The sequence below is a fragment of the Bacillus sp. NEAU-CP5 genome (assembly GCF_026420705.1).
Lineage (GTDB): Bacteria > Bacillota > Bacilli > Bacillales > Bacillaceae > Bacillus > Bacillus velezensis.
On sequence record NZ_JAPMOV010000001.1, the window covers coordinates 1 to 57,671 of the forward strand.

A 57,671-nucleotide genomic window follows, 5' to 3' on the forward strand; every position below is an offset into this window, starting at 1 on the left:
GGCATTCGTGAGGCGGCGGTCACCGCCCGGAACGAACACGGCGAAACCGCGCTTTACGCCTATATTGAAGGACGGGAAAGCGATGACGTGCGGGCGGAGCTTGCGACACGCCTTCCGGCCTACATGATGCCGGCTCAGTTCATAAAGATGAGCGAATGGCCGGTCACGCCAAGCGGAAAGCTTGACCGCCGCGCGCTGCCGGCTCCCGACGGAGCGGCAGACAGACAGGCGTACACCGCCCCGCGGAACGTCACGGAAATGAAGCTTTGCGCCCTTTGGGAAGAGGTGCTGAAAAACGGCCCCGTCGGCATCCGGGATCACTTTTTTGAGCGGGGCGGCCATTCGTTAAAAGCGACGGCTCTCGTCTCCCGCATCGCCAAAGAGTTCGGTGTTCAGGTGCCGTTACAGGACATCTTCGCCCGGCCGACGGTGGAAGAGCTCGCTTCGGTTATTCAGGACTTGGAAGAAAGCCCGTATGAAGCGATTCAGCCTGCGCAAACACAGGACACCTACCCGGTGTCTTCGGCGCAGAAACGGATGTATGTGCTCCAGCAGCTTGAAGACGGCGGTGTCGGCTACAATATGCCGGCTGTGCTGGAACTGACGGGCCCGCTTGACCGCGGCCGGCTGGAGGAGACGTTCCGGCAGCTTGTGGAGCGGCATGAGTCGCTCAGAACGTCCTTTGAAACGGGGCCTGACGGCGAACCGGTGCAGCGCATCCATGACAGCGTGCCGTTTCAGCTGGATGAGGCCGAGTCAGCTGACGCATTCGTCCGGCCGTTTTGTCTGGAAGAAGCGCCGCTCTTCCGTGCGGCTCTCGTGAAAGAATCGGACGAACGTCATCTTTTATTAACGGATATGCATCATATTATTTCTGACGGTGTGTCCGTCAACACCTTGATAAAAGAATTCGGCGAGCTGTACGCAGGCCGTTCGCTTGCGCCGATGCGCCTTCAATATAAAGACTATGCCGTCTGGCAGCGGTCGTTTCAGGAGAAAGAAGGGTACCAGAAGCAGGAAGCCTATTGGCTGAAGCGGCTTGAAGGAGAGCTTCCGGTGCTTGAGCTTCCGGCTGACAAGCCCCGTCCGGCTGTCAGAAGCTTTGCGGGCGGCAGCGTATCGTGCGCGCTTGACGCTGAAACGGCATCCGGCCTTCACCGAATCGCCCGGGATCACGGCTCCACTTTGTATATGGTGCTTCTCGCCGCGTACAATACGTTACTCGCGAGATTGAGCGGGCAGGAAGACATCATCGTCGGCTCGCCGATTGCCGGGCGTCCGCACAAAGACCTTGAACCGATTCTCGGCATGTTCGTCAACACGCTCGCCATCAGAACGGAGCCGAAAGGGGACAAACGGTTCACCGATTACTTAGCGGAAGTCCGCCAGGCGGCGCTTGAGGCCTATGAGCATCAGGACTACCCGTTTGAAGAGCTGGTGGAACGGCTTGGCGTGCAGCGGGACACGAGCCGCAATCCGCTGTTTGACGTTATGTTTGTGCTCCAAAATATGGAGCGTGAATCCCTGGTGTTAAATAAGCTGCATTTGGCTCAAGCTGCGGATACAAGTCATAAAACCGCAAAGTTTGATGCCACGCTTTACGCGTCAGAAGGGTCTGACGGTTCCATCAGCTTTGATTTTGAATTCAATACAGATATCTATCAAAAACAGACAATTGAAAAATGGCTTTGTTATTTTACACGTATTCTTACAAAAGTAATTGAAAACCAAGCGATACCGCTTGGTGACATTCACGTACTGGATAATGCTGAAACAAATCGCGTCATTTATCAGTTTAATCAGACGAAAAGCGATTACCCAAGACACGAAACCATCAGCCGTTTATTTGAGCGGCAGGCAAAAGAAACCCCCGATGCCCGGGCAGTTGTATATGATGGACAAATCTTGACATACCGTGAGCTGAACGAACGGGCTAACAGAATAGCGGCGGCTCTCCGATCAAATGGCGTCGGTCCGGAAAGCGTTGTCGCCTTATTAACCGGCCGCACAACAGAGCTTGCCTCCGGAATCCTCGGAATATTAAAAGCGGGAGGCGCCTACTTGCCTATTGGTGACGATGTGCCGCGGGAACGGGCTGAATGGATGCTTAAAGACTGTAAAGCTGATATTCTTCTCCAATCTGATAAACTTGACGGTCTGCCGCTTTCAGGAAAACGTTTATTCATAGAGGATATTCAAACAAAGGCCGGCTTGAGTTCAGAAAATCCCGAACCGCTCGGCGGACCTGAATCGTTGGCCTACATGATTTATACGTCCGGATCAACAGGTGCGCCAAAAGGCGTCATGATTGAACAGCGAAGCGTGATCCGCCTTGTGAAAAACAGCAATTATATTGATTTTACGCCGGAAGACAGACTATTGTTTACTTCATCATTAGGATTTGACGTTACGACATTTGAAATATTCGGTCCGCTTTTAAACGGCGCTTCTTTATATGTAAGTGACCAGGAAACCTATCTCGACTCGGATGTTCTGGAAACATTTATACAGCAAAACGGCATTACGACACTGTGGCTGACATCGTCTCTGTTCAACCATTTATCAGAACAAAATGAACACGTGTTTTCCGGATTATCCCGATTGATTATCGGCGGGGAAGCACTGTCCCCAAGCCATGTAAACCGGGTTCGGAATGCGCTGCCGCATCTCTCAGTATGGAATGGATACGGACCGACTGAAAACACGACGTTCTCGACTTGCTTTTTGATTGAACAATCATACGATCATTCAATCCCGATCGGGCGCCCTGTCGGAAATTCAACCGCATATATCATAAACAGCAGGGGAACACCGCAGCCGATCGGCGTCATCGGCGAATTGTGCACGGGCGGAGACGGTGTGGCAAGAGGATATTTCGGCCGCCCTGAGCTGACGGAAGAAAAATTTGTCCCTAATCCTTTTGTTCCCGGAGAACGGATGTACCGCACCGGAGATTTAGCCCGCTGGCTGCCGGACGGAACGATCGAATATGCCGGGCGGATGGATGATCAAGTGAAAATCCGCGGTTATCGGGTGGAGCTGGGAGAGATTGAAGCCGCACTGAGGAGCCTGGACGGCGTGAAAGAAGCTGCCGTGTCAGTCAGAACCGGGCAGTCCGGCAATAAAGAACTGATCGCATATATGAGTCTGCAGGCGGACATGGATACAGAAAAAGTGCGTTCTTCACTGTCTAAGCAACTGCCGAATTACATGGTTCCGGCCTATATGATGGAACTTGAGAAGCTGCCGCTTACGCCGAACGGTAAATTGGATCGGAAAAATCTGCCCGAACCGGAGCTCGCGCTTCAAACCGCGTACACAGCTCCCCGCAATGAGCTTGAAGAACAGCTTTCCGTGATCTGGCAGGAAGTGCTCGGCGCAAAACAAGTCGGGATTGAGGACTCATTTTTTGAATTGGGCGGTGACTCAATCAAAGCGTTGCAAGTTTCCGCACGGCTCGGACGCTATGGGTGGAAAATGACGGCAAGTGACTTATTCCGGCACCCGTCCATTAAGGAACTCGCGCCTCTTATCCGGAAAGCGGAAAGAGTCATCGATCAGCGGCCGGTGGAAGGAGACATACCTTGGACACCCGTTCAGCACTGGTTTTTATCACAGCGGATGGAAAACAGAAATCATTTCAATCAGTCCGTCATGATGTTCAGCTCTGACGCATTGCATAAACAGCCGCTCAAAGAAGCCTTGGAGCATCTTGTCATTCATCATGATGCACTCCGGATCACTGTCAGTGCAGAAAACGAAAGTTTCAGACAAATCAATCACGGTATTCAAAAAGCTGAACTGTACAGCTTGGACATTTGGGATCTGTCTGGGACAGATACTTGGGAAAGAGAAATAGAAACTGAAGTGGCTGCGCTCCAACAGCGGATGGATATTGAAAAAGGGCCGTTATTAAAAGCCGGCTGGTTCAAAACCCGGTCCGGGGATTATTTATTCATCACCGTACATCACCTGGCGGTTGACGGAGTGTCATGGCGTATTCTGCTGGAGGATTTATCTGCCGCTTACACTCAAGCCGTAAAAGGTCAGCCGGTCCAGCTTCCGCCAAAGACCGATTCGTTTAAACAATACGCCGTAAGGCTTTCAGAATACGCAAAAAGCAGCAAGCTGATGCATGAAGAAGAATATTGGCGTTTTATTGAAGAAGAAACAGCCGCCGAACTTCCTTATGAAAAACCGCAGCATCAGACGGGAGCCGACAGCATTCGGCAAACGGTAAGCTTTACGCTTACAGAAGAAGAAACGTCCGTTTTGCTTCAGCAGGTCAACCGGGCCTACCATACCGATACGCAAGATATTCTTCTGACTGCCGCAGCTTTGGCTTTACGGGACTGGACAGGGGGCGGCAGACTGCGCATCGCGATGGAAGGGCACGGGAGAGAGCACATCATGCCGGAGCTCGACATCAGCCGCACCGTAGGCTGGTTTACCTCCATGTATCCGGTGCTCATTGACTTGAACACAGCAGGCGCTGAGCTTGGAACGGCGGTAAAAACGGTCAAAGACACACTCGGAAGAATACCGGATAAAGGAATAGGCTACGGCATTTTAAAATACATGACACCGCCTGAACAAAAAACAATCCGCTTCAGACAAGCGCCTGAAATCAGCTTTAACTATTTAGGGCAATTCAATGATACAGAAGATCAGCACACGTTCAGTCTGTCCGGTCTTGCAAGCGGGCACGACATCACACCGACATGGCAGCGGGAACAAGCGGTGGAAATGAGCGCGATGGCCGCACAAAACAAACTTCACTTCAGTTTGAGCTATCCGCCGAGCCGCTTCCGCAAAGAAACGATGGAACAGCTGCTGCAAACCTTACAGCAATATTTGCGTGATATTATGGCGCACTGCACAGGCAAAGAGGAAGCAGAAAAAACCGTTAGTGATTTTAGCAGCAAAACGTTAACATCTGATGATTTGGACAGCATAGCGAGTTTTGTCGAGGAACTGTAGAAAAAGGCGACGGGGAGATTATAACATGACAAAAAAGAATGCAATTCAGGATATTTATCCGCTGTCTTATATGCAGGAAGGAATGCTTTTTCATTCCCTCCTGCAAAAGGAATCACAGGCTTACGCCGAGCAGGCCTCCTTTTCAATAACGGGGAAGGTGGACACCCGCGTGTTTGAAGAGAGCGTTCATGCCCTTTTCGAAAGACATGATATTTTCAGAACGATCTTTATCAGCCAGAACGTGTCAGTGCCGCAGCAGGTCGTATTAAAAGAGCGGAACGTCAGCATCATTGAGGAAAATCTCACCAATTTAAACAAGGCTGATCAAATCAAGTATATCGAAGAAGCCAAACGAAGAGACCGTGAGAAAGGGTTTCAACTGCAAAAAGACATGCTGATGCGGGTGACACTGCTTCAAACCGGTGAATGTGAATATACGTGCATATGGAGTTTCCATCACATTATTATGGATGGCTGGTGTCTCGGAATCGTGCTGAAAGAGTTCTTCCAGATATACGCCTCGCGGCTCCGCCGGACACCGTTAACGCTTGAGCCCGCTGTGCCGTACGGGACCTACATCAAGTGGCTGATGGAGCAAGATAAAGAAAAAGCCGCTTCGTACTGGGAGCGATACCTTGAAGGCTTTGAGCAGCAGACTGTTCTGCCGAAGCAGAAAAAAGCCGGCGAAAGCAGACAAGAGGAAGTGACGTTTTCCTTTTCAAAAGAGGACACGGCTAAGCTGAAAGAGCTGGCCGTGAAAGAAGAGGTCACGCTGAGCACCATTTTCCACACGCTCTGGGGCATTTTGCTTCAGGCGTATAACCAGACAGAAGATGCGGTTTTTGGTTCTGTCATTTCGGGAAGGCCTTCTGAAATCGAAGGCATCGAGCGAATGATCGGCCTGTTCATTAATACCGTGCCTGTCCGGATCAGCGGGGCGGACATCCCGTTTCAAAAGCTGATCAAAAACGTGCAAAAGGACGCTTTGAAAGGACAGGCATACAGCTATCATCCGCTTTATGACATACAGGCGAATTCACAGGTAAAACAAGGCTTAATTGACCACATTCTCGTCTTTGAGAATTATCCGGTTGAACAGGAGCTTGATGTGCTGAACAGCAAGGGAGACACGAAAGACCTTTTTCACATTCATGATTTCAGCATGGAAGACGAAACCAACTACAGTTTTTACCTGATGGTGGCGCCGGGTGACGAGATTCATTTGAAAATGAGATACGATTCAAGCGTGTATGACCGCCAATTTATCGAAAATATCAAAGGCCATTTGGCATACATCGTCTCCCAGGTTCTCGACAAACCGGACATCACGCCGGACAAGCTTGAAATCATCACTCCAGGGGAAAAAGCGCAGCTGCTTGCGCCGATTTCTGAAGAGACCGAAAAACCTGAATATGACACGGTTCATGCGATGTTTGAACGGCAGGTTGCAAAAACGCCGGATCAAATCGCGATTCGGTATGAAGGTGAGTCAGTGACGTACGAAGAGCTGAACGAATCGGCTAATAAGCTGGCCCGCCTGCTGCAAAAGCGCGGATTAAAGCGGGAGGAGCCGGTAGGCGTCATGCTCGGCCGTTCCCCTTCTTTAGCGGCGGCCGTTCTCGGTATTTTAAAAGCGGGCGGCGCCTTTGTCCCGATAGATCCGGGCAGTCCAAAGGAGCGTATCCGATATGTTATTGAAAACAGCGGCTGCGTCCATGTTGTAACAGAGCGGCATCAGTCAGTCCCCGCGGAACAAAGGCTGCAAGTTACATACATAGAAGAGGCCGGGACGGAAGCGGACGGAAGCAATGTGCAATCCATTAATACGGCAGACGACCTCCTTTATATGATTTATACATCGGGAACGACAGGGAAACCGAAGGGTGTGCTGCTCGAACATAAAAATATGGCCAACCTGCTTTCTGACCAATTGACGAACACAGACATTGATTTTTGCACAAATGTGCTGCAGTACGCATCTTTGGCGTTTGACGTCTGCTATCAGGAGTTATTTTCAGTACTCTTGAGCGGCGGCACCCTCTGTATCGTGCCCGAATCAATCAAACGGGATGTTTCTCAGCTGTTTTCGTTTATTGATCAGCACAACATGGAAGTTGTGTTTTTCCCGACTGCGTTTGTCAAAATGCTTTTCAATGAAGAAGGTTATGCACAGTCTTTTCCCCGCTGTGTGAAGCATGTCATTACGGCCGGGGAGCAGCTGACCGTTTCGCGTTTGTTCAGGCAGACGCTCCGTTCACACGGTATGCATCTGCATAATCATTACGGCCCGTCAGAAACTCATGTGGTTTCAACGTATACGATTTCTGCGGGAGATGACATACCTGAACATCCGCCGATCGGGAAACCGATCCATCATAACAAGATGTATATTCTCAGCAAAAACCGGCAGCTTCAGCCTCTCGGAATTGCGGGAGAATTGTATATTTCCGGGGCGAATACAGGAAGAGGCTATGTGAACAACCCGGCGCTGACCAAAGAGAAATTTTTGCCGGATCCGTTCAGAACCGACGCCGTCATGTACCGGACCGGAGATTTAGCAAGACTGCGTGCGGACGGCCAAATTGAATACATCGGCCGGACAGATGATCAAGTGAAGATCAGAGGGTACCGGATTGAACCGAAGGAAATTGAAACCGTCCTGGCAAATCATCACGCCGTGAAAGAAGCTGCCGTTCTGATTCAAACGAATGAGTCGGGCGAAAATGAATTATGCGCTTACTGCAGCGTCTCACAAGCGACTGATCCTTCTCAGTTGCGGAGAGATTTGGCTAAAGAGCTGCCTGATTATATGATTCCGGTCAAATGGGCTTTTGTTGACTCAATTCCGCTCACTGCGAACGGAAAAGTCGATCAGCGAGCCCTTCCGGAAGCTTCGGCATACGCCACAGGCCGTCGATATACAGCTCCCCGGAATGTGACCGAGCTGAAGCTTACCCGCATATGGGAAGAAGTGCTTCAAATCGGCCCGATCGGCGTTCACGATCACTTTTTCGAGCTTGGCGGCCATTCATTAAAGGCGACGGCACTCGTTGCAAAAATAGCTAAAGAGTGCAGTGTGCAAATCCCGCTGAGCGATGTCTTCAGCCATCCGACTGTAGAAGAACTCGCCAAAATCATCAGTGAAGCAGAAGAGAACCCGTTCGCATCCATAGAAAAGACAGAAATGAAAGAAACATATCCTGTCTCATCCGCCCAAAAACGGATGTACGTCCTTCACCAGCTTGAAAATGGCGGTGTCAGCTATAACATTCCAGCCGTTTTAGAGGTGAGGGGGCCGTTTGACCGAGATAGGATGGAAGCCGTGTTCAAGGAATTGATCGGGCGGCATGAACCGCTCAGAACGTCCTTTGAAGAAAAAAACGGCCTGCCCGTGCAGAGGATTCATGACGACGTGCCGTTTGCATTTACAAAAGAACAATCAGCCGAAGCGTTTATCCGGCCGTTCGATCTCGGCAAAGCGCCCCTTTTCCGGGCGGGATTTGTCCAAATAGAAAAAGACCGGCATCTGCTTTTAGCTGACATGCATCATATTATTTCAGACGGCGTATCCGTCAATCTTTTGATACGTGAATTCAGTGAGCTGTATGCTGAGAGAAGTCTGCCGCCGTTACGGATTCAATACAAAGATTATGCCGTCTGGCAGCAATCATTTATGGCGGGCGCCGCATATCGGAAACAAGAGGAGTACTGGTTGAACCGGCTTGCCGGTGAGATTCCCGTGCTTGAATTGCCGGCTGATAAGCCGCGTCCCCCGGTGCGGAGTTTTTCCGGAGACCGGGTGTCATTTGTCATCAATGAAAAACATACAGCTCAGTTGAAAAAGCTGGCGAAAGAAAACAAATGCACATTGTATATGACGCTGCTTGGTGTGTACACGGTTCTGTTAGCCCGTTTAAGCGGACAGGAAGATATGATTGTCGGGTCTCCGATTGCAGGAAGGCCTCATGCCGACCTTGACGCCGTTCTGGGCATGTTTGTCAATACGCTTGCTTTCAGGACGCGTCCCGACGGAAGCATGACATTCAAAGAATATTTAAAAGAAATTCGCCAAACAGCGCTTGAGGCTTACGAACATCAGGATTACCCGCTAGAAGAGCTCGTCGATAAGCTCGGTGTGCCGCGGGACATGTCCCGAAATCCGCTGTTTGACACAACATTTGCGCTGCAAAATATGGAACAGCAGAAGCTTAGAGCGGCCGGACTTGAACTGCAGCCGGCAGACGTCAGCCTGCCGATTTCTAAATTTGACTTATCGCTGTACATCTCTGAAAACGCCGGTGAATTGTACTGCCAGTTTGAATACAGCACCGATTTGTTTAAGAGAAAAACGATTCAAAAATGGGCGGGATTTTTTACGACACTTGCCGAAAACGCCGCGGCTGATCCGGGCTTGGAATTAGACGATATTTCTGTTTTGACAGAAAAAGAAGAAGTGTCTCTGCTTCAAGATTTCAGCCCCTTTCAGAAAACAGCGTTTCCGCTTCATCAGTCTCTTCATGATCTGCTGGAACAGCAGGCGGAAAAAACGCCGGACCGTCCTGCGATTTTAACTGATGTCATTTCGATTACGTATCAGGAACTGAACGAAAGGGCAAACGAGCTTGCGCATCAGCTGATCAAGCGCGGCATAAGGCTGGAGGATAAAACTGCCATTATGGGCAGGCGTTCTCCTGACATGCTGATCGGCATTTACGCTGTCTTAAAAGCAGGCGGTGCATATCTGCCGATTGATCCGGATTACCCGGAAGAGCGGATTCGCTTTTTACTGAAAGACAGCGGCGTGAAATTCTTACTGGCAGAACCAGAACTTTTCGCACCAGATCTTTTTGAGGGAGAAATGATCTCTCTGAAAAGCGGACAAACAGGAAACCCTGAAGCTGCGGCCAACCCTAACGTTCCGGTAAAACCTGATTCATTGGCTTATATCATCTATACATCCGGTTCTACGGGACGCCCAAAAGGCGTGCAGGTTGAACATCGGTCAGCCGTAAACTTTTTATATTCACTGCAAACGCGTTATGGATTAAATGATTCTGACATCATTTTGCATAAAACATCCTACTCTTTCGACGCTTCGATTTGGGAGCTGTTTTGGTGGCCGATCGCGGGAGCTTCTGTTTTCCTCCTTCCGCAAGGCGGCGAGAAAGACCCTGAAATGATACTGAACGCATTGGAGAAAAACCGCATAACGGCGGCTCATTTTGTGCCATCCATGCTTCATGCTTTCTTGGAATATATAAATTCCAGAAAACAGCCGATCAAAAAGACCTGCTTAAAAAGGGTTTTTGCCGGCGGTGAACAATTGGGCCCACACTTGGTTTCCCGTTTTTATGACCTTCTGCCTGGAACGGAATTGACAAATTCCTACGGTCCGACGGAAGCGACAGTAGAAGCGGCGTACTTTGATTTGCCGCAAGGAAAAGAATTTCACAATGTTCCGATCGGCATTTCCGGGCATAACATGCGGCTGTATATTTTAAATCAAAAGAAACAGCTTCTGCCGCCGGGCTGTATTGGAGAGCTGTACATCGCTGGGACAGGGGTGGCCCGCGGCTATCTGAACCGGCCCGAGCTGACGGAGGAGCGTTTTCTCGATGATCCGTTTTATCCGGGAGAGCGCATGTATCAGACGGGCGATATCGCACGCTGGACAGAAGACGGCCTTGTTGAATGGCTCGGCCGTTCAGACGGACAAGTGAAAGTCCGCGGCTACCGGATTGAACCGGGGGAAATCGAAGCGGCGATCCGGCGCATCGACGGCATTCGTGAGGCGGCGGTCACTGCCCGGACCGAACACGGCGAAACCGCGCTTTACGCCTATATCGAAGGACGGGAAAGCGATGACGTGCGGGCGGAGCTTGCGACACGCCTTCCGGCCTACATGATGCCGGCTCAGTTTATAGAGATGACCGAATGGCCGGTCACGCCGAGCGGAAAGCTTGACCGCCGCGCGCTGCCGGCTCCCGGCGGAGCGGCAGACAGACAGGCGTACACCGCTCCGCGGAACGTCACGGAAATGAAGCTTTGCGCCCTTTGGGAAGAAGTGCTGAAAAACGGCCCCGTCGGCATCCGGGATCACTTTTTTGAGCGGGGCGGCCATTCGTTAAAAGCGACGGCTCTCGTCTCCCGCATCGCCAAAGAGTTCGGTGTTCAGTTGCCGTTACAGGAGATCTTCGCCCGGCCGACGGTGGAAGAGCTCGCTTCGGTTATTCAGGACTTGGAAGAGAGCCCGTATGAAGCGATTCAGCCTGCGAAAAAACAGGACACCTATCCGGTGTCTTCGGCGCAGAAACGGATGTATGTGCTCCAACAGCTTGAAGACGGCGGTGTCGGCTACAATATGCCGGCTGTGCTGGAACTGACGGGCCCGCTTGACCGCAGCCGGTTGGAGGAGACGTTCCGGCAGCTTGTGGAGCGGCATGAGTCGCTCAGAACGTCCTTTGAAACGGGGCCTGACGGCGAACCGGTGCAGCGCATCCATGACAGCGTACCGTTTCAGCTCGATGAGGCCGAGTCAGCTGACGCATTCGTCCGGCCGTTTTGTCTGGAGGAAGCGCCGCTCTTCCGTGCGGCTCTCGTGAAAGAATCCGACGAACGCCATCTTTTATTAACGGATATGCATCATATTATTTCTGACGGTGTGTCCGTCAACACCTTGATAAAAGAATTCGGCGAGCTGTACGCAGGCCGTTCGCTTACGCCGATGCGCCTTCAATATAAAGACTATGCCGTCTGGCAGCGGTCGTTTCAGGAGAAAGAAGGATACCAGAAGCAGGAAGCCTATTGGCTGAAGCGGCTTGAAGGAGAACTTCCGGTGCTTGAACTTCCGGCTGACAAGCCCCGTCCGGCGGTCAGAAGCTTTGCGGGCGGCAGCGTATCGTGCACGCTTGACGCTGAAATGTCATCCGGCCTTCACCGCATTGCCCGGGATCACGGCTCCACTTTGTATATGGTGCTTCTCGCCGCGTACAATACGTTACTCGCGAGATTAAGCGGGCAGGAAGACATCATCGTCGGCTCACCGATTGCCGGGCGTCCGCACAAAGACCTTGAACCGATTCTCGGTATGTTCGTCAACACGCTCGCCATCAGAACGGAGCCGAAAGGAGACAAACGGTTCACCGATTACTTGGCGGAAGTCCGCCAGGCGGCGCTTGAGGCGTATGAGCATCAAGACTATCCGTTTGAAGAGCTTGTGGAACGGCTCGGCGTACAGCGGGACACAAGCCGCAATCCGATGTTTGACGCCATGCTTGTCGTCCAGAATATAGAGCATGAGGAACTGCTGTTGGACGGTTTGCATATTCGGCCTGCGGACGTGTCCCGTCCGGTTTCCAAATTTGATGTCACTTTACAGGCTTCTGAAGGCGGGGGACAGATTCATTTTCTGTTTGAATATGCGGCGTCTTTATTCCGGAGAGAAACAATGCAACGCTGGGCTTCCCACTTTATGACGATGCTTGAACACATTGTCCGTGAACCGGAAACTTCTTTACAAGCGATCAGCATGCTGACTGCTCCGGAACGGAACCGGATTCTTTCGGACTTTAACGGCTTGACGGATCAACAGCTGCCTGAAAAAACAGTTCATGAACTGTTCATCACCCAGGCGCGAAAAACACCTGATGCCGCGGCCCTTATCAGCGGGGAAACATTGATCACATACAAAGAATTAGATGACTGGTCGAATAAAATCGCCAGAGCTCTGCAAAAACGACAGATCGGACCTGATGCAGCCGTCGGCATTGTGATACCAAGATCGCCGGAACAAGTAGCGGCAGTCTTCGGGGTTTGGAAAGCCGGAGGAGCCTACGTCCCGATAGATCCTGAATATCCGGAGGAACGCAAGCAATATATCATCTCAGACAGCGGCACAGCGCTTCTCCTTACCGCACACGGTGCGATAGAACAAGTGCCTGATCGTTTTAACGGTGAAGTGCTCGCACTGGAGGATATCCAAGAACAGGATGCTTCGCCGGTCCAGTCATTATCAGCACCGGAAGATTTGGCTTACATCATTTATACATCGGGAACGACAGGCAGGCCTAAAGGGGTTATGGTCGAACATCGATCCGTCAGCCAAACCCTTCAATGGCGGAGCGGATTTTATGATCTGAATGAGAAAGATACGATTCTTCAGCTCTTTTCATTTTCATTTGACGGTTTTGTAACAAGCATGTTCACACCGCTGATTTCCGGTGCGAAAGCGGCCGTTTTAGCCGAAGATGAAGCAAGAGATATTCTTGCTATTAAACACTATCTTGCATCTTACCGCATCACTCACATGATCATTGTTCCCGTACTGTACCGTACACTGCTTGACGTACTGGAGCCGGGGGATGCCGAGTCTCTCAGAATTGTCACATTAGCCGGAGAAGCTGTCGACCAAAACATTATCAGCCGCAGTTTATCAGTTTGTCCTCACACTGAGCTTGCCAATGAGTACGGCCCGACGGAAAACAGCGTCGCCACTACAGCGGCAAGACATATAGAACAAAGTGAGAACATCACGATCGGCCGTCCGATTGAGCATTCACACGTTTATATTTTAAACGGGGATCACCCGCAGCCGATCGGTGTAACGGGAGAACTTTGCATCTCGGGTTCCGGCCTTGCAAGAGGGTACCGCAATCTTCCTCAGCAAACGGCCCAAGCCTTTGTCCAAGACCCGTTCCAGAAGAACCGGCGCATGTACCGCACGGGCGACCTGGCAAAATGGCTGCCGGACGGCACGCTGCAATATATCGGCCGAATGGACGAGCAAGTCAAAATCAGAGGCTACCGGGTGGAACTGAAAGAAATTGAATCCGCCTTAACAGGCATAAAAGGTGTCAAAGAAGCAGCCGTCACCGCTCATACCGCATCAGCAGGCCAAACGGAACTATGCGCTTATATCGTGACAGAAGAAGGAACAGAAAGTGAAACCGTGCAGCAGGCACTCAGAAATGAAATGCCCGCTTATATGGTGCCGGCGTTCTTTGAAACACTTGAAGCCCTGCCTGTCACACCGAACGGGAAGCTTGACCGCCGCGCGCTTCCTGAGCCGCGGAAAAAAGCGCACACCGGACGGGCATTTACCGAGCCTGAAAGCGACATGGAAAAAGAGCTTTCCGCGATTTGGAGCGAAGTCCTCGGAACTGAAAACATTGCCGCGGATCAATCATTTTTTGAACTGGGCGGCGATTCCATCAAAGCCCTGCAAGTATCAGCCCGATTACATCAGGCAGGAAAACAGATCGCCGTAAAAGATATTTTCAGCCGGCCGACAATTAGGGAGCTGGCGCCTTATGTCCGTACAGAGCGGCAGCCGGTCAGCCAAGCTCCTGCAGAAGGAGAAGTGAAGTGGTCGCCGGTTCACAAATGGTTCTTCACACAAGACATGAAGGAAGCAAACCATTTTAACCAGTCCGTCATGCTGACGAGAACAAATTCAATAGATGAAGAGGCTCTGAGGAAAACGTTAAAAGCCATTACCGTTCATCATGATGCCTTGCGCCTTGTCTGCAAAAAAGACGAAGAGAAAGGTCTTCTCCTCTTCAACAGACCGGCTGACCTCGCAGATGAGCAGCTTTACAACCTGACCATAACCATATTAGAAACGGAAGGCGATGAGCATGAGAAGGAACGTTTTGTAAAACGCCGCGTCGCAGATCTTCAGAGAAACATGGATTTGGAGAACGGGCCGCTGGTACAGGCGGGGCTGTTCCGCTCTGAAGCAGAAGATTACTTGTTTCTGACGGTCCATCATCTCGCTGTCGACGGGATATCATGGCGGATTTTATTGGAAGACTTGGCTTCTGCTTATGAGCAGGCCGTCTCTGGACAGGAAATCAAACTCCCTCCGAAAACCATGTCATTCAAAACATATACGGAGCAGCTGGCCGATTATGCCGAAAGCAGACAGCTGCTTCAGCAGGCTGAGTATTGGCGGGAGATTGAACACTATGAAACAGAAAGTCTTCCTTACGAGCAGGCAGATTTATCTCAAACTCCTGCAAAAAAACGGAACACGGTATCCTTCACTCTGACAGAAAGTGAAACGGACGCCCTGTTGAAAGATGTGCACAGCGCCTACAATACGGATACGCAAGATGTGCTTTTGGCTTCCGCCGTGCTTGCCATTCAAAAGTGGTCGCCGCGGCACGCTTTGAAAATCGCCCTTGAAGGACACGGGCGCCAATCGGAGCAGGCAGGTGCGGACATCAGCAGGACAGTGGGGTGGTTCACTTCCATTTACCCGGTGCTTTTCCGGAGCGGAGCTTATGAACCTCTTGAAGAATATGAAATTCGCACATTGAAAACCGTCAAAGACACATTGCGGCGCATTCCGGATAAAGGGAACGGATACGGCGTCCTCAAATATTTAACACCGCCGAAGCTTGCCGGGATGACCTTCGGGAAAGCACCGGAGATCAGCTTTAATTATCTCGGACAATTCGATGCGCCCGGCGGGAATCCGGCAGAAACGGAACAGCCAGACGCGTTTCAGTTTTCTCCTTTGGGAGGCGGAGATGATGTGACAGATACATGGAAACGGGAGCAGTCACTTGAAATCAGTGCGATTGCGGCAAAAGGCCGGATGACCGTCAGCATTTCCTATGAAACGGAGCGCTTCCGGCAAGATACGATCGAACGGCTGTCCGAAAGCTGCCGGTATTATCTCCTGAAACTGTCGGAACACTGCCTCAGCAAAACCGATACGGAGAAGACCGTCAGTGACTTTGATGATCGGGAGCTGACTGAGGAAGCCTTGCAGGATATTGCCGACTTACTCAGCTTCCACTAAAATCGAGCGGGAGGAACACATGGACAAAACGAAAAATATCCAAAACATTTATCCCCTCAGCCGAATGCAGGAAGGAATGCTTTTTCATTCCTTTCTGCAAAAGGAGGGGGCTGCATATATCGAGCAATCCGTCTTCACCATAAAAGGCCGGCTTCGTCCGGAATTGTTTGAGCAAAGCGTACAGTCTGTCATCAGCCGCCACGATATTTTCAGAACGGTTTTTTTACCTCATGTCGCTCAGCTGAACGGCCCCCGCCAAGTTGTGCTGCGTGAGCGGGAATTCCGGCTGCACCGCGAAGATCTTACACATTTGGACGAAGCGGAACAGAGCATCTATTTACAGCGATTTAAGGAACGTGACCGCTTAAAAGGCTTTGACTTGCAAAAGGATATGCTGATGCGTGTTTCTTTGTTTAAAACGGCTGACGAAAAATATGTATGCGTCTGGAGCCACCATCACATCCTTATGGACGGCTGGTGCCTCGGCATCGTCCTTCAGGAATTCATGCATATGTATCGGGCGATTGAATCAGGCTCACCCGTCACACTGGCGCCCGCAAAGCCTTACAGCACTTATATTACATGGCTGACTGATCAGGACAAAGACGCGGCTTCTGAATATTGGAAAGGATATTTAGCAGGCTGCGAGACACCCTCAGGACTCCCGAAAATATCGGCCCGTCCCCAGGACAAAGGCTACCGCAAGAAAGAGCTCCTGTTTTCTTTAGATCAAAACCTGACAGACAGGCTGAAAACCATCGCCAAAGAAGAGGGCGCTACGCTCGCGGTTCTTATGCAGACTGTATGGGGCCTGATGCTGCAGCGCTACAACCGGACGGATGATGCCGTATTCGGCGCCGTCGTATCAGGGCGGCCTTCCGTCATTGACGGCGTGGAAAGCATGATCGGGCTGTTTATCAATACCGTGCCGGTACGCATTAAAACGGGTGACGAAAGCTTTAGAGAACTGCTGGGGCGCTTGCAGAAAGAAATGCTTGATTCAGAGGCGTTCAGCTATCATCCGCTTGCTGACATCCAATCTCAGACTGAGCTGAAACAGGATTTAATCGACCATATTATCGTGTTTGAAAATTATCCGATTCAGCAGCAGATGAAAGACGCGGAAAAGGAATCGGATGCACCGTTCCGGATCGGGAATGTCAACGTTTCGGAACAATCGGGCTACGATTTTAACCTCATCATAGCGCCTGGCGATGAGCTGCTCATCAAATTCAGCTACAATGCGAACGTTTATGACGAAGTATGGATAGAGAGCGTAAAAGGACACTTGGAAGAAGCTCTGCGCGGCGCCGCCTTCAATCCCGATGTTCCCGCTGATCGGCTTCCGATGCTCGGACAAAAGGAAAAATCAAGAATAATCGGCGAATTTAATGACACGAAAACAACTTATGAAAGAGACGAAAGCATCATCAGCCTGTTCAGCCGACAGGTGAAGAAAACCCCGGACCATCAGGCGCTTCACGCCGGCGGGCTGACGATGACGTACCGGGAGCTCGATGAACGGTCAACTGCATTCGCCCGCACCCTGCTGGAAAACGGTTTGGCGCCAAAGGGAATTGCCGGGATTCTGGCCGAACGCTCACCGGAATTTATCATCGCTGTTCTCGCTGTATTGAAAGCGGGAGGGACGTACCTTCCCCTTGATGCAGAACTGCCATCCGACAGGATTGCCGATATGCTCACTGAGAGCGGAGCACAGCTGTTAACGGTACAAAAAGGGATTGAGACTGATATTGACTTTTCTCACATCATCTCTATCCCGGCTGCAGCTGAAAAACAAACAGCTGATGCGGGAAAACTGAATACCGATACAGCACCTGATGACCTTGCCTATATTATGTATACATCCGGTTCAACAGGAAAACCGAAGGGCGTGATGATTTCCAACCGAAACGTCGTATCGCTCGTGTCAAACAGCAATTACACGTCGGCTGGCATGTCGGACCGCCTCATTCTGACAGGGTCCATCGGTTTTGACGCAGTGACATTTGAAATCTTCGGAGCGCTTTTGAACGGAGCATGTCTTCATGTGGTTGACCGCTCGACAATGCTTGCCACTGAGAGGTTCGGCAATTATCTTTCTTCCAACCGTATTACGATTCTGTTTTTGACGACGGCGCTCTTTAACCAGTTTGCCCAGGCAGATCCGGAGATGTTTTCCGGCTTGCACACCTTATATGTCGGCGGAGAAGCATTGTCCCCGGCGCTCATCAATAAGGTCAGACACCGCTGTCCGAATCTCAGCCTTTATAACATATACGGACCGACGGAAAATACGACATTTTCCACCTTTTACGAAATCAGGCATGACTTTTCTCAGCCGATCCCAATCGGAAAACCGATCAGCAATTCAACCGCGTATATCATTGATAAAAATGGCGGACTTGCGCCGATCGGCGTGCCCGGTGAGCTTTGTGTCGGCGGTGACGGGGTTGCCAAAGGCTATTTAAACAGGCCTGACTTAACAAGTGAAGCATTTGTCAGCCATCCGGTTCATCCTGAAGAAAAGATCTACAAAACAGGCGACTTGGCACACTGGCTGCCTGATGGAAGCATCGGATACATCAGCCGTATCGACCGCCAATTCAAGATTCGCGGGAAGCGGATTGAGCCGGCCGAAATTGAAGCACGCTTGACTGAAATAGATGGAATCAGAGAATCGGCAGTCATCGCAGCAAAAGAAGGACAAGAAGCAATCCTTTGTGCGTATTATACAGGAGCACATGCTGAAGAAAGAGCCATTCGATCCCTGTTGGCCAGGTCGCTTCCCGACTATATGATTCCGCAGTATGTGATTAAGCTTGACCGTATGCCGCTTACCGCAAACGGCAAAGTGGACCGCCGCCGGCTGCCTGCGCCGGAACGGAAAAAAACGTCATCAAAAGCCGTTCCGCCACGAAACTGGGTAGAGCGTGAGCTGATCGACATTTGGACGCCGATCCTCGGCTGCGGGGAGCTGGGCATACAGGATGACTTCTTTGAGCTGGGCGGCCATTCTTTGAAAGCATTGCAAGTGATTCATCAGCTGAAGACCAGGCAGCAGATGGATGTGCCGATTGAAATGATATTTGAATATCCGACAATTGAACAATTGGCTGAAAAGCTGTATTCCAGCACACTGTCGGAAGCTGCCGAACAGCATATCAGCAGACTGAATCAGCCGAAAGGCCGCAACCTATTCTGTTTTCCGCCTATCTCAGGTTTCGGGATTTTCTTTAAAGATCTTGCGGCGGCATTAAACGGACGGGCTGCTGTGTACGGTTTTAACTTTATTGAAGAAGACAGCAGAATGGAACAATACATTGATAAAATGCTGGAAATCCAGCCGGAAGGCCCTTATATCCTCTTCGGATATTCAGCGGGCGGCAATACGGCATTCGAGGCGGCAAAAGCGATGGAAAAGCGAGGCTTAGAAATCAGCGACGTCATTATCGCAGACGCGTACAGAAAGCTTGACGCACTGCCGCCGCAGCCAACAAACGCAACAGCCGAAAATGTCCCGGAAGCCGTCAGGGAAGCGGTCATCAGAAAAACAGAGTGCTATCAAACGTACTGGGCGGAACTGATAAATGACGGCCAAATCGCGGCAAACCTCCATTTTATCGAAGCCGGCATAAAGGAAGAGCACAGTGATAAGACCGAGCCGATGAAGTGGGAAGGCGCCACAACGGGACTCTATCAGGAATATCAAGGCGGGGGCGCCCATAAAGATATGTTTGAACCCGCCTTTGCACAGCAAAATGCTGAGGTCATACTGGACATCATTGCAAACAGCGGAAGACGCTTGGCGCGGAATCTGTAACATCCGGCAGAATGGATGAAGAAGACAAAGGGCAAGATAGGGGAATCAAACTCAGTTTTTTTGGAGGCTTTGACATGACGAACCTATCTTGGCTTACGTATGTAATGATCATTCTTGCCAGCTACCGGCTGACCCATTTGATCGTATTTGATAAGATTACGGAATTCATAAGAAAACCCTTTATAAAGCAAGAAAAAACCGTCGATCAAAACGGGCGCGCCGTCCAAAAAAAAGTCCCTTCCTCCGCATTCGGTTATATGCTGCAATGTTATTGGTGTGCGGGCGTCTGGTGCGCCATATTGATCGGTATCTGCTACTTGGTCTGGCCCCGCTATGCACATCCGGTTATTTTCATTTTATCCATCGCCGGAGCGCAGGCCATTCTTGAAACTTGTGTCGGCGTCGGAACGAAGGTCATTGACGTGCTCGCCGCCATAAAACATAAAAAGTCCTGAAGCGTTTTATTCGCTTTAGGACTTTTTTCTTTCCCTTTTAGGCTGAGAGGAGCAAAGCAGGCTTTCTGATTCACCGCCCGGAATGCTTCGGAATACCGTAAAGCAGAGAGGGGGAAAAACATGAAAAGCTGCCGTTTTAGCATGATATGGTTTTTGGCCGTTGTACTGACAGCCGGTATCTTTACATTCTCAGCATCCGCACAAGCAAGCGGCACTCAGCCGGAGAGAGAAATGAGAGCCGTATGGATCGCGTCTGTCACCAATATCGACTGGCCCTCTAAAAAAGGGCTGTCGCCGGAAGAGCAAAAAAGAGAATACAGCAAGCTGCTGGATGACGTTCAGGAGATGGGAATGAACGCCGTTATCGTCCAAATTAAGCCTGCGGCTGATGCTTTTTATCCATCAGATTACGGGCCTTGGTCAGAGTATCTGACAGGAACACAAGGCAAAAATCCGGGCTACGATCCGCTTGCTTTTTTAGTTGAAGAGACACATAAACGGAATCTTGAATTTCACGCTTGGTTCAATCCTTACCGGATCACGATGAATCACACAAATTTGAATGCGCTTTCAGATGATCATCCCGCGCGTTCCCATCCGGACTGGGTCGCTGCATACGGAAAACAGCTGTACTATAATCCGGGCATTCCGGAAGTAAGACAATTTATAACGGATGGAATCAAAGAAGTGGTCAGCCGTTATGACATTGATGGCGTTCATATGGATGATTATTTTTATCCTTATAAAATTGCCGGACAGGAATTCCCCGATCAGGCGGAATACGAACGGTACGGAAAAGCTCACTTTGCATCAGTTGATGACTGGCGCAGGGATAACGTCAACCGGCTTGTAAAAGAAATCAACCAAACCATCAAACGAGAAAAACCTTATGTCAAATTCGGAATCAGCCCGTTCGGCGTATGGAGAAATGCCGCAGATGACCCGACAGGCTCCGAAACGGCCGCAGGGGTGCGGAACTACGATGATTTATATGCTGATACGAGAGAATGGATCCAAAAAGGATACATTGATTACATCGCACCGCAAATTTACTGGAGCATCGGATTTAAAGCGGCGGCATATGACGTCTTAGCGGATTGGTGGGGAAAAGAAGTGAACAATCGGCCGGTGCATTTATATATCGGGCAGGCAGCTTATAAAATCAACAACAATGCTGATCCGGCCTGGGCCGACCCGGGGGAATACGGAAGACAGATTACTCTAAACAGGGGATCAGCTTGGATTAAAGGCAGCATGCATTTCAGTTTAAAGGATTTAAACCGTAATCCGCTCGATGTGAAAAACCGTTTGATCAAAGACATGTACAGCCGGCCCGCATTAATTCCCGAGATGCCTTGGCTCGGACATTCCGCTTTAAAAAAACCGTCTGTCAAACGGGCGGAGAAGAATGCTTCAGGCCATACACTCTATATTGAAGATGCGAAATCCAACGGTAAAAAAACGGCTTATTACGCCATTTACCGCGCAGAAAAGGGAAAGCAGCCTTATTTAGTGGATACAGTCAGAAAAACATCGTCACGGACGCAGACATTTTCAGATACTGATACTCGGGCGAAAGGAGCCTGCACCTATATCGTTACTTCCGTTGACAGGCTTCACCATGAGAGCCGTCCCTCCGCAAAACGGATGGTTAAATAGCATTATTAATAAAACTGACAGTTGCGGCGCTGTCAGTTTTTTTGGCGGCGGATGAGTCCGAATGTTCAGACTTCATTTGGATGGAATGAATAAAGACCCCCATTAATAAAATGTAGAAAGCAGCAGAAGGAGGAAGGTTAATGAATTTTCAACTGACAAAAGAACAGCAGATGGTGCGCGAAATGGTCAGAGATTTCGCCAAAAATGAAATTGCCCCGAAAGCCCATGATGTTGATCAATCAGCCGTCTTCCCGATAGACACATTTAAAAAAATAGGCGAACTCGGGCTGCTCGGAATTCCGTTTCCGGAAGAATACGGCGGGGCGGGCGGTGATACCATTTCATATGCGGCAGCGGTCGAAGAAATCGGAAAAGCCTGCGGCAGCACGGGGCTGAGCTACGCGGCAGCCGTGTCACTCGGCGCAAGCCCATTATACTATTTCGGTACTGAACAGCAAAAGCAAGAACATCTTATTCCGCTTGCTTCGGGAAAAGCGCTCGGATCATTCGGGCTGACGGAGCCGAATGCAGGTTCCGATGCCGGCGGTACCCAGACAAAAGCCGAGAAAAAGGGCGATGACTATGTGATAAACGGAGAGAAATGCTGGATCACAAACGCAAATTACGCCCGCACTGTCATTGTCACCGCCGTTACGGGGAAGAACTCCGACGGAAAACCGATCATTTCAGCTCTGATCGTCCCGACAGACACACCGGGATTTACGATCACAAATCCGTACGACAAGATGGGTGTGAGAGGGTCGGATACGGCCGAGCTTGTGCTGGAGGATGTCAGGGTGCCTGCCGATAACCTGCTCGGTGATCCTGAAAAAGGTTTTAAACAATTTTTATATACATTAGACGGCGGGCGGATCTCGATTGCGGCACTGGCTGTCGGTATCGCTCAAGGCGCACTGGAGGCGTCGCTGTCATATGCGAAGGAACGCAAGCAGTTCGGCAGTCCGATATCGTCATTTCAAGCCATTCAATTTAAGCTGGCCGATATGGCGATGGAAATTGACCTTGCCAGACAGATGGTGCTTAAAGCGGCATGGCTGAAGGATCAAAACCTGCCATTTACGAAAGAAGCGGCATTCGCCAAGCTTTATGCTTCAGAAATGGCCGTCAGAACATGCCTTCAGGCCATCCAAATTCATGGCGGTTCCGGTTATATGAAGGAATGCGGTGTCGAACGTATGCTTCGTGACGCAAAGCTGATGGAGATTGGCGAAGGAACGTCAGAAATTCAAAGAATGGTCATCGCAAGACAGCTTTTGAAGTGAAATGAAAACGTTTACTAAGACAGGGATGGAAAGGGGCAGGTCATATGGCTGAACTTATCCATTTAACAGCCGGAAAGCTGCTTGAGCGGACCGCGGAGCTTTTTCCGGATCGTGAAGCGGTTGTTTACCCTGAGCGCGGCCTTCGTTATACGTATGCCGAGTTTGACCGGTTATGCCGGCAAACCGCAAAAGGGCTGATGAAGCTGGGAGTTGAAAAAGGAGATCATGTGGCCATATGGGCATCCAACATTCCGGAATGGCTCGCGGCGCAATTTGCAACAGCGAAAATCGGCGTCGTTCTGGTCACCATCAATACAAATTTTCAAATCGCAGAGCTCGATTATCTGCTGGCACATTCAGACGTCTCGGCCTTGATAATCATGGATTCCTACCGGCAGACATCTTATGTTGAGATAGTGAATAAGCTGATTCCAGAGCTGAAAACGTGTGAGCGCGGCAGGCTGCGTTCGAAACGTTACCCCTTTTTACGGACGGTGTTATATATCGGTGATAAAAGCCCGCCCGGGATGCACCGTTGGGATTCATTGCTGGATAATGCCGAAGCTGTAACGGATGCGGCGCTTGACGGAAGGATGGACAGCCTGAAAAAGGATGATTGCATTCATATGCAATATACATCAGGTACGACCGGATTTCCGAAAGGCGTCATGCTCTCACATTTTAATATCGTAAATAACGCGGCCAATATCGCAGAATGCATGAAGCTTACTTCAAGTGACCGTTTATGTATTCCCGTGCCGTTTTTCCACTGCTTCGGGTGTGTGCTCGGCGTGCTGGCATGTGTTTCCGCGGGTGCGGCGATGATTCCGATCGAACAGTTTTCTCCGCCGGCCGTTCTGAAAACGGTGGAGCAAGAAGCCTGCACGGCTCTGCACGGTGTACCGACGATGTTTATCGCCCTCCTTCATGACAGCCGTTTTTCTGAATATGATCTTTCTCACGTCCGAACCGGTATTATGGCAGGCTCGCCATGCCCGGCGGAAGTCATGAGAGAAGTGATCGGCAAAATGGGGATGACTGACATTACAATTGCCTATGGACAGACCGAAGCATCACCTGTCATTACGCAGACAAGAACGGATGATTCATTTGAAAGAAGAGTGGAAACAGCGGGGCGCGCGCTTCCCCATATCGAAGTCAGAATCGTTCGGCCCGGAACATCCCAAGAAGCCGACCGGGGCGAACAAGGAGAGCTCTGCACCCGCGGATATCATGTCATGAAAGGCTATTATAAAAATCAAGAAGCGACCGAAGAAGCGATAGACAAAGACGGCTGGCTGCATACCGGTGATTTGGCGGTCATGGACGAGGACGGGTACTGCAAAATCACGGGCCGTCTGAAAGACATGCTGATCAGGGGCGGCGAAAATATCTATCCGCGCGAGATTGAGGAAATGTTATATCGGCATCCCGCGGTAGCAGACGTTCAGGTCGTCGGCGTGCCTGATCCGAAATACGGAGAAGAGGCCGCGGCATGGGTCAGGCTCAAAGACGGACAAACCGCTTCCGCAGAAGACATCAGAACCTTTTGCAAAGAACATATCGCCCGCTATAAAGTCCCCAGGTACGTTTTGTTTACAGATGAATATCCAATGACAGCCTCAGGAAAAATTCAGAAATTCAAGCTGCGGGAAAAAACGATTGAAGAGCTCAAGTTAACTTAATGAAAAAGGAGTGCTTCACATTTGTTTAAAAAAGTCCTAATTGCCAACAGAGGAGAAATCGCCTTAAGAATTATCCGCACCTGCAAACGTCTCGGCATCCCCTCGGCAGCTGTCTATTCAGAAGCCGACCGGGACGCGCTGCACGTAAAAGCGGCTGATGAGGCCTATCCGATCGGAAAATCGAGAGTAAATGAAAGCTATTTACATATCGACAGAATCATAGAAGCCGCCAAATCCGCCGGAGCGGACGCCATTCATCCGGGCTACGGGCTTCTGTCAGAAAACAGCCTGTTCGCCGAACGCTGCCGGAAGGAACAAATCACATTTATCGGTCCGCCCGGTGATATCATCGCCAAGATGGGCAGCAAGATAGAAGCCCGAAAAACGATGCAAAAAGCAAAGGTCCCGATCGTTCCCGGTGTTTCAGAGCCATTGCCCGATGTTCACTCCGCCCTAGCAGAAGCCCGTGCCATCGGCTTTCCGGTCATGCTGAAAGCGTCTGCAGGGGGAGGCGGAATCGGCATGCAGATCGTACATTCAGAAGAAGAGCTGGCCAAAGCGTTCGAAGGCAATCAAAAGCGGGCCGCCTCCTTTTTTGGAGACGGCGCAATGTACATGGAAAAGGTCATTGAAAATGCCCGTCATATTGAAATTCAGATACTCGCAGATTCTTTCGGCAACACCGTTCATCTGTTTGAACGTGACTGTTCAGTCCAAAGGCGCCACCAAAAAGTGATAGAAGAAGCGCCGTCGCCGTTTGTTGACGATGAATTAAGACAAAGACTCGGTGAAACCGCCGTTAAAGCCGCTAAATCGATCGGCTACCAAAATGCAGGCACAATAGAATTTCTCGTCGACCAAAAGAAACAAATCTATTTTTTAGAGATGAACACAAGACTGCAGGTGGAGCATCCGGTGACAGAAGAAATTACAGGACTGGATCTTGTGGAAGAACAGCTGAAAATTGCCGCTGGGCAGGCGCTGACTTTCTCGCAGAAAGATATCAACCACCGCGGTCATGCGATTGAAGTGCGGATCTATGCGGAAGATCCGGTCACCTTTTACCCGTCACCCGGTACCATCTCGTCTTTTTCCGTTTTACAACATCCGTCAGTGCGACACGAATGCGCCGTCGAAAAGGGAAGCGTCATTTCTCCGTTTTACGATCCGATGATTGCCAAAATGATCGTCACGGCGAATACGAGAAAACAAGCCATTGAACAACTGAAAACCGCCCTTGGCGAATATCATGTAGAAGGGATTAAAACCAACATTCCGCTGCTGACAAAAATTGCCCTTTCAGAAGTGTTTGAAAAGGGCGAGGCAACAACCGGTTTTTTACAAACAATGAACGAGGGGGCGTCAAAATGAGCGTCATAAAAATTCAGATGGCGGGAAACCTGTGGAAAATTCATGTGAAGCCGGGTGATGTCGTTGAAGAAGGACAGGAAGTGGCCATCTTGGAATCTATGAAAATGGAAATTCCGATTATCGCTGATGCAGCGGGTACGGTGAAAGAAGTGAAAAAATCGGAAGGTGATTTCACTGATGAAGGAGAGGTCCTGATTGAACTTCAATAAAAAAGGAGGTGCAGCATGAACTGTCCGAAACATGTCCGCATCAATGAAGTAGGACCGCGTGACGGCTTGCAGAATGAATCGGCGTGGGTGGATACAGAAGATAAGATTGAGTGGATCAATATGCTGTCAAAAACAGGCCTTCCCTATATCGAAGTGACATCATTCGTGCATCCGAGATGGATTCCGGCTCTTCGTGACAGCCTGGACGTCGCAAAAGGCATTGCCAGATCTGAACATACGGTCTACGCGGCTCTCGTTCCGAACCTCATCGGACTGGAGCATGCGGCAGAAGGCGGAATCGATCAGGCATGTGTATTTTTATCTGCAAGCGAAACCCATAACCAAAAAAACGTAAACAAACCGATTGACCGGACCGTTCAAGAGCTCAGGCGGGTTATTACTGAAGCAAAAGCTGAAAAAATGGCGACGAGAGCTTATCTGTCCACTGTGTTCGGCTGTCCGTACGAACAGAACGTGCCGGTCGAACAAGTCATCCGCCTGTCAGACACCCTGCTCGAAATGGGTGTTGATGAAATTTCGCTCGGCGACACGATCGGCGCGGCAAATCCCTTGCAGGTCATAGCCGTGCTTGAAGCCCTTTTGCCGAGAATTCCCGCCTCAAAAATCGCACTCCATTTCCATGATACAAGAGGAACGGCTCTAGCGAATATCATTCCCGCTCTTGATATGGGCATCACATCCTTTGATACTTCCTCAGGCGGGCTTGGCGGCTGCCCGTACGCCCCTGGATCAGCAGGCAACGCTGCCACAGAAGACGTCATTTATATGCTCGAACAAATGGGGATTGATACCGGGACGGACATGAATAAACTTCTTTATGCCGCCGGCTGGATCGCAGATAAAATAGGCAAAGACCTGCCAAGCAGAAACCTGCAGGCATTCAGAACGAAATGAGAAAGGAGAAGCCATGGAAGATTGCGTCTTGTATTCCGTCTGTCAAGAAACGATCGGTCTGATCACGCTGAACCGCCCGCATGCGGCCAACTCGCTGTCTTCAGAAATGATTGATCATTTACAGCGTGTGATTGAAGACATCAAAAACTCGCCATCCATTCGTTGTGTCATTCTCACCGGCAACGGGAACACATTTTGCGCCGGTGCTGATTTAAAAGAAAGAGCGGGGATGAATCATGAACAAGTCAGACAAAGCGTCAGGCGTATCGGTGAAACGGCCGCATCCATTGAAGCTCTCCCGCAGCCGGTCATTGCAGCGCTGAACGGAACCGCTGTCGGAGGAGGCCTTGAACTCGCTCTCGCCTGCGATATCAGAACAGCCGTCAGCCGGGCGGGCCTCGGCCTTCCTGAAACAGGGCTTGCGATCATTCCCGGGGCGGGCGGAACACAGAGACTGCCCCGGCTTATCGGCCCTGGCGCGGCAAAAGAATTGATCTATACCGGCCGAAGACTTTCTGCAGAAGAGGGAAAAGACATGAAGCTGATCGAGCATGTTTATGAAGACGATGAACTTATGGAAAAAGCAAAAGCACTGGCCGGCCGCATCGCCGCTAATGGGCCGATCGCCGTCAGACAAGCAAAATTCGCGATAAACAAGGGTCTGGAGACAGATCTCAATACAGGGCTCGAAATCGAACGAAAAGCATATGAACAAGTCATCCCCACACTTGACAGAGAAGAGGGCCTGCGCGCTTTTAAAGAAAAAAGACCCCCTGAATACAAAGGAAAATAAAACATGGAGGGACTCGGATGGATTACGAAAAAGAACGGCAGACACGCAGCAAAACGATTGAAAAGGGAGGAGCCGCAAAATATCACGCAAGCAACGAAAAGAAGGGAAAACTTTTTGTAAGAGACAGGCTGAAGCTTTTATTCGATGACGGCATATCCGTTGAAGACGCTTTTTTCGCCGAGTGCATGTCAGACGGACTGCCGGCTGACGGGGTCGTTACCGGGATCGGAACCATCGGCGGCAGAACCGTTTGTGTGATGGCAAACGACTCAACCGTAAAGGCGGGCTCGTGGGGCGCGAAAACGGTGGAAAAAATCATCCGCATTCAGGAGACGGCGGAAAAGCTTCAGTGTCCGCTCTTGTACTTAGTCGATTCCGCAGGTGCGAGAATTACAGATCAGGTCGACATGTTCCCGGGCAGAAGGGGAGCCGGCCGCATCTTTTATAATCAAGTAAAGCTGTCGGGCCGCATTCCGCAAATCTGTTTATTGTTCGGCCCTTCCGCTGCGGGCGGCGCTTACATTCCGGCCTTTTGCGACATTGTCATTATGGTCGAAGGCAATGCATCCATGTACTTAGGCTCCCCGCGTATGGCGGAAATGGTGATTGGCGAGAAAGTATCGCTTGAAGAAATGGGCGGCGCCCGTATGCATTGTTCCGTATCAGGCTGCGGTGATCTCCTCGCCCCGACGGAACAAGAAGCAATCATGATGGCGCAGACATATCTCAGCTATTTTCCGTCAAATTATACTGAAAAAGCGCCCGTCAACAAATCTAAGAACCCGAAGGCTTTTGAAAAACCGCTCTCAGATGTCATTCCGGCACATCAAAACGCACCGTTCAACATGATGGATTTAATTGAACGTGTCATTGATGAAGACTCATTTTTTGAGATTAAACCGTTATTTGCGCAGGAATTAATAACGGGGCTTGCGCGGATTCACGGACAGCCGGTCGGCATTATCGCCAATCAGCCGCGTGTCAAAGGGGGGGTTTTATTTCTCGATTCGGCGGATAAAGCCGCAAAATTTATCGCTTTGTGCGACGCATTCCATATTCCGCTTCTGTTTTTAGCAGACATTCCCGGATTCATGATCGGAACGAAGGTTGAGCAGGCGGGCATCATCAGGCATGGCGCAAAAATGATCTCCGCAATGGCGGAAGCGACTGTTCCGAAGCTTTCTGTTATCGTCAGAAAAGCCTACGGTGCCGGATTATACGCGATGGCGGGGCCTGCTTTTGAACCGGACTGCTGTTTAGCGCTTCCGACTGCGCAAATTGCCGTAATGGGTCCTGAAGCAGCGGTGAATGCGGTCTACGCAAACAAGATCAGCGAGCTCACACCTGAAGAAAGGCCGGCTTTTATTCAAGAAAAGCGTGATGAATATAAGGAAGACATTAACCTTTACCGGCTTGCCTCTGAAATGGTGATTGACGGCGTTGTTCCTGCTGATTCCTTGCGGGAAGAACTCAATAAACGCCTCACTGCTTACATGTCCAAACAACTGACATTCACACACCGGAAACACCCCGTATACCCGGTTTAAATAAAAAAAAGACTGCATAGATCCGGCTCGCAGCCGTTCTTATGCAGTCTTTTTTCACAGTCTTGATCTCATTTTCTTCACAACAAAATAAACAACAATAAATACAAGAGCCAATATAATGATCGGAGTTGTATACATTCCGGCATAGCTGTCTACGTCTTTCCACTGTCCCCCGAGCTGATACCCGAGATAAACGAAAATGACAGACCACGGAATAATGGCGAGTGTCGTCAATATGACAAACTTGGAAAGAGGCATTTTCGCAAGGCCGGCCGGGATGGAGATCGCATGTCTGACGACCGGGATAAACCGCGCCGAGAACACAACACCGGCGCCGTAACGGCGAAACCAGTTTTCCGCAACATCAACATGATGCTTTTTCAGAAGTAAGTACTTGCCGTACTTGTCCAAAAACGGCCGTCCCCCATAACGGGCGATCCAGTAAATAAAGCACTGCGCGATCGTTCCCCCGATCACACCGGCGACAATGGCGCCGATAAAGCTGATCGTGCCTTCTGACACCATATAGCCTCCGTAAGCCAGAACGATTTCACTCGGAATGATTTCGATCATTAATCCGAGCGCAATCCCTAAATAGCCCATACTTGTCAGCCAGGATAATATTTCACTAATAAAATTGCCCACACTGTTCACAACCTCTTTATCTTTTTACCCAATTATATGACTGATTGACAAGCAAAATGGTTACAAATTATTTTTTAACGCACGATTTCTTCAGATTCTCTTTTTAACACCTCTTCTAAATAAGCTAAAAGTTTCGGTCTCATTTCTTCCCGCAAAAGCCCGATCTCCGTGCCTGCCTTAAAACAGCCGAACTTATCTCCTATATCAAACCGGCTTCCTTCAAGCTCCCGCGCGTAAATGCTTCGGGTGCGGCACACTTCGCGCAGCGCGTCTGTCAATTGGATTTCGTTGCCCGCGCCTCTTCCGATCGTCTTCAGCGTTTTAAAAATAGCAGGGGTTAATATGTAGCGGCCCATCACGGCAATATGAGAGGGCGCCTTTTCAACAGCCGGTTTCTCAATCAGATCCTCAACCTGGTACACATGACCGCTCTGCCGCCCCGTCTGTATAATACCATATTTGCTGACATCAGCAGGATCGACGGGCTGTACGCCGACCGTTTCTGTACCGTGTTGGTTATAGACGTCTATGAGCTGTGAGAGAGCGGGAGTGTCAGATACCATAATATCATCACCTAAGAGAACGGCAAAAGGCTCATCTCCGATAAAATGCTCCGCACACAGCACCGCATGTCCTAATCCGAGCGGTTCTTTCTGACGGATGTAATGAATATTGGCCAAATCGGCAATCCGCTGCATTTCCTTCAGCGTCTCCGTCTTGCCTTTTTCCTGCAGATTGAATTCCAATTCCGCCGACCGGTCAAAATGATCTTCAATCGAGCGTTTGTTTCTCCCTGTAATAATCAATATATCTTCAATTCCTGCCGCTGCGGCCTCTTCGACAATATATTGGATGGCCGGTTTGTCGACAATCGGCAGCATTTCTTTAGGCTGCGCCTTAGTCGCCGGCAGAAATCTCGTTCCTAAACCTGCTGCGGGAATGACCGCTTTTCTCACTTTTTTTCTCATTCATCTTCACTCCTGATCCTGTATGTTTTTCAGCGAATCTCCAAATACCCAGATTCGGTTTCCGATAAAATTCATCATCATTCCGCCGATAGTGGCGGCGAACTTACTCACCAATAGCGAACAGCCGCCTTTTTGAAACGCGTAAAGCAGCAAAAAGGTGATTCCCGACGCGGCAAGATTAATCATGAGAAATCGCATGATCTCTTTCCCGTCAGCCTTGCGTTTTACACGAAACGTCCACTTCCGGTTCCATACATAGCTGTTGATGATCCCTGCCGAATAGGAGCAGATCTGCGCCGGAAGATAGGGGACATGACAAGCGGCGAGAAGAAAGAAGACACCAAAATCGATCAGCGTATTGCCGACCCCTACAGTGCAAAAACGGCCTGCTGTCTTTACTTTTTCTTTCAGCATAACGGTGACCTCCCCTCATAATAAGATGCGGTTCGCTGTCCTATTTGTTGATATGGATTACTTTAGCGGACAGTGTTGAATAAACAATTACTAAAATATGAACAAAACATGAAAACGTAATGAGGCTTTGCAAAACTCATTAAGTTAACAGTTTGATAGTTTAGGTTGACATATTCCGTGAGGGACACTAATATTCTGTATAAGTGTTAACTTTTAATTATTTTGGTTAACATTAATTTTCAAAGTAAGAGAAAGGAGGGGAATATATGCGGGAAGAAACCTATTACAGCGTCAGAATGAGAGCTTCCCGAAACGCCCCCCATGAGCAGGGCGGAAAACACATTTCCGGCGGAGAACGGCTCATCACTTACAGCGGTTTACAGGAAGCGGTAGATGGCTTATTACATAAAGGCTTCTCACACTCAAGAGGGATACCTGATTTTATGCAGATTCAGCTTGAAAGCGTTAATGAACCGATCGAAACGATCCGCCCTTTGCCGGTTGCTTTCCATCAAACAGACACGCCGGAAAAAGGACAAGCAATCGCCCGCAAGCTTCTGCAAAAGGCGGGTATTCCCCCGCACATGCTAGAGAAAGCGTATGAAAACATTGCGGAATATGCAGAAGCAAGAGGAGCGGTTCTGTTTGATATCCGGGCAGGAGAACGCATTGACGGCAGAGGAAATAGAGGTGTGCGGGTATCCCGAGTGGATTGGCCGTCACATGATTTTCAAAAATGGGCTTTTACGCACAACATGCCGGAAAATTCACGAATAAAAGAAGCACATGCCATCGCGGCAAAAGTTTGCGCATATCCGGAGATTATTGCTGAATTGTGCTGGTCGGATGACCCTGATTACATAACAGGCTACGTTGCCGCAAAGAAGCTGGGATATCAGCGGATTGCCAAGATGAAAAATGCCGGAGATGAAAGAGGCTGCCGGATTTTCTTTACAGATGGCTCCATAGATACGGAGAGCTGTATCCATTTTTTAGAGAAGCAGCCTGTATTCATTCAGCGGGAGGAGAAATGATGAAACAATCAATGATTGAAAAAAGCAAAAAGCATCTTTGGCTGCCTTTCACACAAATGAAAGATTACGATGAAGATCCGTTAATCATTGAAAGCGGAAACGGGATCATGCTGAAAGACATCAGCGGCAAAGAATATTATGACGGCTTTTCTTCAGTATGGCTCAATGTACACGGCCACCGAAAAAAAGAAATGGATGAAGCGATTCAAAAACAGCTTGAAAAAATCGCTCATTCAACCTTGCTGGGTATGACGAACGTTCCCGCAACAGAACTTGCCGAGATGCTGACAGGCATCGCACCGGAAAAGCTGACACGCGTTTTTTACTCCGACAGCGGAGCGGAAGCAATGGAAATCGCTCTGAAAATGGCCTTTCAATACTGGAAAAACATAGGGAGACCCGAGAAACAGACATTTATTTCTATGCAGAACGGCTATCACGGCGATACGATCGGAGCTGTCAGCGTCGGCTCCATTGAACTCTTCCACCATGTGTACGGCCCGCTGATGTTTGAAAGCTACAAAGCTCCGATTCCGTATGTATACAGATCTGAAAGCGGCGACCCCGTACAGTGCCGGGATAAATGCCTTCACGCGCTCGAACAGCTGCTTGCAAAGCACCACGAAGAGATTGCCGCACTTACGATCGAATCGATGGTGCAAGGCGCATCCGGGATGATCGTCATGCCTGAAGGCTTTCTGGCAGGCGTACGAAAGCTGTGTACGGCATATGATGTGTTAATGATCGTTGACGAAGTGGCGACGGGGTTCGGCCGCACCGGAAAAATGTTTGCCTGTGAGCATGAAAATGTCCAGCCGGACTTGATGGCGGCAGGGAAAGGCATTACGGGAGGCTATTTGCCGATCGCTGTGACGTTTGCCACAGAAGCCATTTATGAAGCCTTCTACGATGACTACGACAAAATGAAAACATTTTTCCACGGCCATTCCTATACAGGAAATCAGCTTGGCTGTGCCGCGGCAATTGAAAATCTGCGTTTATTCGAATCAGAGCGCATCGTTGAACAAGTCGCCGAAAAATCAAAAACGGCAGCGAAATTTCTTCATGATCTGAAGCAGCTTCCCCATGTCGGCGATGTCCGCCAGCTCGGTTTCATGTGCGGCATAGAGCTTGTGCAGGATAAGGGGACAAAACAGCCTTATCCGCCTGAAAAGCGGATGGGATACAAGGTGTCCTTGAAAATGAGAGAGCTTGGTATGCTGACACGGCCGCTCGGAGACGTCATCGCCTTTCTGCCGCCGCTTGCCAGCACAACCGATCAGTTACAAGCCATGATCTCCATTATGAAAGAAGCGATAGCCGAGGTGACCTGCCGTGGATTTTGACGGATGGCTCCTCGGAAGGCTCGCTGCGGTGAAAAGAGACGGGCTGTATCGGACGCTGCGAACACAGGAAACCGCTCTCAAAACCAAAGGGCAAAAGCGGCAGACCTGGGCGTCCAATGACTATTTAGGCCTGTCAAAAGATGAGCGGCTGATCACAGCCGCGCAAACGGCGCTGAGCCGGTTCGGAGCGGGAAGCGGCGGCTCACGGTTAACGACAGGAAATACTGTGTGGCACGAAAAACTTGAACAAACAATCGCGGACTTTAAACAGACGGAAGCGGCTTTATTGTTTTCAAGCGGTTACTTGGCGAATATCGGCGTGCTTGCCTCACTGCCTCAAAAAGGCGATGTCATTTTAAGCGATCAACTGAACCATGCGAGCATTGTTGACGGCTGCCGTTTATCAAAAGCGGAAACCATCGTGTACCGCCATATTGATATGGCTGATCTTGAGAAAAAACTTGCCTCCGTCCAGGCTCGGAACCGCCGCTTTATCGTCACAGACGGCGTCTTCAGCATGGACGGCACCATCGCGCCTCTTGACCGCATAATGGCGCTTGCAAAGCAGTACCAGGCATTTGTGATAGCAGATGACGCGCATGCGACCGGTGTACTCGGGGAAAACGGCGGGGGAACCAGTGACTATTTCGGTGTTTGTCCTGATGTTGTCATCGGCACATTAAGCAAAGCTGTAGGAACGGAAGGCGGTTTTGCCGCGGGATCAAAAATTTTCATTGATTTTTTGCTGAATCAGGCGCGGACGTTTATTTTTCAGACGGCCCTCCCGCCGTCAATTTGTGCGGCTTCACATACGGCATTTGACATCATATCAGATATGCACGATACGCGCCGTGAGCTGCAATCGTCTGTCAAAACGATAAAAACGCGTCTGGCCGATATGGGCTTTACCGTAAGAGGCGGAGATACACCGATTATCCCCGTTATCATCGGTGATGCAAAAACAGCGGTTTCAGCTGCTGCGCTGCTGGAGAAAAAGGGAATCTGCGCCCCGGCCATCCGCCCGCCCGCCGTTCCGGAAGGCGAAAGCAGAATCAGGCTGACCGTTACGGCGGATCGCAGCTTACAGGACATAGACGAGCTGACAGAAGCATTTGATTCCATCAGAAAAGAGCTGAATATAAACAAATGAGAAGTTTTTTTGTTACAGGAACAGATACCGGCGTCGGAAAAACCATCGTTTCTTGCGGACTTGCTGCGGCATTCCGGCAGAAACAGGCGGATATCGGAGTGTTTAAGCCGTTTTTAAGCGGTGTGCCGCGGACTCATCCGGAAAGTGACACCTCGCTCTTGAAAGACATGTCACAAACCGCACTGTCTCATGAAGAAATTACGCCATTTGAATGGAAAGAGCCGCTTGCGCCATACACGGCCGCCATGCTTGAGGGGAAATCCGTGAGCATGGCGGATGTCATGGCCCACTGGAGTAAGATCAAAAATCGTCATGAGTGTTTCATCGTCGAGGGGGCAGGCGGCATTTCCGTCCCGCTTGGTGAAAATTATTTAGTCAGTGATCTGATAAAAGCCATGGAATTGCCGGCAGTGATTGTCACCAGGCCTGATCTCGGAACCATCAACCACACATATTTAACCGTTGAATATGCGAAAAACATGGGGATAGAGGTTCTCGGCATTATTATCAACGGCGTAAAGAGCAACCCGGGGCTGGACGAAAAGACAAACCCGAGTATGATTGAAACATTATGCAAAGTTCCGATTTTGGGAATCACACCGAAGCTGGATCACGTTTCACCGGAAAACATTCAACACATGATTGAGAAACATATAGATGTTACCTCTTTCATGAATCTGACACAAATGGGGAGATAAACATGAATCAATGGATGGATCTTGCAGAGAGAGTGCTGGACGGGGCGGAAGTAACGAATCAAGAAGCGCTTGCCATTTTAAATTGTCCTGATGAGGATCTTTTATTGCTGATGCATGCCGCTTTTCATATCAGAAAACGATTTTACGGAAAAAAAGTAAAGCTGAATATGATTATGAATGCAAAATCAGGCCTGTGTCCGGAAAATTGCGGGTACTGTTCACAATCTTCAATATCAAAAGCGCCGATCGAGTCTTATCGGATGGTGGATAAGCATATATTGCTAAAGGGGGCAAAACGCGCCCACGACCTGAATATAGGGACATACTGTATCGTCGCCAGCGGGCGGGGACCGTCAAACAGAGAAGTAGATCAAGTTGTTGATGCTGTCAAAGAAATTAAAGAAACGTACGGTTTAAAAATCTGCGCATGCCTCGGTCTGCTGAAGCCGGAACAGGCAGAGCGGCTGAAACAGGCAGGAGTAGACCGGTACAATCATAACATCAATACATCACAAAGGAATCACTCAAACATTACGACCTCCCACACGTATGACGACAGGGTCAATACAGTGGAAACGGCGAAACAATCGGGGATGTCACCTTGTTCTGGTGTCATCGTCGGCATGAAAGAGACGAAACAGGACGTCATTGATATGGCGAACAGCTTAAAAGCGCTTGACGCCGACAGCATCCCGGTTAATTTTCTGCATGCGATTGACGGAACCCCGTTAGAAGGGGTAAGCGAATTACATCCGGTGTATTGCCTGAAAGTGCTCGCCTTGTTCCGTTTTATCAATCCGTCAAAAGAAATCCGTATCTCAGGAGGCCGGGAAGTCAACCTTCGTTCGCTGCAGCCGCTGGGACTTTATGCCGCAAATTCGATTTTCGTCGGAGATTACTTAACGACAGCAGGGCAGCATGAAACAGAGGATCATCAAATGCTCCATGATTTAGGTTTTGAAGTCGAATCCGTTGAAGAAATGAAAGCCGGCCTGCAATCCGCCTGCAATACGGAGGTATAAGATGACGGCAGGCCTATCGATTGCACATCCGTCTCTCCATGCGGATTCGGATTTTTGGAATGACCCTTACCCGTTTTATGACAAACTGCGATCCATTGATCCTGTTTATAAAGGAACCGTATTAAAATATCCGGGCTGGTATGTCACCGGGTACAAAGAAGCGGCAGCGATTCTGAAAGACACCCGGTTTAAAAACCGCATTCCTCTTCCGGAAGCTTCAACGAAATATCAAAATCTATCGCATATCCAGCACGATATGCTGTTATTTAAAAATCAATCAGACCATAAACGGATGCGGATGCTTATCGGTAAAGAATTTACCGCAAAGACGGCGGAATCACTTCGCCCCTGTATAAAAGAAACGGTTCATGACTTGTTGGATCAAGTCCAAATCAAAAAAAACGCTGACCTTGTTTCAGAGTTTGCCTTTCCATTGGCAAGCCTTATCATTGCGGAGATACTCGGAGTGCCGAAAGAGGAGAGATATCAATTCAGACAATGGACGGCAGACGTCATTCAGGCCATTGATCTTACCCGATCAAGAAAGACGTTAGTCAGAGCAAGCGACACCGCAGGCAGGCTCACGTCATATTTCAGAGATTTGATTCACAAGCGGAAAGCTCACCCTCAGCAAGACTTGATCAGCAGGTTTATTATGGAGGAACAGCTTTCAAAAGAGGAAGTGCTCGCGACATGTATCTTACTTGTCATAGCCGGACACGAGACGACGGTAAACCTCATGAGCAACGGTGTGTTTACTTTATTGAAACACAATGAACAGCTTAGCGCACTGAGAGAAAACCCCTCGCTTATTGAAACTGCAGTTGAGGAGTGTCTGCGCTACGACAGCCCCGCGCAGCTGACGGCACGCACCGCCTCAGAAGACTGCGAAATAAATGGGAAAACCATAAAAAAAGGAGAGCAGGTATATATCCTTTTAGGGGCAGCCAATCGCGATCCAAGCATATTCGATCAGCCTCACAAATTGGATATCCAAAGAAAACCGAATCCGCATCTTGCATTCGGAAAGAACGCCCATTTTTGCATAGGCTCCTCATTAGCGCGCATCGAAGCACAAATTGCAATTCTCACACTGTTTGAGCGGATGCCTAAGCTTCGGCTGGCCGCACACCGCCTTGAATACCGCAAGCTCATTGGTTTTAGGTCGCTCAAAGAGCTTCCGGTTGTCATTGGCTGAATAACCAGGCAGGAGGGCCGGATTTTATCGGTTCCTCTTGCAGGAAATAAATGAAAGAAAAAAGAATACATATTTATAAAGCAAAAATCCTCTCTGATCCATCTCACTATCCCTAAAAAAACTCACTGCTCAGCCAATCAATATAATGCAGCAAGGGTCTCCTTTTCTTTCGCCAAAACGGAACATTCACCATGATGCACATTTTTCCAGCCTCAAAAACTGTGCAAAACCGGCATGTTTTTGCTTTATTTTCTCGATTTTTGTAAGCGCTTACTAATATTGAGCAGAAAAGAGGGGGATTTGTGGACATTGTTATTATTTTATTGGCATTAGGCATGCTGATGTTTGCGGCTTACCGGGGCTTTTCAGTCATTTTATTCGCCCCGATTTGTGCGCTGTTTGCCGTGCTCCTGACAGATCCAAGCTTCGTACTTCCTTTCTTCTCGAATATATTTATGGAGAAGATGGTAGGATTTATTAAGCTGTATTTTCCCGTATTTCTTTTAGGGGCCGTTTTTGGCAAGGTTGTTGAAATATCGGGGCTCGCTGAGTCGATTGCAAAAACAATCGTCAAGCTTGTGGGAGCAAAAAGAGCCATTCTCGCCATCGTCTTAATGGGTGCGATTTTAACGTACAGCGGCGTCAGTCTCTTCGTAGCGGTGTTTGCCATCTATCCGTTTGCTAAAAACCTATTTATGAAAGCTGATATTCCCAAGCGTCTGATACCCGGTACGATTGCATTGGGCGCCTTTACATTTACAATGGATGCGCTTCCCGGCACACCGCAAATCCAAAATGTCATTCCGACCGCTTTTTTTAAAACAAACATTTATGCCGCTCCCTGGCTCGGACTGATTGGTGCAGCATTTGTGCTTACGGCCGGAATGATTTATTTAGAATCCCGGCGCAAAAAAGCGGCCAATGCCGGAGAAGGCTATGCTGGATTTCAATCTGAAGTTTCCGCTGCAGAGGAATCCTCGGGTCTGGCTAATGAAAAACATACGCCTGTTTTACCGCAGGAGGCAGAACCCAGCCCCGCGCGGCAAGTGCTCGCCTTTGTTCCGCTTATCCTTGTGGGGGTCATGAACAAATGCTTCACGATGTGGCTCCCGCATTGGTACCCTGACGGATTTGATTTTGCGCCGCTCGGCTTAGAAGCGTTCGGGAAAATTGACCTTTCCTCCGTCACTGCGATCTGGTCAGTAGAACTCGCACTATTCATCGGAATCATGACAACGATTTTGTTCGATTGGAAAAAAGTCCTCTTCAATTTGAAAGAAGGACTGAATGAGGGCATCGGGGGCGCCTTGCTGGCGTCGATGAATACAGGAGCCGAATACGGATTTGGCGGCATCATTGCGGCGCTTCCCGGCTTTAAAATGGTCAGCAGCGGCATATCGCAGACGTTTACTGATCCGCTCGTCAACGGAGCGGTGACGACCACTGCGCTTGCCGGGATTACAGGCTCGGCATCAGGAGGAATGGGCATCGCTTTAAGCACGATGTCAGCAGCGTATACAGAAGCAATCAATACATTCCACATCCCGCCGGAGGTCATGCACCGGGTGATTTCGATGGCCTCCGGCGGGATGGACACTCTTCCGCATAATGGCGCCGTCATTACGCTGCTCGCGGTCACCGGGTTGACCCACCGCCAATCCTACAGGGATATCTTTGCCATTACCGTCATTAAAACAGCCGCTGTGTTTGTCATCATCGCCATTTACAGTCTGACGGGCCTTGTGTAGCCAAAACAGAAAGGGGAAACGAATATGGGAATAGGAAAAGTGATGGACTCTTATCAAGATGCTGCTGCACTGATCAAGGACGGAGACACCCTCATCGCAGGAGGCTTCGGCTTGTGCGGTATTCCGGAACAATTAATTCTCGCGATCAGGGACAGCGGTGTTAAAAATTTGACCGTTGTCAGTAATAACTGCGGTGTTGATGATTGGGGTTTAGGCCTCTTGCTTGCAAACCGGCAGATCAAAAAAATGGTCGCATCCTATGTGGGAGAAAACAAAACCTTTGAACGGCAGTTTTTAAGCGGGGAGCTGGAAGTCGAATTGGTGCCCCAAGGAACGCTCGCAGAAAGAATTCGCGCGGGAGGGGCGGGCATTCCGGCGTTTTATACACCTGCGGGCGTCGGAACATCAGTAGCAGAGGGAAAAGAACATATGACATTTGACGGGCGCACCTACCTTCTGGAGAAAGGGATTACAGGGAACGCCGCCATCGTAAAGGCCTGGAAAGCCGATCCTCTGGGCAACCTGATGTTCAGAAAGACGGCAAGAAATTTCAATCCGCTCGCTGCAATGGCAGGCAAAGTGACGATTGCAGAGGCTGAAGAAATCGTCGATGCCGGAGAGCTTGATCCGGATCAAATTCATACGCCGGGTATTTTTGTGCAGCACGTGCTGCACGGCGGGATTCATGAAAAACGGATTGAACGCCGCACCGTCCGGCAAGCATGATAAAGGAGGCTGACAGAATGAGAGATAGCAGAAAACGAATGATCAAACGGGCTGTAAAGGAAATTAAGGACGGAATGAATGTGAACTTGGGGATAGGGATGCCGACGCTTGTAGCCAATGAGATACCGAATGATTATAACGTCCTGCTTCAGTCTGAAAACGGCTTGCTCGGGATCGGGCCTTATCCGGCGGAAGGAACGGAGGACCCCGATCTGATCAATGCAGGAAAAGAAACCATTACCGAGGTAAAGGGAGCCTCGTATTTTGACAGTGCCGAATCCTTTGCCATGATTCGCGGCGGCCACATTGATGTAGCGATCCTCGGCGGGATGGAAGTCTCCGAACGGGGAGATTTGGCGAACTGGATGATCCCAGGAAAAATGATCAAAGGAATGGGCGGCGCAATGGACCTAGTCCACGGAGCAAAACGGATTATTGTCATTATGGAGCATGTTAATAAATATGGGGAATCTAAAGTGAGAACGGAATGTACGCTGCCTTTAACCGGCAGGCAGGTGGTCGATCGGCTGATCACAGATTTGGCTGTATTCGATTTTCATGATGGCCGTATGACGCTCACCGAACTGCAGGAAGGTGTAACAATGGAGGAGGTCTTTGAGAAAACAGAAGGTCATTTTACTGTCAGCCAGTCGTTAAAAAACGGGGTCAGACCAAAATGAGGAGGCGCCGTCATGCATTCATTGCTTATTGAAAAAACAGCCGTTGTAACAGGAGCAGCCGGAGGAATCGGGCTTGAAATCGCAAAAGAATTCGCCCGTGAAGGAGCAGCCGTCATCATCTCTGATGTAAACGAACAAGCGGGGAAAGAAGCGGCGGCAAGACTGACAGATGAAGGCTGTGAAGCAGTCAGCATCACATGCGATGTAACAAATGAAAAGCAAGTGGCCGACATGCTGCAGACGGTCGAGAAACAATTCGGACGTCTCGATATCCTTGTGAATAATGCGGGCATTCAGCATGTCGCGCCCATCGAGGAATTTCCCACCGAACAGTTTGAACAGCTCATTCGTCTCATGCTGACTGCGCCATTTATCGCAATGAAGCATGCATTTCCCATTATGAAAAAACAGCAATTCGGTCGAATCATTAATATGGCGTCTGTCAACGGACTGATCGGTTTTCACGGGAAAGCGGCATATAACAGCGCCAAGCACGGCGTCATCGGTTTAACGAAAGTCGGCGCACTTGAAGGCGCGGCTGACGGCATTACCGTCAATGCGCTTTGTCCGGGATATGTGGACACTCAGCTTGTCCGCAATCAGTTAAAGGACATTTCCGCAACAAGGAATGTACCGTACGAGCGGGTGCTTGAGGACGTCATCTTTCCGCTCGTTCCCCAAAAACGGCTGCTGTCAGTGAAGGAAATCGCTGATTACGCCGTATTTTTGGCCAGCGACAAAGCAAAAGGGGTCACAGGTCAGGCCGTAGTCATGGATGGCGGGTATACCGCTCAATAGTTCTTATACTTTTTTAAAAAACAGCCGCTCTGAACGGCTGTTTTTTTATGCCTGAAAACCTTGTTCACTCAATAGGCCGATTACTGCGTCAATCGGTATCCAGTCTGGGTCATTCACATGTTCTGCGGCGTATTTCGCCCTTGCGGATTTTCCCCATCCAGATCCATCTCTTGCGCCGCATTTATAATCAAGCGCAATCAGTTTACAATCCTTCACAGATATACAAATGAATTTTTACAATAAACAGAAAATATGTAATTTCTGACACAATAATGCCAATAGCCCTAAAACATATGAAACATGAAGAGCGCGTTCTAAGTGAAGAAGAGCCGGTAACAGGCTCCACGCCGGCTTTCATCATCTCTCTTTAAGACTGATTTTCGGTGAAACCCCCATGTTTTATTTTATGAATAAATATATCTAATTCGTTTGTGAAAACGAACAATAACTCCTCCGAAAGTATTCTATACACATTTGTTATAATCATGCTAGGATGTTAGATAAAGGGATATTTTGTAGGATATTGTATCCCTTGTTCAATATGATCGGAGGAATCTCATGAACAATCTTGCCTTTTTATTTCCTGGACAAGGGTCTCAATTTGTAGGAATGGGCAAACAATTTTGGAATGATTTTGTGCTCGCAAAGAGATTGTTTGAAGAAGCGAGCGATGCGATCTCCTTGGATGTAAAAAAACTGTGTTTTAACGGAGATATGAATGAATTGACAAAGACAATGAACGCGCAGCCCGCTATTTTAACGGTCAGTGTCATTGCTTTTCAAGTGTATATGCAGGAAATAGGGGTGAAGCCACGCTTCCTGGCAGGCCATAGCTTAGGCGAATATTCAGCGCTTGTCTGTGCCGGCGCCCTTTCTTTTCGGGATGCCGTTACACTTGTAAGGGAGCGGGGAATTCTTATGCAAAATGCGGATCCTCAGCAGCAGGGGGCGATGGCCGCCGTGACTCACCTCTCTCTTCAAACCTTGCAAGAAATATGTTCGAAAGTGTCGACGGAAGACTTTCCGGCAGGAGTAGCCTGCATGAATTCAGAACAGCAGCATGTGATTTCCGGCCACCGGCAAGCTGTGGAACGTGTCATCAAGATGGCGGAGGAAAAGGGTGCGGCATACACTTATTTGAATGTCAGTGCGCCTTTTCACAGTTCGATGATACGATCAGCCTCCGAACAATTCCAGACTGTATTACACCAGTATTCCTTCCGGGATGCCGCGTGGCCGATCATTTCAAATGTCACCGCGCGCCCTTACAGCAGCGGAAATTCGATCAGCGAACATCTCAAGCAGCACATGACGATGCCGGTTAGATGGACAGAATCGATGCATTACTTGCTTTTACATGGAGTCACAGAAGTCATCGAAATGGGTCCGAACAATGTCTTAGCCGGTCTGCTGAGAAAAATAACGAATCACATTGTACCTTATCCCTTAGGACAGACATCTGATGTTCCCCCGCTTTCCAATTCAGCGGAAAGAAAGAAACATATTGTCCATTTACGCAAAAAACAACTGAATAAATTGATGATTCAATCCGTCATTGCGCGAAATTACAACAAGGATTCAGCGGCTTATTCCAATATGACGACGCCATTATTTACGCAAATCCAAGAGCTGAAAGAGAGAATGAAAAGGCATGAAGACGTGCTTTCAGAACAAGAACTCGAACATTCGATCCATTTATGCAAATTAATTTGTGAAGCTAAACAGCTTCCGGCTTGGGAAGAATTGCGGATTTTAAAATAAAGCGCCCAGGAGGGGACCTATGTATACCAGTCAATTCCAAACCTTAGTAGAAGTCATTCGGGAAAGAAGCAATATCTCTGATCGCGGGATCCGTTTTATCGAATCCGATAAAAACGAGACGGTTGTCTCTTATCGCCAATTGTTTGAAGAGGCGCAAGGGTATCTTGGCTATTTACAGCATCTCGGCATTAAGCCGAAGCAGGAAATTGTATTTCAAATCCAAGAAAACAAATCATTTGTCGTTGCTTTTTGGGCTTGTATATTAGGAGGAATGATTCCGGTGCCGGTCAGTATCGGAGAAGATGATGACCATAAGCTGAAGGTCTGGCGCATTTGGAATATATTAAATCATCCGTTTCTGATTGCCTCTGAAAAAGTATTGAACAAAATAAAGAAATACGCTGCAGAACACGATTTACAGGATTTCCATCACCAATTAAACGAAAAATCTGACATCATTCAAGATCAAACCTACGATTACCCCGCTTCATTTTATGAACCTGATGCGGATGAACTCGCCTTTATCCAATTTTCTTCCGGATCGACAGGAGATCCAAAAGGAGTCATGTTAACGCATCACAACTTAATACATAACACGTGCGCCATTGGGAATGCCCTACACGTTCATTCGAAAGACTCTTTCTTATCATGGATGCCTTTAACGCATGATATGGGGCTCATCGCCTGCCACCTTGTTCCCTTCATAACCGGAATCAATCAAAATCTAATGCCTACAGAGTTATTTATTCGCAGACCTATTCTTTGGATGAAAAAAGCTCATGAACATAAAGCCAGTATTCTATCATCTCCTAATTTCGGGTACAACTACTTCCTTAAATTTCTGAAAAACGAACCAGACTGGGATTTATCCCACATCAAGGTCATCGCAAACGGTGCAGAACCGATATTGCCGGAGCTGTGTGACGAATTTTTGAAAAGATGCGCAGCATTCAATCTGAAAAGATCCGCCATTTTGAATGTTTACGGTTTAGCGGAAGCTTCGGTTGGCGCAGCGTTCTCTAAAATAGGTAAAGAATTCGTTCCTGTTTATTTGCATCGTGACTATTTAAATCTTGGTGAAAGAGCTGTAAAAGTCAGCAAAGAGGACCAAAATTGCGCTTCATTCGTCGAGGTGGGACAACCTATTGACTATTGTCAGCTTCGGATCTCCGATGAAACAAATGAAAGAGTAGAAGACGGAATCATCGGCCATATCCAAATCAAAGGAGACAATGTGACGCAAGGGTATTACAACAACCCCGAGAGTACGGAAAAATCGCTGACTTCTGACGGCTGGGTAAAAACGGGAGACCTCGGATTTATTAGTGAAAGTGGTAACTTAGTCGTAACCGGAAGAGAAAAGGACATTATTTTCGTGAACGGAAAAAATATCTACCCGCACGATATTGAACGGGTCGCGATTGAAATGGAAGAGGTTGACTTAGGAAGGGTTGCCGCCTGCGGTGTATATGATCAAAAGACACAAAGCGGAGAAATCGTGCTCTTTGTTGTTTACAAAAAATCACCTGAAAAATTTGCACCGCTTGTCAAAGAGATAAAAAAACATTTGTACAAGCGGGGCGGCTGGAGCATAAAAGAAGTCCTTCCGATCCGAAAACTCCCTAAAACAACCAGCGGAAAGGTTAAACGCTACGAACTTGCCAGACAGTATGAGGCAGGGAATTTTTCAACAGAGTCTGCCGCCATCAATGAATGTTTGGAGAGCAGCACGGAAACATCCGGACAGACACCCATTCATGAGATAGAAACGGAATTGCTGTCTATCTTTTCCGAAGTGCTCGATGGAAAAAAGGTTCACCTCGCTGACAGTTATTTTGATATGGGAGCAAATTCATTACAGTTATCGCAGATTGCCGAGCGCATAGAACAGAAATTCGGACGCGAGCTTGCCGTTTCAGATCTCTTTACGTATCCTTCTATCACTGATTTAGCGGTATATCTGTCTGAAAGCCGGGCTGAAATCAAGCAGGACGCGGCAGCGAAACCAAGCCATGTGACACCGAAAGATATCGCCATTATCGGGATGTCGCTCAATGTCCCGGGAGCGTCAACGAAAAGTGATTTTTGGAATCTGCTTGAAAAAGGTGAGCACTGCATTCGAGAATACCCTGAATCCCGGCTGAAAGATGCGGCGGATTATTTAAAGTCCATCCAAAGCGAATTCAATGAGAGTCAGTTTGTGAAGGGCGGCTATTTAGATGAAATCGACCGCTTTGATTATTCGTTCTTCGGTTTAGCTCCTAAAGCGGCTCAGTTTATGGACCCTAACCAAAGACTGTTTTTGCAGTCTGCATGGCATGCGATTGAAGATGCGGGCTATGCCGGCGGCAGCATGAACGGGAGCCGTGTCGGGGTATATGCGGGGTACTCGAAGGTGGGCTACGATTATGAACGTCTTCTTTCTGCGAATTATCCGGAGGAACTTCATCAATATATTGTGGGCAATCTCCCTTCCGTGCTAGCCAGCCGAATCGCTTATTTCTTAAATCTAAAAGGGCCGGCGGTCACAGTGGATACGGCATGCTCCTCATCGCTTGCCGCCGTTCATATGGCATGTAAATCTTTAATGTCCGGCGATTGTGAAATGGCTCTTGCCGGCGGTATCCGGACATCGCTCTTGCCGATCTGTATCGGACTTGATATGGAATCTTCGGACGGGTACACGAAAACGTTCAGTAAAGATTCAGACGGCACGGGCACAGGTGAAGGCGCGGCCGCAGTCCTGCTAAAACCTTTGCAGGATGCTGTTCGCGACGGAGACCATATTTACGGCGTAATCAAGGGAAGCGCGCTGAATCAAGACGGAACAACCGCCGGGATTACAGCACCGAATCCGGCAGCTCAGACTGAGGTCATTGAGACGGCCTGGAAAGACGCGGGCATTGCTCCTGAAACGCTATCTTTCATCGAAGCGCACGGCACCGGAACGAAGCTCGGCGATCCGGTTGAATTTAACGGGCTTTGTAAAGCGTTTGAAAAGTATACAGCAAAAAAACAATTTTGTGCGATTGGTTCTGTTAAATCGAACATCGGTCATTTGTTTGAAGCGGCAGGCATCGTCGGGCTGATCAAATCTGTCCTCATGCTGAATCACAAGAAAAATCCGCCGTTAGCGCACTTTAATGAACCTAATCCTCTCATTCATTTTCACTCATCACCATTTTATGTGAATCAGGAAGTTTCGGAGTTCACATCCGGTGATGAGCCGCTGCGAGGCGGAGTCAGCTCATTTGGCTTTAGCGGAACGAACGCTCATGTGGTATTGGAAGAATATATTTCTCAAAGTGAGTATGCACCCGAGGATGAACATGGGCCGCACCTATTTGTTTTATCCGCTCATACTGAAAAATCACTCTATGAACTCGCACAGCAGTACCGGCAATATGTATCGGATGACAGCCAAGCTTCATTAAAGTCCATTTGCTATACAGCCAGTACGGGCAGGGCTCATTTGGATCATGGCATTGCCATGATTGTATCCGGTAAGCAAGAATTATCGGATAAGCTGACCCGCCTGATTCAGGGAGACAGAAACCTTCCCGGTGTATACATCGGTTACAAGAATATGAAGGAAATGCTGCCTGCTCATAAAGAAGAGCTGAATCAACAAGCAGCCGCTCTGATTAAGCAGCGTTTACGTACGCAAGATGAACGGATCACATGGCTGCATCGCGCAGCAGAATTATTTGTGCAAGGAGCCGTTATCGATTGGCGCGCGCTTTATTCCGGTGGAACTGTACAAAAGACACCATTGCCCCTGTATCCGTTTGAACGGAGCCGATGCTGGGCTGAAGCTGACCAATTGCGCTTAAACGAGGGCGAAAAGAGAGGAGAAGCGGCATTGAATATCAATCAATCGAAGGCACATATTGAATCCTTCCTGAAAACTGTAATCAGCAATGCTTCAGGGATCAGGGGAGAGGAACTCGATCTGAATGCTCATTTTATCGGGCTCGGAATGGATTCTATCATGCTGTCACAGGTCAAAAAAGCCATCGCGGACGAATTTGGGGTAGACATCCCGATGGATCGTTTTTTTGATACGTTGACCAACCTTCAAAGTGTCATAGATTACTTGGCTGATACCGTTCCATCGTCCTTTGCATCCGCTCCGCCTCAAGAGAATGTTCCGGTGCAGGAAAAACAGGTCATTTCAGAAGCTCAGCCTGAATCGGATCGCAGAGATGGTCATCAAGAGCATACGCTCGAAAAAATAATCGCATCTCAAAATCAATTAATTCAGGATGCCTTGCAAGCTCAATTAAATAGCTTTAATTTGCTGAGAAACAGCGGACATCATTCCGATGAGAAAGAATACGCTAAAGCGCAAGACAAATCAATTCCTTCTGTCAAGCAGGGGCCTCCGACCGTCAATGCAGAACAGAAAGCGGCTCAAGAAGCGAAACCCTATGTTCCTTTCCAGCCTCAGAACCTGAATGATCAGGGACACTATACCGCACGGCAAAAACAATACTTAGAAGATTTCATCAAGAAATACGCAGATAAAACGAAAGGTTCCAAACAATATACGGACAATACCCGATTTGCTCATGCAAACAACCGCAATTTGTCCAGCTTCCGTTCGTATTGGAAGGAAATCGTATACCCGATTATCGCCGAACGTTCTGACGGTTCTAAAATGTGGGATATTGACGGAAATGAATATATCGATATCACCATGGGATTCGGGGTTAACCTTTTCGGGCATCATCCTTCCTTTATTACACAGGTTATCGATGATTCAACCCGTTCATCATTGCCTCCGCTCGGCCCGATGTCAGATGTCGCCGGTGAAGTTGCCGACCGGATCCGCACATGTACCGGAGTGGAAAGGGTCGCTTTCTATAATTCCGGAACAGAGGCCGTCATGGTTGCCCTGCGTTTGGCGCGGGCGGCAACAGGAAGAAAGAAAGTCGTGGCGTTCTCGGGATCTTATCACGGCACGTTTGACGGCGTATTAGGGGTTGCCGGCACAAAAGGCGGGGCTGCGTCTGCGAATCCGCTGGCCCCGGGCATACTGCAGAGCTTTATGGATGATTTGATTATTTTACATTACAACAATCCCGATTCGCTGGACGTGATCCGCAGTCTTGGTGATGAATTGGCAGCCGTACTGGTGGAACCGGTACAAAGCCGCAGACCGGATTTGCAGCCGCAGGCATTTTTGAAAGAATTGCGGGCGATCACGCAGCAATCCGGAACAGCTCTGATTATGGATGAAATTATTACCGGATTTCGGATCGGTCTTGGCGGCGCACAGGAATGGTTCGGCATTCAGGCTGATTTAGTGACCTACGGAAAAATCATCGGCGGCGGACAGCCATTAGGGGTAGTTGCCGGAAAAGCTGAGTTCATGAATGCGATCGACGGGGGTACCTGGCAGTATGGGGACGATTCCTACCCGCAAGACGAGGCGAAACGCACGTTTGTGGCCGGCACCTTCAATACTCACCCGCTTACCATGAGGATGTCATTAGCCGTCCTTCGCCATTTACAAACCGAAGGAGAACATCTGTATGAGCAGCTTAATCAAAAAACAGCCTACCTGGTCGATGAGCTGAATCACTGCTTCGAACAAGCGCAAGTGCCTATCCGCATGGTTCGATTCGGTTCTTTATTCCGGTTTGTCTCATCGCTTGATAACGACTTGTTCTTTTACCATCTCAACTATAAAGGGGTCTATGTATGGGAGGGACGCAACTGCTTCTTGTCTGTGGCGCATACCGCGGATGATATCGAAAATATTATTCAAGCGGTGAAAGACACGGTGGAGGATCTTCGCCGAGGCGGATTTATTCCGGAAGGCCCGGATTCCCCTGATGGCGGAGGTCGTAAAAAGTCCGGGACGCGCGAGCTTTCACCTGAACAAAAGCAGTTGGTTATGGCATCCCATTACGGGAATGAAGCTTCCGCCGCTTTAAACCAGTCCATTATGCTGAAAGTGAAGGGCGAACTGCAGCATACACCATTAAAACAAGCCGTCCGGCATATCGTTGACCGTCATGAAGCTTTACGTACGGTGATTCATCCCGATGACGAGGTACAGCAAGTGCAGGAACGGATGAATATAGAAATACCAGTCATTGATTTTACCGGTCTCCCGCATGAACATCGGGAGCCGGAAATCCAAAAATGGCTGACAGAAGATGCCAAGCGGCCGTTTCATTTCCATGAACAAAAGCCTTTGTTTAGAATCCATGTGCTTACATCGGCTCACAATGAACATCTGATTGTGCTCACGTTCCATCATATCATTGCCGATGGATGGTCAATCGCCGTTTTTGTTCAAGAACTGGAGAGCAACTACGCGGCAATAGTACAAGGAAAACCGATTTCACCGAAAGAGGCAGATGTTTCGTTTCGCCAATACTTAGACTGGCAGCAGGCACAGATTGACAGCGGCCAGTATGAAGAAGGGGTCCGTTATTGGCGGCGTCATTTCTCTGAACCGATACAGCAGCCAATTCTGCCGAGCACAGATTCTGTCCGTTATCCGGACGGGTATGAGGGAGACCGGTGTACCGTCAGGCTTGGACGGCCATTGAGCGAGGCTTTAAGGTCATTAAGCATTCAGATGAAAAATAGCGTATTTGTGACGATGCTGGGCGCATTTCATCTTTTTCTGCACCGGCTTACCAAACAGTCAGGCCTTGTGATCGGGATCCCCGCTGCAGGTCAATCGCATATGAAACAGCATGATCTGATTGGAAATTGCGTCAATATGATTCCGGTGAAGAACACATCTTCTTCAGAAAGCACTTTATCCGGTTATCTTGGCAGTATGAAAGAAAGCGTGAACCTTGCAATGCAGCACCAAGCCGTCCCGATGACACTGGTGGCCAGAGAGCTTCCGCACGATCAAATGCCGGATATGCGTATTATCTTTAATTTAGACAGACCTTTTCGAAAGCTGTATTTCGGAAAGGCGGAGGCGGAGCCTGTTGCATACCCGGTAAAACGCACCCTGTACGATTTATTTCTTAACATAACAGACGCGCATCAAGAATATGTTCTTGATTTCGACTTTAATACGAACGTCGTCAGTCCGGAAATCATGAAAAAGTGGGGAGCGGGTTTTACAAAATTGCTGCAAAAAATGGTTGAGGGAGATTCAATCCCTCTTGACGCCATGATGATGTTTTCCGATGAAGAACAGCATGATTTACAAGCACTTTACGCCGAACACCAGAAGCGGATCGCTTCAATAGGAAGCAATACGGCAAATTTTACTGAAGCCTACGAGGCGCCGGTAAATGAAACGGAGCGGCAGCTGGCGCGGATTTGGGAGGAACTTTTCGGCCTTGAACGGGTCGGCAGATCAGACCGCTTCCTGGCTCTGGGGGGAAACTCACTCCAGGCGACGCTTATGCTTTCCAAAGTTCAGAAGACATTTCATCAAAAGGTTTCCATCGGACAATTTTTCAATCACCAGACTGTTAAGGAATTAGCACGTTTCATTCAGAACGAAACGAAAGTCGTGCACCTCCCGATGAAGACTGCTGAGAAAAAAGCGTATTACCCGACATCGCCGGCACAGCAAAGAGTATATTTCCTGCACCAACTGGAACCGGATCAGCTGGCGCAAAATATGTTCGGCCACATATCAATAACAGGGAAGTACGATGAGCAAGCCCTGATCTCATCTCTTCAACAAGTGATGCAGCGGCACGAAGCGTTTCGCACGTATTTCGACATTATAGATGGCGATATCGTTCAGAAACTTGAAAACGAAGTTGATTTTAACGTTCATGTCCGGACAATGAGCCGGGATGAATTTGATGCCTATTCAGACCGGTTTGTAAAACCGTTCCGCCTGGACCAAGCTCCGTTAGTTCGTGCGGAGCTGATCAAGATTGAAAACGAGCAGGCCGAACTGCTCATCGATATGCATCATATCATTTCGGACGGTTATTCCGTCAACATCCTTACAAATGAATTGCTGGCTTTATATCATCAGAAACCATTACCGGACATTGAATTTGAATATAAAGATTTCGCAGAATGGCAAAACCAACGGATGAATGACGATGCCATGAAGCGGCAGGAGACATATTGGCTGGAACAATTTCAAGACGAAATTCCCATCCTTGACCTGCCGACAGACGGTTCAAAAGCGGCAGAACGGTCTTCTGAGGGACAGCGTGTGACATGCTCCTTACAGCCGGATGTCATCCGTTCGCTTCAAGACTTGGCGCAAAAGGCGGAAACTACTCTCTATACGGTGCTTCTGGCCGCCTATAATGTGTTGCTTCATAAATATACGGGACAAGAAGACGTTGTCGTTGGCACGCCTGCATCAGGAAGAAATCATCCGGATATCGAAAAGATCATCGGTATTTTCATACAAACCATTGGAATCCGGACGAAGCCGCACGCCAATAGAACGTTTACGGATTATCTGGAAGAAGTAAAGCGGCAGACGCTTGACGCTTTCGAAAACCAAGACTATCCATTCGACCGGCTTGTGGAGAAATTAAATGTACAGCGGGAAACAACCGGAAAGTCTCTGTTTAACACGATGTTTGTGTTTCAAAACATTGAATTTCATGAAATCCGGCACAATGAATGTACATTTAAAGTGAAAGAACGAAATCCAGGGGTCTCTTTATATGATTTGATGCTCACGATCGAAGATGCCGGTCAACAGATAGAGATGCATTTTGATTATAAACCTGGACGATTCACAAAAGACACCATTGAACAGATCACCAGACACTATACCGCCATTTTAAACAGCCTTGCTGAGCAGCCGGAGATGACATTGTCTTCTGTTCCTATGCTGTCTGAAACCGAACGTCATCAACTGCTGACGGAGTGTAATGGCACAAAGACGCCGTATCCGCATAAGGAAACGGTATATCGGTGGTTTGAAATGCAGGCGGAACAGAGTCCCGATCATGAAGCCGTTATTTTTGGCAATGAGCGGTATACGTACAGACAGCTCAATGAACGGGCGAACCGATTGGCGCGGACGTTACGGACAAAAGGCGTACAAGCGGATCAATTCGTTGCCATCATCAGCCCGCATCGGATCGAGCTGATTGTCGGAATTTTGGCTGTTCTGAAAGCCGGCGGCGCATACGTGCCCATTGATCCTGAATATCCGGAAGATCGGATCCAATATATGCTGAGAGATTCAAGAGCGGAGGTTGTGTTGATACAGCGCAGCCTGCTGGATCAATTACCGTATGATGGTGACATTGTGCTTTTGGATGAGGAAAACTCATACCATGAGGATCACTCGAATCTTGAATCGGAGAGCGATGCGCATGATTTGGCCTACATGATCTATACGTCAGGTTCCACGGGAAATCCAAAAGGTGTACTCATTGAGCATCAGGGGCTGGCTGATTATATTTGGTGGGCGAAAGAGGTTTATGTAAGAGGTGAGAAAACCAACTTCCCATTATACTCTTCCATCTCTTTCGATCTGACTGTGACCTCGATATTTACACCGCTGGTTACGGGAAATACCATCATTGTCTTTGATGGCGAAGACAAAAGCGCTGTGCTTTCTGAGATTATGCGGGACTCAAGAATAGACATGATCAAATTGACCCCGGCACATCTGCACGTTATCAAGGAGATGAACATCGCTGGCGGCACCGCAATACGGAAAATGATTGTCGGCGGAGAAAATTTAAGCACCAGTCTGGCCAAAAGTGTCAGCGAGCAGTTTAAAGGCCGGCTGGACATTTTCAATGAATACGGACCGACGGAAGCTGTCGTCGGATGTATGATTTATCACTTCGACGCAGAACGGGACAAGCGGGAATTTGTACCGATCGGCATTCCGGCTGCCAACACGGATATTTATGTGGCCGATGCAAGCAGAAACCTGGTTCCGATCGGGGTAATCGGCGAAATATATATCAGCGGACCGGGTGTTGCCAGAGGGTATTGGAACCGCCCGGATTTAACAGCAGAGAAATTTGTTGAAAACCCGTATGTCCCGGGAGCGAAGATGTACAAATCAGGGGATTTGGCTAAGCGATTGAAGGACGGAAATCTTTTATATATTGGGCGCGTTGATGAACAAGTCAAAATCAGGGGACACCGAATCGAGCTTGGTGAAATTGAAGCAGCAATGCATAACGCGGAAGCGGTGCAAAAAGCCGCGGTTACAGTGAAAGAAGAAGAAGACGGCTTAAAACAATTATGCGCGTATTACGTAAGCGACAAGCCTATAGCGGCTGCGCAGCTTAGGGAACAATTGTCATCGGAGCTTCCGGACTACATGGTTCCGACCTATTTTGTCCATCTGGAGCATATGCCGTTAACATCCAACGGGAAAATAAACCGTAAGGCACTGCCTGCACCGGAAGCGAGTCTGCAGCAGACGGCTGAATATATTCCGCCGGGTAATGAGACGGAGTCCAAACTGACAGATTTATGGAAGGAAGTGCTCGGAATAAGCCATGCGGGGATCAAACATAATTTCTTTGATCTCGGAGGCAACTCCATCCGAGCGGCTGCCTTAGCCGCCAGAATTCACAAAGAGCTGGATGTGAATCTGTCTCTCAAAGACATATTCAAGTTTCCTACCATTGAACAATTGGCTGACAAGGCGTTACACATGGACAAAAATCGATATGTACCGATTCCGGCTGCAAAGGAAATGCCATATTATCCGGTTTCTTCAGCTCAGAGGCGGATGTATTTGCTAAGTCACACAGAAGGCGGCGAGCTGACTTACAATATGACGGGTGCCATGAATGTGGAAGGGACGATCGATCCCGAACGGTTAAACACCGCTTTCCGAAAATTAATCGCGCGTCATGAAGCGTTGCGGACCAGCTTTGATTTATATGAAGGCGAGCCGGCACAGCGTATTCATCAGAACGTCGACTTTGCGATAGAACGAATTCAAGCTAGCGAAGAAGAAGCGGAAGATCGTGTGCTTGATTTCATCAAAGCGTTTGACTTAGCCAAACCGCCGCTGATGCGGGCCGGACTGATTGAAATTGAACCTGCGCGGCACGTGCTTGTGATTGATATGCATCATATCATTTCTGACGGCGTGTCGGTCAATATTCTGATGAAAGATTTAAGCCGAATCTACGAGGGGAACGAACCGGACCCGCTCTCTATTCAATATAAAGACTTTGCAGTTTGGCAGCAATCGGACATTCAGAAACGGAACATCAAGAACCAGGAAGCGTATTGGCTGGATCAGTTTCACGGTGATATTCCTGTACTGGATATTCCCGCGGATTATGAGAGACCTGCCATACGCGATTACGAAGGCGAATCATTTGAATTTCTTATACCCGAACACTTGAAACAGCGTTTAAGCCAAATGGAAGAAGACACAGGAGCAACACTGTATATGATTTTATTGGCAGCCTATACGATTCTTTTATCCAAATACAGCGGACAAGAAGATATTATCGTAGGAACGCCATCTGCCGGGCGGACTCATTTGGATGTAGAGCCGGTCGTGGGAATGTTCGTCAATACGTTAGTCATTCGCAATCACCCGGCGGGCCGTAAAACATTTGATGCCTACTTAAACGAAGTAAAAGAAAACATGCTGAACGCCTATAAAAATCAAGACTATCCATTGGAAGAATTAATTCAGCATCTGCATCTTCCAAAAGATTCAAGCCGTAATCCTTTATTCGATACGATGTTTGTGCTGCAAAATCTTGATCATGCTGAATTGACTTTCGATTCCCTTCAACTCAAGCCGTATCCATTTCATCATCCGGTTGCCAAATTCGATTTGACCTTGTCGATTCAGGCGGACCGCGACAACTATCACGGACTGTTTGAATATTCGAAAAAACTGTTTAAGAAAAGCAGAATCGAGGTTTTATCAAACGACTACTTACACATCCTATCGGCGATTTTGGAACAGCCAAGCATTCTAATCGAACATATCGGATTGAGCGGCAGCAATGAGGAAGAAGAGAACGCGCTTGATTCTATTCAATTGAACTTTTAGGGAAAAGCATTATTTCTTTAAATTATATAAAATGAGGTGCTCCAATGTCGGTATTTAAAACTCAAGAAACGTACTGGGAAAACCTGTTTGATGAAGAAGACGGCCTAAGCGCATTCCCTTACTTTAAAGCAGTGGATAAAGCGTCGTTGGCCCGTACCGGCTACCAGGAAAAATGCATCTGCCGTTCCTTATCTCCGGAAGTATCTCAAAGAATCATGACAATGGCGAATCATTCCGATATGGCGGCCTATCTGATTTTATTGGCGGGTATTGAATGCTTGTTATATAAATATACGGATCGAACGAGCCTGATTCTTGGCATTCCAACGGTATCGAAGCAAAAAGCCGGCCAGTCAGCCGTTAACAACATTGTCCTCTTAAAAAATACGCTTTCAAATGAGAGCACATTTAAAACCGTATTCGGGCAGCTGAAAGAAGCCGTTAATGATTCTCTGAAAAATCAAAACCTGCCGTTTAGAAAAATGGTCCGGCATCTAAGCGTGCAATACAATGACGAGCATATGCCTTTGATTCATACCGTCGTTTCGCTTAACGAAATTCATTCCTTGCAATTTAAAGAAGATACTGCAACCGATACGCTGTTTCACTTTGACTTGGAGAACAACGGGATTCATTTGAAGCTTTTTTATAACGGCAATCTGTACGATGAGCGCTATATCAATCAAATTGTATCCCATTTGGATCAGCTGCTGTCTGTGATCCTGTTTCAGCCTCAAGCCGCGATCCATACGGCAGAGATCTTACCGGAAGCGGAAAAACAGAAGCTATTGTTTGATTTTAACGACACCGGCGCAGATTTCTCCGGGAGCAGAACAGTCTATCAATTATTTGAAGAGCAGGCAGAAAGAACGCCTGAACATGCGGCCGTCAAGTTTAAAAACGACCATTTGACGTACAGGGAACTGAATGAGAAGGCGAGCCGTTTGGCAAGAACATTGCGTAATTGCGGGGTTCAACCCGATACGTTAGTCGCCATTCTCGCTGATCGTTCTTTAGAGATGATCGTATCCATTATAGCCGTTTGGAAGGCAGGGGGCGCTTATGTGCCCCTGGATCCTGAATATCCAAAAGAGCGGCTTCAATATTTGCTTCATGATGCGGATGCAGACGTTCTCCTTGTTCAGCATCATTTAAAAAACAGTCTCGCCTTTGACGGCCCGGTGATCGATTTGAATGATGAAACATCATACCATGCCGATTGCTCATTGTTATCACCAGTAGCGGGACACAGCCATTTAGCCTATGTCATTTATACGTCGGGTACAACAGGAAAGCCGAAAGGAGTCATGGTTGAACACAGCGGCATTGTGAATTCGCTCCAATGGAAGAAGGCGTTTTTCAAGCATTCCCCGGCGGATCGCGTGCTTGTCTTGTACCCGTATGTTTTTGATGCGTTCATTTTAAACTTCTTCGGCCCGCTCATCTCAGGAGCAACTTTGCACCTTTTGCCTAATGAAGAGAATAAAGAAACTTTCGCCATTCAAAATGCCATAAAACAAGAAAGAATTACCCATTTCTCAACTTCTCCCCGTCTTCTGAAAACGATGATCGAACAGATGAACAGAGAGGATTTCATCCATGTTCAGCATGTTGTTGTAGGCGGTGAGCAGCTGGAAACAGATACAGTTGAGAAGCTGCATTCTCTGCAGCCTCGCATTCGGATCAATAATGAATACGGACCGACAGAAAACAGCGTGGTATCTACATTTCACCCTGTTCAGTCCGCTGATGAACAGATCACAATCGGCAGCCCGGTGGCCAACCATCAAGCTTATATTTTAGGAGCGCACCATCAAATCCAGCCGATCGGCGTACCGGGAGAGCTGTATGTCGGAGGAGCGGGAGTGGCCCGCGGCTACCTCAATCGGCCTGAATTGACGGAGGAAAAATTTGTGGAGCATCTGCATGTCCCTGGCCAAAAGATGTATAAGACAGGGGATCTCGCCAGATGGCTGCCAGATGGACGG

At 48.7% G+C, this 57,671-nt stretch carries 27 protein-coding genes and 1 pseudogene (1 of these 28 running past the window's edge); 25 read left to right on the top strand and 3 right to left on the bottom strand.

Annotation, left to right across the window (positions count from 1 at the left end; all coding sequences use genetic code 11):
- The 12 genes from OTK50_RS00005 to OTK50_RS00060 form a co-directional block, all read left to right on the top strand.
- Positions 1–4,980: non-ribosomal peptide synthetase (locus tag OTK50_RS00005; protein ID WP_266121811.1), on the top strand; the 4,980-nt coding region annotated here is incomplete at its 5' end.
- A 25-nt stretch (positions 4,981–5,005) separates the two neighbouring features.
- Positions 5,006–15,787, top strand: a complete 10,782-nt coding sequence (locus OTK50_RS00010; protein ID WP_224224337.1) for a non-ribosomal peptide synthetase — start codon at positions 5,006–5,008, stop codon at positions 15,785–15,787.
- A gap of 19 nt (positions 15,788–15,806) precedes the next feature.
- Positions 15,807–19,610 (top strand): non-ribosomal peptide synthetase, encoded by a 3,804-nt coding sequence (locus tag OTK50_RS00015; protein WP_239033820.1) that lies wholly within the window; start codon positions 15,807–15,809, stop codon positions 19,608–19,610.
- A gap of 74 nt (positions 19,611–19,684) precedes the next feature.
- Positions 19,685–20,065 carry a DUF1360 domain-containing protein gene (locus tag OTK50_RS00020; protein WP_003153891.1) on the top strand — a complete coding sequence of 127 codons (381 nt, stop codon included), beginning with the start codon at positions 19,685–19,687 and terminating at the stop codon, positions 20,063–20,065.
- A 120-nt stretch (positions 20,066–20,185) separates the two neighbouring features.
- Positions 20,186–21,724 (top strand): glycoside hydrolase family 10 protein, encoded by a 1,539-nt coding sequence (locus OTK50_RS00025; RefSeq protein ID WP_224224335.1) that lies wholly within the window; start codon positions 20,186–20,188, stop codon positions 21,722–21,724.
- A 140-nt stretch (positions 21,725–21,864) separates the two neighbouring features.
- Entirely contained in the window at positions 21,865–23,007 is a 1,143-nt protein-coding gene (locus OTK50_RS00030; RefSeq protein ID WP_224224334.1) for an acyl-CoA dehydrogenase family protein, read from the top strand.
- 44 nt (positions 23,008–23,051) lie between these two features.
- Positions 23,052–24,692, top strand: a complete 1,641-nt coding sequence (locus tag OTK50_RS00035) for an AMP-binding protein (protein WP_224224333.1) — start codon at positions 23,052–23,054, stop codon at positions 24,690–24,692.
- Between the two features lie 21 nt (positions 24,693–24,713).
- Complete coding sequence (locus tag OTK50_RS00040; protein WP_045207575.1) at positions 24,714–26,063, top strand: acetyl-CoA carboxylase biotin carboxylase subunit; 1,350 nt, start codon at positions 24,714–24,716, stop codon at positions 26,061–26,063.
- Positions 26,060–26,272: an acetyl-CoA carboxylase biotin carboxyl carrier protein subunit gene (locus OTK50_RS00045; RefSeq protein ID WP_044802953.1), complete on the top strand. Its 213-nt coding sequence runs from the start codon at positions 26,060–26,062 to the stop codon at positions 26,270–26,272. Before OTK50_RS00040 ends, OTK50_RS00045 begins: the two co-directional genes overlap by 4 nt.
- Positions 26,273–26,287: 15 nt before the next feature.
- On the top strand, positions 26,288–27,187 hold the full coding sequence (locus tag OTK50_RS00050; protein WP_007410122.1) for a hydroxymethylglutaryl-CoA lyase: 900 nt from the start codon (positions 26,288–26,290) through the stop codon (positions 27,185–27,187).
- Between the two features lie 13 nt (positions 27,188–27,200).
- Entirely contained in the window at positions 27,201–27,980 is a 780-nt protein-coding gene (locus OTK50_RS00055) for an enoyl-CoA hydratase (protein ID WP_266121812.1), read from the top strand.
- A 17-nt stretch (positions 27,981–27,997) separates the two neighbouring features.
- Positions 27,998–29,527 carry an acyl-CoA carboxylase subunit beta gene (locus tag OTK50_RS00060; RefSeq protein WP_266121813.1) on the top strand — a complete coding sequence of 510 codons (1,530 nt, stop codon included), beginning with the start codon at positions 27,998–28,000 and terminating at the stop codon, positions 29,525–29,527.
- A 54-nt stretch (positions 29,528–29,581) separates the two neighbouring features.
- On the opposite strand, the gene OTK50_RS00065 is transcribed toward OTK50_RS00060, so the two are convergent.
- The 3 genes and pseudogenes from OTK50_RS00065 to OTK50_RS00075 form a co-directional block, all read right to left on the bottom strand.
- Positions 29,582–30,172, bottom strand: coding sequence for a DedA family protein (locus tag OTK50_RS00065; RefSeq protein ID WP_007410125.1), 591 nt, complete (start codon positions 30,170–30,172; stop codon positions 29,582–29,584).
- A 74-nt stretch (positions 30,173–30,246) separates the two neighbouring features.
- Positions 30,247–31,140, bottom strand: coding sequence for a UTP--glucose-1-phosphate uridylyltransferase GalU (gene galU / locus OTK50_RS00070; protein WP_045207571.1), 894 nt, complete (start codon positions 31,138–31,140; stop codon positions 30,247–30,249).
- A gap of 6 nt (positions 31,141–31,146) precedes the next feature.
- A pseudogene (locus OTK50_RS00075) lies at positions 31,147–31,598 on the bottom strand (GtrA family protein).
- A 222-nt stretch (positions 31,599–31,820) separates the two neighbouring features.
- Here OTK50_RS00075 and OTK50_RS00080 point away from each other — a divergent pair.
- From OTK50_RS00080 to bamB, 13 genes are all read left to right on the top strand, one after another.
- On the top strand, positions 31,821–32,588 hold the full coding sequence (locus OTK50_RS00080; RefSeq protein WP_130570931.1) for a 6-carboxyhexanoate--CoA ligase: 768 nt from the start codon (positions 31,821–31,823) through the stop codon (positions 32,586–32,588).
- The gene (bioA, locus tag OTK50_RS00085) at positions 32,588–33,934 is read left to right on the top strand and encodes an adenosylmethionine--8-amino-7-oxononanoate transaminase (protein WP_130570932.1); all 1,347 of its coding nucleotides are present in this window, start codon (positions 32,588–32,590) and stop codon (positions 33,932–33,934) included. Before OTK50_RS00080 ends, bioA begins: the two co-directional genes overlap by 1 nt.
- On the top strand, positions 33,924–35,084 hold the full coding sequence (gene bioF / locus OTK50_RS00090; protein ID WP_130570933.1) for an 8-amino-7-oxononanoate synthase: 1,161 nt from the start codon (positions 33,924–33,926) through the stop codon (positions 35,082–35,084). Before bioA ends, bioF begins: the two co-directional genes overlap by 11 nt.
- Complete coding sequence (bioD, locus tag OTK50_RS00095) at positions 35,081–35,782, top strand: dethiobiotin synthase (RefSeq protein ID WP_044802960.1); 702 nt, start codon at positions 35,081–35,083, stop codon at positions 35,780–35,782. Before bioF ends, bioD begins: the two co-directional genes overlap by 4 nt.
- Before the next feature lie 2 nt (positions 35,783–35,784).
- Positions 35,785–36,804 carry a biotin synthase BioB gene (gene bioB, locus OTK50_RS00100; protein WP_003153914.1) on the top strand — a complete coding sequence of 340 codons (1,020 nt, stop codon included), beginning with the start codon at positions 35,785–35,787 and terminating at the stop codon, positions 36,802–36,804.
- 1 nt (position 36,805) lies between these two features.
- The gene (locus OTK50_RS00105; RefSeq protein ID WP_239033821.1) at positions 36,806–38,002 is read left to right on the top strand and encodes a cytochrome P450; all 1,197 of its coding nucleotides are present in this window, start codon (positions 36,806–36,808) and stop codon (positions 38,000–38,002) included.
- Between the two features lie 302 nt (positions 38,003–38,304).
- A complete protein-coding gene (locus OTK50_RS00110) occupies positions 38,305–39,750 on the top strand; it encodes a GntP family permease (protein ID WP_029973831.1) in 1,446 nt (481 codons plus the stop codon).
- 30 nt (positions 39,751–39,780) lie between these two features.
- Positions 39,781–40,476, top strand: coding sequence for a CoA transferase subunit A (locus tag OTK50_RS00115; protein WP_239034001.1), 696 nt, complete (start codon positions 39,781–39,783; stop codon positions 40,474–40,476).
- A gap of 17 nt (positions 40,477–40,493) precedes the next feature.
- Positions 40,494–41,156, top strand: coding sequence for a CoA transferase subunit B (locus tag OTK50_RS00120; protein ID WP_007410136.1), 663 nt, complete (start codon positions 40,494–40,496; stop codon positions 41,154–41,156).
- 12 nt (positions 41,157–41,168) lie between these two features.
- On the top strand, positions 41,169–41,954 hold the full coding sequence (locus tag OTK50_RS00125; RefSeq protein WP_239033822.1) for a 3-hydroxybutyrate dehydrogenase: 786 nt from the start codon (positions 41,169–41,171) through the stop codon (positions 41,952–41,954).
- Positions 41,955–42,512: 558 nt separating this feature from the next.
- Positions 42,513–43,715, top strand: a complete 1,203-nt coding sequence (gene bamD / locus OTK50_RS00130) for a bacillomycin D biosynthesis malonyl-CoA transacylase BamD (RefSeq protein WP_239033823.1) — start codon at positions 42,513–42,515, stop codon at positions 43,713–43,715.
- A gap of 19 nt (positions 43,716–43,734) precedes the next feature.
- Positions 43,735–55,683 (top strand): bacillomycin D hybrid PKS/NRPS BamA, encoded by an 11,949-nt coding sequence (bamA, locus tag OTK50_RS00135; protein ID WP_266121814.1) that lies wholly within the window; start codon positions 43,735–43,737, stop codon positions 55,681–55,683.
- Between the two features lie 44 nt (positions 55,684–55,727).
- Positions 55,728–57,671, top strand: the start of a protein-coding gene (bamB, locus tag OTK50_RS00140) for a bacillomycin D non-ribosomal peptide synthetase BamB (protein ID WP_224224330.1). Its footprint extends 14,148 nt past the window's final position; only the first 1,944 of its 16,092 coding nucleotides appear in the window; its start codon is at positions 55,728–55,730; its stop codon lies beyond the right edge, outside the window.

Bases quoted from the DNA above. Each gene is read 5' to 3' on its own strand.
- OTK50_RS00010 (WP_224224337.1), top strand. From the start codon at position 5,006: ATGACAAAAAAGAATGCAATTCAGGATATTTATCCGCTGTCTTATATG.
- OTK50_RS00015 (WP_239033820.1), top strand. From the start codon at position 15,807: ATGGACAAAACGAAAAATATCCAAAACATTTATCCCCTCAGCCGAATG.
- OTK50_RS00020 (WP_003153891.1), top strand. From the start codon at position 19,685: ATGACGAACCTATCTTGGCTTACGTATGTAATGATCATTCTTGCCAGC.
- OTK50_RS00025 (WP_224224335.1), top strand. From the start codon at position 20,186: ATGAAAAGCTGCCGTTTTAGCATGATATGGTTTTTGGCCGTTGTACTG.
- OTK50_RS00030 (WP_224224334.1), top strand. From the start codon at position 21,865: ATGAATTTTCAACTGACAAAAGAACAGCAGATGGTGCGCGAAATGGTC.
- OTK50_RS00035 (WP_224224333.1), top strand. From the start codon at position 23,052: ATGGCTGAACTTATCCATTTAACAGCCGGAAAGCTGCTTGAGCGGACC.
- OTK50_RS00045 (WP_044802953.1), top strand. From the start codon at position 26,060: ATGAGCGTCATAAAAATTCAGATGGCGGGAAACCTGTGGAAAATTCAT.
- OTK50_RS00050 (WP_007410122.1), top strand. From the start codon at position 26,288: ATGAACTGTCCGAAACATGTCCGCATCAATGAAGTAGGACCGCGTGAC.
- OTK50_RS00055 (WP_266121812.1), top strand. From the start codon at position 27,201: ATGGAAGATTGCGTCTTGTATTCCGTCTGTCAAGAAACGATCGGTCTG.
- OTK50_RS00060 (WP_266121813.1), top strand. From the start codon at position 27,998: ATGGATTACGAAAAAGAACGGCAGACACGCAGCAAAACGATTGAAAAG.
- galU (WP_045207571.1), bottom strand. From the start codon at position 31,140: ATGAGAAAAAAAGTGAGAAAAGCGGTCATTCCCGCAGCAGGTTTAGGA.
- OTK50_RS00080 (WP_130570931.1), top strand. From the start codon at position 31,821: ATGCGGGAAGAAACCTATTACAGCGTCAGAATGAGAGCTTCCCGAAAC.
- bioA (WP_130570932.1), top strand. From the start codon at position 32,588: ATGAAACAATCAATGATTGAAAAAAGCAAAAAGCATCTTTGGCTGCCT.
- bioD (WP_044802960.1), top strand. From the start codon at position 35,081: ATGAGAAGTTTTTTTGTTACAGGAACAGATACCGGCGTCGGAAAAACC.
- bioB (WP_003153914.1), top strand. From the start codon at position 35,785: ATGAATCAATGGATGGATCTTGCAGAGAGAGTGCTGGACGGGGCGGAA.
- OTK50_RS00105 (WP_239033821.1), top strand. From the start codon at position 36,806: ATGACGGCAGGCCTATCGATTGCACATCCGTCTCTCCATGCGGATTCG.
- OTK50_RS00120 (WP_007410136.1), top strand. From the start codon at position 40,494: ATGAGAGATAGCAGAAAACGAATGATCAAACGGGCTGTAAAGGAAATT.
- OTK50_RS00125 (WP_239033822.1), top strand. From the start codon at position 41,169: ATGCATTCATTGCTTATTGAAAAAACAGCCGTTGTAACAGGAGCAGCC.
- bamD (WP_239033823.1), top strand. From the start codon at position 42,513: ATGAACAATCTTGCCTTTTTATTTCCTGGACAAGGGTCTCAATTTGTA.
- bamA (WP_266121814.1), top strand. From the start codon at position 43,735: ATGTATACCAGTCAATTCCAAACCTTAGTAGAAGTCATTCGGGAAAGA.